This window comes from bacterium (assembly GCA_024226335.1).
GTDB lineage: Bacteria > Myxococcota_A > UBA9160 > SZUA-336 > SZUA-336 > JAAELY01.
In genome coordinates this window covers 1-57,671 of sequence record JAAELY010000545.1, presented here as the reverse complement: position 1 = coordinate 57,671, position 57,671 = coordinate 1, and the positions used below count along the sequence as shown (strand labels likewise).

Annotated in this window: 56 protein-coding genes and 1 pseudogene (1 of these 57 running past the window's edge); 29 read left to right on the top strand and 28 right to left on the bottom strand. The window is 61.4% G+C overall.

All coding sequences use genetic code 11. The annotated features are described in order from the left end of the window. The 16 genes and pseudogenes from GY725_26390 to GY725_26315 form a co-directional block, all read right to left on the bottom strand. Window positions 1-30, bottom strand: partial view of a protein NosL gene (locus GY725_26390; protein ID MCP4007726.1) — the start only. 399 nt of this gene lie to the left of the window's left edge; 30 of the gene's 429 nt are visible here — the first part of the coding sequence; the start codon lies at window positions 28-30; its stop codon lies off the left edge, out of view. Then, window positions 27-899: an ATP-binding cassette domain-containing protein gene (locus tag GY725_26385; GenBank protein ID MCP4007725.1), complete on the bottom strand. Its 873-nt coding sequence runs from the start codon at window positions 897-899 to the stop codon at window positions 27-29. Before GY725_26385 ends, GY725_26390 begins: the two co-directional genes overlap by 4 nt. A gap of 8 nt (window positions 900-907) precedes the next feature. Further along, a complete protein-coding gene (locus GY725_26380) occupies window positions 908-1,864 on the bottom strand; it encodes a NapH/MauN family ferredoxin-type protein (GenBank protein MCP4007724.1) in 957 nt (318 codons plus the stop codon). Continuing rightward, the gene (locus tag GY725_26375; protein MCP4007723.1) at window positions 1,861-2,652 is read right to left on the bottom strand and encodes a 4Fe-4S dicluster domain-containing protein; all 792 of its coding nucleotides are present in this window, start codon (window positions 2,650-2,652) and stop codon (window positions 1,861-1,863) included. The genes GY725_26380 and GY725_26375 overlap by 4 nt, the downstream gene beginning before the upstream one ends. Beyond that, complete coding sequence (gene nosD / locus GY725_26370; protein MCP4007722.1) at window positions 2,642-3,907, bottom strand: nitrous oxide reductase family maturation protein NosD; 1,266 nt, start codon at window positions 3,905-3,907, stop codon at window positions 2,642-2,644. The genes GY725_26375 and nosD overlap by 11 nt, the downstream gene beginning before the upstream one ends. 43 nt (window positions 3,908-3,950) lie before the next feature. Further along, window positions 3,951-4,580 (bottom strand): annotated as a pseudogene (locus GY725_26365) (hypothetical protein). A 3-nt stretch (window positions 4,581-4,583) separates the two neighbouring features. Then, window positions 4,584-5,297: a cytochrome c4 gene (locus tag GY725_26360; protein MCP4007721.1), complete on the bottom strand. Its 714-nt coding sequence runs from the start codon at window positions 5,295-5,297 to the stop codon at window positions 4,584-4,586. A gap of 13 nt (window positions 5,298-5,310) precedes the next feature. Continuing rightward, window positions 5,311-5,619 (bottom strand): c-type cytochrome, encoded by a 309-nt coding sequence (locus GY725_26355; protein ID MCP4007720.1) that lies wholly within the window; start codon window positions 5,617-5,619, stop codon window positions 5,311-5,313. A 43-nt stretch (window positions 5,620-5,662) separates the two neighbouring features. Continuing rightward, window positions 5,663-7,855 carry a Sec-dependent nitrous-oxide reductase gene (gene nosZ, locus GY725_26350; GenBank protein MCP4007719.1) on the bottom strand — a complete coding sequence of 731 codons (2,193 nt, stop codon included), beginning with the start codon at window positions 7,853-7,855 and terminating at the stop codon, window positions 5,663-5,665. Between the two features lie 491 nt (window positions 7,856-8,346). Continuing rightward, entirely contained in the window at window positions 8,347-9,252 is a 906-nt protein-coding gene (gene cyoE, locus GY725_26345) for a protoheme IX farnesyltransferase (protein ID MCP4007718.1), read from the bottom strand. A gap of 63 nt (window positions 9,253-9,315) precedes the next feature. Then, window positions 9,316-11,373: a hydrogenase iron-sulfur subunit gene (locus tag GY725_26340; GenBank protein MCP4007717.1), complete on the bottom strand. Its 2,058-nt coding sequence runs from the start codon at window positions 11,371-11,373 to the stop codon at window positions 9,316-9,318. Then, complete coding sequence (locus GY725_26335; GenBank protein MCP4007716.1) at window positions 11,366-12,286, bottom strand: SCO family protein; 921 nt, start codon at window positions 12,284-12,286, stop codon at window positions 11,366-11,368. Before GY725_26335 ends, GY725_26340 begins: the two co-directional genes overlap by 8 nt. A gap of 16 nt (window positions 12,287-12,302) precedes the next feature. After that, window positions 12,303-14,051, bottom strand: coding sequence for a cytochrome c oxidase subunit I (locus tag GY725_26330; GenBank protein ID MCP4007715.1), 1,749 nt, complete (start codon window positions 14,049-14,051; stop codon window positions 12,303-12,305). Between the two features lie 11 nt (window positions 14,052-14,062). Next, entirely contained in the window at window positions 14,063-14,590 is a 528-nt protein-coding gene (locus GY725_26325) for a cytochrome c oxidase subunit II (GenBank protein ID MCP4007714.1), read from the bottom strand. Window positions 14,591-14,612: 22 nt separating this feature from the next. Then, the gene (locus GY725_26320; protein MCP4007713.1) at window positions 14,613-14,807 is read right to left on the bottom strand and encodes a hypothetical protein; all 195 of its coding nucleotides are present in this window, start codon (window positions 14,805-14,807) and stop codon (window positions 14,613-14,615) included. Further along, on the bottom strand, window positions 14,746-16,188 hold the full coding sequence (locus GY725_26315) for a hypothetical protein (GenBank protein ID MCP4007712.1): 1,443 nt from the start codon (window positions 16,186-16,188) through the stop codon (window positions 14,746-14,748). Before GY725_26315 ends, GY725_26320 begins: the two co-directional genes overlap by 62 nt. Window positions 16,189-16,361: 173 nt before the next feature. Between GY725_26315 and GY725_26310 the strand changes: the two genes are divergently transcribed. The 12 genes from GY725_26310 (at window position 16,362) to GY725_26255 (ending at window position 28,079) form a co-directional block, all read left to right on the top strand. Next, window positions 16,362-16,757 carry an Rrf2 family transcriptional regulator gene (locus tag GY725_26310; GenBank protein MCP4007711.1) on the top strand — a complete coding sequence of 132 codons (396 nt, stop codon included), beginning with the start codon at window positions 16,362-16,364 and terminating at the stop codon, window positions 16,755-16,757. Between the two features lie 185 nt (window positions 16,758-16,942). Beyond that, window positions 16,943-18,559 carry a nitrite reductase gene (locus GY725_26305; GenBank protein ID MCP4007710.1) on the top strand — a complete coding sequence of 539 codons (1,617 nt, stop codon included), beginning with the start codon at window positions 16,943-16,945 and terminating at the stop codon, window positions 18,557-18,559. 79 nt (window positions 18,560-18,638) lie between these two features. Further along, window positions 18,639-19,247 carry a cytochrome C554 gene (locus tag GY725_26300; GenBank protein ID MCP4007709.1) on the top strand — a complete coding sequence of 203 codons (609 nt, stop codon included), beginning with the start codon at window positions 18,639-18,641 and terminating at the stop codon, window positions 19,245-19,247. 2 nt (window positions 19,248-19,249) lie between these two features. Beyond that, window positions 19,250-19,891, top strand: a complete 642-nt coding sequence (locus tag GY725_26295) for a hypothetical protein (protein MCP4007708.1) — start codon at window positions 19,250-19,252, stop codon at window positions 19,889-19,891. Next, window positions 19,878-20,810, top strand: coding sequence for a 4Fe-4S dicluster domain-containing protein (locus GY725_26290; protein ID MCP4007707.1), 933 nt, complete (start codon window positions 19,878-19,880; stop codon window positions 20,808-20,810). Before GY725_26295 ends, GY725_26290 begins: the two co-directional genes overlap by 14 nt. Before the next feature lie 5 nt (window positions 20,811-20,815). Continuing rightward, window positions 20,816-22,039: a polysulfide reductase NrfD gene (nrfD, locus tag GY725_26285; protein MCP4007706.1), complete on the top strand. Its 1,224-nt coding sequence runs from the start codon at window positions 20,816-20,818 to the stop codon at window positions 22,037-22,039. Further along, a complete protein-coding gene (locus tag GY725_26280) occupies window positions 22,026-23,003 on the top strand; it encodes a PQQ-binding-like beta-propeller repeat protein (protein MCP4007705.1) in 978 nt (325 codons plus the stop codon). The genes nrfD and GY725_26280 overlap by 14 nt, the downstream gene beginning before the upstream one ends. After that, window positions 23,000-23,239 (top strand): chaperone NapD, encoded by a 240-nt coding sequence (locus GY725_26275; GenBank protein MCP4007704.1) that lies wholly within the window; start codon window positions 23,000-23,002, stop codon window positions 23,237-23,239. Before GY725_26280 ends, GY725_26275 begins: the two co-directional genes overlap by 4 nt. Before the next feature lie 100 nt (window positions 23,240-23,339). Beyond that, window positions 23,340-25,940, top strand: coding sequence for a nitrate reductase catalytic subunit NapA (gene napA, locus GY725_26270; GenBank protein ID MCP4007703.1), 2,601 nt, complete (start codon window positions 23,340-23,342; stop codon window positions 25,938-25,940). A gap of 2 nt (window positions 25,941-25,942) precedes the next feature. Next, complete coding sequence (gene napG / locus GY725_26265; GenBank protein ID MCP4007702.1) at window positions 25,943-26,737, top strand: ferredoxin-type protein NapG; 795 nt, start codon at window positions 25,943-25,945, stop codon at window positions 26,735-26,737. After that, window positions 26,734-27,564: a quinol dehydrogenase ferredoxin subunit NapH gene (gene napH / locus GY725_26260; GenBank protein MCP4007701.1), complete on the top strand. Its 831-nt coding sequence runs from the start codon at window positions 26,734-26,736 to the stop codon at window positions 27,562-27,564. Before napG ends, napH begins: the two co-directional genes overlap by 4 nt. Beyond that, window positions 27,561-28,079: a nitrate reductase gene (locus GY725_26255; GenBank protein MCP4007700.1), complete on the top strand. Its 519-nt coding sequence runs from the start codon at window positions 27,561-27,563 to the stop codon at window positions 28,077-28,079. Before napH ends, GY725_26255 begins: the two co-directional genes overlap by 4 nt. 46 nt (window positions 28,080-28,125) lie before the next feature. Here the strand turns inward: GY725_26255 and GY725_26250 are convergent, their stop codons facing one another. Next, entirely contained in the window at window positions 28,126-29,550 is a 1,425-nt protein-coding gene (locus GY725_26250) for a hypothetical protein (protein ID MCP4007699.1), read from the bottom strand. Window positions 29,551-29,624: 74 nt separating this feature from the next. Here GY725_26250 and GY725_26245 point away from each other — a divergent pair, with 74 nt between their 5' ends. The 3 genes from GY725_26245 to GY725_26235 are packed head-to-tail and all read left to right on the top strand — an operon-like array spanning window position 29,625 to window position 33,008. After that, the gene (locus GY725_26245; GenBank protein ID MCP4007698.1) at window positions 29,625-30,791 is read left to right on the top strand and encodes a radical SAM protein; all 1,167 of its coding nucleotides are present in this window, start codon (window positions 29,625-29,627) and stop codon (window positions 30,789-30,791) included. Continuing rightward, on the top strand, window positions 30,788-31,975 hold the full coding sequence (locus tag GY725_26240) for a protein nirF (GenBank protein MCP4007697.1): 1,188 nt from the start codon (window positions 30,788-30,790) through the stop codon (window positions 31,973-31,975). Before GY725_26245 ends, GY725_26240 begins: the two co-directional genes overlap by 4 nt. Window positions 31,976-31,997: 22 nt before the next feature. After that, window positions 31,998-33,008: an Lrp/AsnC family transcriptional regulator gene (locus GY725_26235; GenBank protein ID MCP4007696.1), complete on the top strand. Its 1,011-nt coding sequence runs from the start codon at window positions 31,998-32,000 to the stop codon at window positions 33,006-33,008. A gap of 27 nt (window positions 33,009-33,035) precedes the next feature. Here GY725_26235 and GY725_26230 read toward each other — a convergent pair whose 3' ends face one another. The 6 genes from GY725_26230 to GY725_26205 all read right to left on the bottom strand — a co-directional run bounded on the left by GY725_26230 (window position 33,036) and on the right by GY725_26205 (window position 38,758). Next, the gene (locus GY725_26230) at window positions 33,036-34,007 is read right to left on the bottom strand and encodes a nitronate monooxygenase (protein MCP4007695.1); all 972 of its coding nucleotides are present in this window, start codon (window positions 34,005-34,007) and stop codon (window positions 33,036-33,038) included. A gap of 131 nt (window positions 34,008-34,138) precedes the next feature. Further along, window positions 34,139-35,095 carry a ferritin-like domain-containing protein gene (locus GY725_26225; GenBank protein MCP4007694.1) on the bottom strand — a complete coding sequence of 319 codons (957 nt, stop codon included), beginning with the start codon at window positions 35,093-35,095 and terminating at the stop codon, window positions 34,139-34,141. 112 nt (window positions 35,096-35,207) lie between these two features. Beyond that, entirely contained in the window at window positions 35,208-36,692 is a 1,485-nt protein-coding gene (locus tag GY725_26220; GenBank protein MCP4007693.1) for an NAD-binding protein, read from the bottom strand. A 38-nt stretch (window positions 36,693-36,730) separates the two neighbouring features. Continuing rightward, on the bottom strand, window positions 36,731-37,468 hold the full coding sequence (locus GY725_26215; GenBank protein ID MCP4007692.1) for a hypothetical protein: 738 nt from the start codon (window positions 37,466-37,468) through the stop codon (window positions 36,731-36,733). Window positions 37,469-37,623: 155 nt separating this feature from the next. Then, window positions 37,624-38,295, bottom strand: a complete 672-nt coding sequence (locus tag GY725_26210) for an HAD family hydrolase (GenBank protein MCP4007691.1) — start codon at window positions 38,293-38,295, stop codon at window positions 37,624-37,626. Window positions 38,296-38,305: 10 nt separating this feature from the next. Further along, window positions 38,306-38,758, bottom strand: a complete 453-nt coding sequence (locus tag GY725_26205; protein MCP4007690.1) for a hemerythrin domain-containing protein — start codon at window positions 38,756-38,758, stop codon at window positions 38,306-38,308. A gap of 99 nt (window positions 38,759-38,857) precedes the next feature. Between GY725_26205 and GY725_26200 the strand changes: the two genes are divergently transcribed. From GY725_26200 to GY725_26185, 4 genes are all read left to right on the top strand, one after another. Further along, on the top strand, window positions 38,858-39,991 hold the full coding sequence (locus GY725_26200) for a DUF2249 domain-containing protein (protein ID MCP4007689.1): 1,134 nt from the start codon (window positions 38,858-38,860) through the stop codon (window positions 39,989-39,991). Further along, the gene (locus GY725_26195) at window positions 39,988-41,325 is read left to right on the top strand and encodes a hypothetical protein (protein ID MCP4007688.1); all 1,338 of its coding nucleotides are present in this window, start codon (window positions 39,988-39,990) and stop codon (window positions 41,323-41,325) included. Before GY725_26200 ends, GY725_26195 begins: the two co-directional genes overlap by 4 nt. Before the next feature lie 146 nt (window positions 41,326-41,471). Next, the gene (locus GY725_26190; protein ID MCP4007687.1) at window positions 41,472-41,849 is read left to right on the top strand and encodes a YfhL family 4Fe-4S dicluster ferredoxin; all 378 of its coding nucleotides are present in this window, start codon (window positions 41,472-41,474) and stop codon (window positions 41,847-41,849) included. 98 nt (window positions 41,850-41,947) lie between these two features. Then, entirely contained in the window at window positions 41,948-42,451 is a 504-nt protein-coding gene (locus tag GY725_26185) for a helix-turn-helix transcriptional regulator (GenBank protein ID MCP4007686.1), read from the top strand. A 4-nt stretch (window positions 42,452-42,455) separates the two neighbouring features. Here GY725_26185 and GY725_26180 read toward each other — a convergent pair whose 3' ends face one another. Continuing rightward, window positions 42,456-43,088, bottom strand: a complete 633-nt coding sequence (locus GY725_26180; GenBank protein ID MCP4007685.1) for a TetR/AcrR family transcriptional regulator — start codon at window positions 43,086-43,088, stop codon at window positions 42,456-42,458. A gap of 291 nt (window positions 43,089-43,379) precedes the next feature. Here GY725_26180 and GY725_26175 point away from each other — a divergent pair, with 291 nt between their 5' ends. The 6 genes from GY725_26175 (at window position 43,380) to GY725_26150 (ending at window position 49,213) form a co-directional block, all read left to right on the top strand. Beyond that, window positions 43,380-43,652, top strand: a complete 273-nt coding sequence (locus tag GY725_26175; protein MCP4007684.1) for a ferredoxin — start codon at window positions 43,380-43,382, stop codon at window positions 43,650-43,652. 26 nt (window positions 43,653-43,678) lie between these two features. Next, on the top strand, window positions 43,679-44,644 hold the full coding sequence (locus GY725_26170) for a ferritin-like domain-containing protein (protein ID MCP4007683.1): 966 nt from the start codon (window positions 43,679-43,681) through the stop codon (window positions 44,642-44,644). A gap of 265 nt (window positions 44,645-44,909) precedes the next feature. Further along, a complete protein-coding gene (locus GY725_26165) occupies window positions 44,910-47,219 on the top strand; it encodes a nitric-oxide reductase (protein ID MCP4007682.1) in 2,310 nt (769 codons plus the stop codon). 140 nt (window positions 47,220-47,359) lie between these two features. Next, entirely contained in the window at window positions 47,360-47,974 is a 615-nt protein-coding gene (locus GY725_26160; protein ID MCP4007681.1) for a hypothetical protein, read from the top strand. Between the two features lie 93 nt (window positions 47,975-48,067). After that, window positions 48,068-48,721, top strand: coding sequence for a hypothetical protein (locus GY725_26155; GenBank protein ID MCP4007680.1), 654 nt, complete (start codon window positions 48,068-48,070; stop codon window positions 48,719-48,721). A gap of 15 nt (window positions 48,722-48,736) precedes the next feature. After that, window positions 48,737-49,213: a hypothetical protein gene (locus tag GY725_26150; GenBank protein MCP4007679.1), complete on the top strand. Its 477-nt coding sequence runs from the start codon at window positions 48,737-48,739 to the stop codon at window positions 49,211-49,213. An 18-nt stretch (window positions 49,214-49,231) separates the two neighbouring features. Here GY725_26150 and GY725_26145 read toward each other — a convergent pair whose 3' ends face one another. From GY725_26145 to GY725_26130, 4 genes are all read right to left on the bottom strand, one after another. Then, entirely contained in the window at window positions 49,232-49,729 is a 498-nt protein-coding gene (locus GY725_26145; GenBank protein ID MCP4007678.1) for a hypothetical protein, read from the bottom strand. After that, entirely contained in the window at window positions 49,726-50,913 is a 1,188-nt protein-coding gene (locus tag GY725_26140; GenBank protein MCP4007677.1) for a cytochrome P450, read from the bottom strand. The genes GY725_26145 and GY725_26140 overlap by 4 nt, the downstream gene beginning before the upstream one ends. An 88-nt stretch (window positions 50,914-51,001) precedes the next feature. Continuing rightward, complete coding sequence (locus tag GY725_26135) at window positions 51,002-51,790, bottom strand: hypothetical protein (protein ID MCP4007676.1); 789 nt, start codon at window positions 51,788-51,790, stop codon at window positions 51,002-51,004. A gap of 31 nt (window positions 51,791-51,821) precedes the next feature. After that, complete coding sequence (locus tag GY725_26130) at window positions 51,822-52,418, bottom strand: TetR/AcrR family transcriptional regulator (protein ID MCP4007675.1); 597 nt, start codon at window positions 52,416-52,418, stop codon at window positions 51,822-51,824. Window positions 52,419-52,612: 194 nt separating this feature from the next. Here GY725_26130 and GY725_26125 point away from each other — a divergent pair, with 194 nt between their 5' ends. The 4 genes from GY725_26125 to GY725_26110 all read left to right on the top strand — a co-directional run. After that, complete coding sequence (locus GY725_26125; GenBank protein MCP4007674.1) at window positions 52,613-53,821, top strand: acyl-CoA/acyl-ACP dehydrogenase; 1,209 nt, start codon at window positions 52,613-52,615, stop codon at window positions 53,819-53,821. A 66-nt stretch (window positions 53,822-53,887) separates the two neighbouring features. Continuing rightward, window positions 53,888-55,111, top strand: a complete 1,224-nt coding sequence (locus GY725_26120) for a thiolase family protein (GenBank protein ID MCP4007673.1) — start codon at window positions 53,888-53,890, stop codon at window positions 55,109-55,111. 27 nt (window positions 55,112-55,138) lie between these two features. After that, window positions 55,139-56,752 carry an AMP-binding protein gene (locus GY725_26115; protein MCP4007672.1) on the top strand — a complete coding sequence of 538 codons (1,614 nt, stop codon included), beginning with the start codon at window positions 55,139-55,141 and terminating at the stop codon, window positions 56,750-56,752. 61 nt (window positions 56,753-56,813) lie between these two features. After that, window positions 56,814-57,671, top strand: an 858-nt coding sequence (locus tag GY725_26110) for a hypothetical protein (GenBank protein ID MCP4007671.1), incomplete at its 3' end; no start/stop codon positions are given.

The window sequence follows — 57,671 nt, the reverse complement described above, 5'->3', positions numbered from 1 at the left end:
CGCGATCAGCAGCGAAAACAGGCGTGTCATCCACCGTCCTCTTGGCCCGGTTCTTCGCGCAGGACGAGGTTGGCGACCAGGCCGGAATAGCGAGAGAGCATGCCCATGAAGCGCAGTCTATCGGGTCCGGCAATGCGTCCCTTGAAATACAAGCCGTCGCCTTGATCGCGCAGGCCCCAGTTCTCGAGAGTGAGGGCGATTGTCCGCTCGTTGCGTCGCAGTCGGAGTTCGCAGGAGAGCAGAGTCGACAGCGAGACCGCGTCGGCGAGCGGAGAATCCAAGGAGACGCGCCCGGAATCGATCTCGACCACGCGGTTCACCAGGCCCGAGACCTCGTCCAGGCGATGGCTGGACAGCAGCATGGTCTGGCCCTCGCTGCGCTCGGCCAGTAGTTCGAAGAAAACACGTCGGGCATCCGGGTCCAGGTTGGCCGCTGGTTCGTCCATGATTTGAACCTCAGTCTGCCGTCCCAGGGCGATCGCGATCAATAGTTTCTGCTTCTGCCCGCCCGAGAGTTTGACGAAGGGCTGACGCCAGACGTCACGAGCGTCCATGCCCAGGCGGGTTGCCACGGCCTGGATGTCGCGCGGTTCACACCTGCAGATCGATGCCGCGAAGCCAATCAGCACACCGACCGGATGGGGCAGGGGGGGAGGGGTCTGCGGCACGAAGCCGACGCGCGAAAGGACTTCGCGTCGCTGCTCGCGTGCCGAAGCACCGCCGATCAGCGCCGATCCCCCGTGAGCGTACTCACCCAGCAGGCAGCGCACCAGAGTGGTCTTGCCTGCACCGTTTGCGCCGACCAGCGCGACCCGCTCACCCGTTACGATGTCCAGGTCGACGCCTTCTAGCACAGACTTGCGGCCGAACCCTTTCGTGAGCCCCGCGATCCCGATCACCGGTGAATTCAAAGCAGGTCACCGACGCCGCGCACCTTGAAGTTCAACGAATCGGTCGGGCACACGTCGACACACATGCCGCAGCGCGTGCAATCCGGACCGATGTCCACACTCAGATCCTCTGCACGTCCCTTGATGGTCATCTCCAATACGTGCGGTACTTCACAAACCTTGCGGCACTCGCCTTCGTGGCTGCAAGCTTCCAGGTCATAGGTCACGCGCAATGGTGCGAGAAGTCCGAGCAAGCCATAGCTCAGCCCGACCGGGCAGACGTAGCGACACCATGCGCGACGCGAGTAGAAGACTTCGAAGAGTAGGATCATTCCCACCCAGGCCAGGGCCAGGCTCGGGCCGTAAACCAGGGCACGGCTCAGGATGCCGATTGGATTGAGGGCGAGAAAGAGCACGTACCCGCTCCCGAACGCGAGTAGCGCGAAGACGATCCATAGCGCACTCCGGACCCCGCGGTGCAGGATGTGATCGCGTACCCACCCTTTTTCCGCGAGTCGCAGGTGTAGCATCTCTCCCAGTTCCGAGACAAAGTGATAGGGGCAGACCCAGGAGCAGAAACTGCGTCCGCCCAGCAGCGTCCAGAAGATCATCGCGGTGATAGCGCCGATCATCAGGTTCACGAAGATGTGCCGGTGCGCGAGTACGACGAGCAGACTCGAATAGGGGTCAGCCATATGGAAGCCCAGAAAGCGCGAGGCTGTCATCGATCCTTCGACCAGTTGCACATCGACCCAGAATGACAGAGTGAACAGCAGGTTGGTCGAGATCAGAACGGCCCAGCGCTTCTTGCGCCAGGGATGAGGTCGCGGATCTGCGGCCATCTCGGCAAGGAGTGCGTCCCTTTGCAGATAGCCCCGTTTCGCCGCATACACGGCCTTGGCCGCATCGGAAATCCTCTGCGCTCGTCGCGGAGCACGGCCTAGCATCACGCCGAGATCCTTGAGTAGTCTCATGCGTTCTTCCAGTGCTCGCGCGGTTTGACCGCGATCGACGGCGCATCTGCTACCGGGCAGATCATCTCGCAGACGCCACAGCCCACGCAGGCTTTCCGTACTTCGGGTGTCATGGCTCCCTTCGGAGCTTCAGCTCCCAGCGGAATGAGTCCGATCGCCTTTTCGCCGATCGGGCACTCGAGAACGCAGAGGTCGCACAGGTCGCGGTCGTAGGAGTGACCGCCGACGGATAGAGGAGTCCAGCGGTCGATTTCCTTGTAGCGCAGAAGGCCGTCGAATTCGCCGCCGCGCGCCTTGCCTCGGAACTCCAGGCCATGTCGTGCAAGGCAGGTGTCTGGATTCGTCAGGACTGCTACACCCGCTTGAACTTCTTCCTTGGCGCTGACCTCGTGATCGAGGGCGCCTGTCGGACAGGCGAGAATGCAGGAGAGGGCGTCACAAGAGAAATCACAAGCTTGAGCGCGCGCTTCAATGAAGGGAACACCGACCCCGAGTCCATCGTCGGCATCCGCGAGTGCAATGGCCTGCACCGGACAGACCTGCACGCATTGACCGCACTTGATGCAGGCGGCCAGGAATTCACTCTCCTCGAGGGCTCCGGGCGGGCGCAGCCGAGTCTGCCAGCGACGGATGACGGGAAGCCAGGCCAGAGGCTGCAGGAGCACGATCCCCGCTCCGACCATGAAACTGCGAAGGACCTGCCTGCGCCGTTCCTGCTTGCGTCCGAGCTTCGGGCGCCTCCGAGCGCGCTTCTTGTTCGGTCTGGCTTCGCTCACCTCAGTCTCCATCCCCATGGAAGACAGGCTGTGAGTCTTCGAGAATGACGGTTGGCTTGCTGAAGGGGAGTAGGCGTTCGAGGAAGTCGAGTGCTTCGAGTGCGGGTGAGGCTCGGAAGAATTCGATGGCCGCAACTTCCATCCAGAGCCGATCGGAGTAGGCCATCAGCTTGTAAGGCGTGTCTCCGATCCCGTCTGCATCGCGATCGAAGCCCTGGTAATCGTCCCAGTAGTTGCCCTTCCAGGAATTGCGTCGCACGCTCCCACCCCCGCGAACGGCTACCTGGGCGTGATTGCCTTCAAAGCGATTCCCGCTGAGCACATTCCCCGGCCAGTCCGTGTGGAACAGCACCCCGCTTCCGTTGAACGCGATCCGATTGTCGAGGATCTGATTGGTCGATCCAGGCTGGTAGGGTGAGACGTCCAGATAGATACCGGCGGCGTTGTACAGGATCGAATTGCGCTCTACTCGGACTCTGCTCGTCTCCTTGAAGCCGATCCCCATTCCCGTGGGACCCACCGATCGATAGATGCGGTTGTCTCGGACGATCACGTCGTCGCTGTACATGAGAAAAATGCCTACCAGATTTCCGTGGTAGTCATTTCGCTCGACCACGTTCTCCTGGGCGTACATGAAGTGCAGCGCGTAGCGGCTTCCACTCGTGACGTTGTCTGAGATCACGTTGTCGCGCGAATACCAGACGACTGTGTCGCGCACGTCGCGAATCCGATTGTGTTCAATACGATTGCGCATGCTGTACCACAGCCGGATCCCGTCACCGCGCAGGCCCATCATCAAGGGCTTGGAGGTGATCGTATTCCCGCGCAGCAGATTGTCGTCAGATTTCTGGAGTTCGATTCCGAACAGGCAATCGTCGAGTCGGTTCTGTTCGATCGTATTCCGGTGGCCTCGAACCCGAACACAGGCGTCCAGGGTATCGTGAATCTCGCCGGATCCGCTCAGGTGCAGTCCGCGCAGCACGATGTCATCGCCATTGATGGTCACGACCGTACCCACGCCTCCGTTGCGGATCTCGACCGAGTTCGCGCCGTCGATACGCATGGCTCGGCGTATGACGACTGGCCCAGCGTAGATTCCTGCCTTGGGCTGGAGCAGACCTCCTGTGGGCGTGGCATCGACGAGTCTCTGAAACGAGGGAAGCCCAGAACCGGGTACGGCTTCCGCGCTTGGCAGCAGGAGAGCCAGCCAGAGCGCGGCTAGGAGGGCGCGCTTCCGCCGCGCATCAAAGCGAAGCGCCTGGCTCACCCGTTGCCTCCCCGGCCCGCGGACCGACGGAGGAAGCCGACTTCTGCTTTGCGATCGTCTTGCGACGGATCAGAGTCGAGAGCAGCAGGCTGAAGGATGCGAGACACATCAGGCCCATTCCGTACTGGGGATAAGAATACGTGCTGAACTGTGCGACTTTGCCTTGTCCGAGCACTGTAGGCATGAACGGTTTTACCGTGAACGCCGCCCAGGGGTGGAGGTTGTGGCCGAACCACCAGAGCCAGGCCGCGAAGTCGACCACGAATAACACAGGGAGCAAGATCGCCGGCAGAGGGAGTATCCACCACAGTGGTCCCGAGTAGAACAGCGCGACGATCGCGAGTGCACCGAAGAGCACGAAAACAAACGGCGCAATCGCGAACTCGTGCTGTGCGCCGCGCTCCAGCGCCTCCATGCCGATGTAGTGGTTGATGGTGTTCATCTCGTGCACGCAATCCAGGCCCTCTTCTTCGTAGACTTCCTCGCTTTCGCGGGCCTGGCAACCGTTGAACACGCCGTTGAAGTGCATGTGAATGCGAACGCCGTCTGGAAACGTGTGTTCCGGGTAGTTGGGAGCCGTCAGCGACACCCACCACATCGGCGAGAAATAGCCCGCGGTCATCAATACGACCGCGAGTGCGCTCAGCGCGGCGGGGATCGGGCCACGCTGCATTCTTCAGTCCTTGGCTTCGCGCTCGGGCCAGCGCAGTCGAGACATGTAGTCGACCACGGCCTTCAGTTCATCTTCTTTGTAACTCTTGACCACCTTCACCATATCGGGGTTGGCATTTCGGCGTCGTCCTTCGGCAATGTCGCCGATCTGTCGAAGCAGGTACTTGTAGTGCTGGCCCGCGAGTACGGGGAAGAACTTGTCCTTGTTCCCTTCGCCGAATTTCCCGTGACACGAAGTACAGTCGCGCTTGTAGAGCTTCTCGCCCAGTTCCAGTGCTTCGCCTCCACCCTTCCCTGCGCCGGTGGGAATCGGCAGGGTCTGGATGTAGGCCGCCACGTCTGCCAACTCCTGGGGATCGACAAGCGTCTTGGCGAAGGGGTACATGGTCGGGTTATCGCGCCGTCCCTCGCGAATATCCGCGATCTGTTTGATCAACACCGTCGAGTGCTGGCCCGCAAGCTGCGGAAAGGTTCCGTCAGGACGACCCGCGCCGTTGGGCAGGTGGCAGGCGGCGCAGATCTCATACGCTTCTTCGCCGTTCTCGATGTCACCTTCGAGCGTGAGCGCCTTGACCTTCTCTCCGATCATGTCGTTCCACTTATAGCCCTCTGACTCGATGCCTTCGCTCTTGGCTGGTGCCTGAGCTAGTGCCAGTGCGGGCGTGAAGACGAGCAGCAGCAATACGATGATGGAAGCGGGTGTTCGCGGACTGAGCATCCGATGCTCTCCTTTATGGCTTGAGGGTGGAGATGTAGCTCGCCAGAGCTCCCATCTCTTGTTCATTTACCAGGACCATCACAGCCCTCATCGCCGCTGTATTCGCGTTGTTACGCGCGCCGCTCTTGATGTCCTTCATCTGTTGCAGCATGTAGTCGGCGTTTTGCCCGGCGAGTTTCGGATACACGGGTAGGATCGGGGTTTTCGCATCCTTCCCGTGACAGGCGACGCAAGTGCGTTCGTTATACAGCGTCGCGCCGTCTGGATTCTTGCCGGAATCTTCTGCGCTTCCCGAGCCGGCCCATGCCAGAGCGAGGGTCAGGACGAGTGTGAATGAAAAAATCGGTCGTATCACTCTTGATCTCCTACTGCACCGGTGTCGCGCCGTGTTGCTCCAGGAAAGTCTTTGCCCGAAGACCGATGTCGGCGGCCTTTACCTGGTATTGCCACCACTGTCCGGCCCAGAGAGTCGCGTTCTGATAGTCTCCGGCGGCTGCGGCTGTTTCCGCCTTCTCCTTGGCTCCTTCCATGCGGCCGAGTTGATCGACGGCGTCTTCCATCAGACTCGCCACTTCGGGAAAGCTCTTGTAGTTGACGCTCGTGATGTAGGCAACGACTGAATCGATCACGGCCTGGGTTTCTACGTTGGTCTTTACCTGCTTTTCGAAGTCAGCCTTGGTGTAACGTTCCTTGGCTTCGAGTTCGCCGACCGGGGCCACGAAGCCCTTGGGTCTGACGAGCAGATAACCTTCCATCTCCAGGTGCAACGCAGAGCAGAACTCCGTGCAGTAGTACGGGAAGACTCCCGCGACGTCAGCGGTGAAGGCAACCGTCGCAGTCTCGCCTGGCTCGAAAGAGCCGTGCACGTTGTACTTGCTGACCGTGAATCCATGCGTCTGGTCCTCGGCCCGCTCCAGATTGCTCAGGTGGATGGTGACTTCATCCCCTTCTTCGACTTCGATGATCTCGGGCGTGATGTGCGAGCGGATCAACGTACCGAAGACTTCGACCTTCTTGCCGTTGCGCTCGATACGCTCTTCTCCAGCACGCGTCTTGAAAGGTGAGCGTTGACCTGTTCGGGTGTTCGTGCCCGACTTGTAGCGCACCCGCGGTTTAAGGAGGGACGCGCGGATCGCCTGGGCGTAGTGCGGTTCTCCCAGCGGAAGTGGCATATCGTAGAGCAGTTGCATCTTCTTGCCCGAGATGTCGATCAGTTGGTGGTTCTGCGGATGTAACGGGCCGACCGGATTGAAACGGTCGATCGCCAGCTTGTTCAAGGACACGAGATACTTGCCTTCCGGCGCGACCGTATCTCCGTGCATGGTCATCAGGTGGCCGATGTTGTAGTGGATGGAGATCTTGTCGAGCAGCTTGCCTTCGAGATAGTTCCAGCGCGCCACCTGCGAGTCTACATACAGCGAGGTGTAGACCACGCCCGGCTCGGAACCGAACTGCGAGTGCAGGGGGCCCAGTCCAAGCGCCAGTTGGGTGTGCAAAGACTCCTTGAGATCGAGGATTGGAATCCCGTAGGGGTCGGTCGATGCGAACTTCTTGGCGTCGATCGCGGCTTTCATCTTCGCGAAGCTATAGACCGATACGTGCGAGTCGAGCTTGCCCGAGATCACGATGTACTTGCCGTCGGGCGACACATCGACTCCGTGGGGGCTCTTCGGTTCGGGAATCAGAAAGACCAGGCCTTCCTTCACGGCCGTCTCGATCGAAATGACGTTATGTCCGTTTATCTTTGTCGTCTTGCCGGCCGCCGCGACCTTCACCGCTTTGCGCCAATTGACCATGTGCAGGTAGTCGGTGTCCTTGGCCGAGCAACCGGCCTCGAAGGGCGGACGCCCGAGTTCGATCCCGCCCACGTATCGCTCAGTGCAAAACGAGTTCGTGAATGTCCAGGATTCGCTGGGCCCCTTGCCGAAGTCACTCAGGTCTTGTGAGTACGGCGGAAGTTCGATCGAGAACGAGTTTTCGGGCTCGAGTCGCCCCTTCTCGCGGTTGAACTTCCAGTAGGTGACGCCGCCGCGATACTTGTCGTCGAACTGTTGCAGCGGCGCATACTCACCACCCAGAGGCGCGGGATACTGCGCGGCTTCGATCACGTACTCCGTGTCGTTGGAAACGAACGCACCGCCGTGCGAGGACTGGAAGATCGGATTGACGACGATCTGCTTGGCCTCGAAGTCGTGCAGGTCGATCACCGCGAGGCGCGGATTGGCCTTGTCATTGATGAACAGGTACTGGCCGTCGTAGTTGCCTCCGGTTTCGGAAAGCGCGGGGTGATGCGTGTCGCCCCAGGTGATTTCCCGCCCGTTCATATAGCCTTGCTCGAGCACCCGCTTGCTTTCTTCCTCGAAGCCGTAGCCCTGCCACGGCTCGGGCGCGAATACCGCGATGTACTTCAGAAGGCGCATCGAAGGAATGCCGTACACGATGACCGAGCCGTTCTGACCGCCCGAGCTGAACACGAGGTACTCGTCGCGCTTGCCCGTCGGTACGTAGGTTTTGGCTGCGGCCAGCACGTCTTTCTGAGTCAGTTCGCGAGCTTTCATCACTTCCTGGAGTGTCTGTGCATGCGCTGTAAGCGCACCCGTTACCAGGAATCCGAGCGCCAGCCCGATCAGGCCCGCGCAGCGCGTCAGTCGTGAGATCGACACCCTGTGTCCCCCTCTTTTTCTTGGAGAATTTTCGCTGTCCGGATCGCAACTCGCATGCCAAGCACGGTGCGATCTGAATACGGCTCAAGTACTTGTTCTGGAAAGATTTTCTGTCCTGCGACCTGTTCTCTGCCGCGTTGCGGGTATGTGGCGAATAACCCCACTACTGGCCTTCGTGCCACACCAGTGCTCATTCCCGGACAGACTTGGCGGAGTCTCGCATAACTGACTCGCCACTTCAGCTTTTCGCGCGCTCGAAGCGGGCCGAGGGATTCGCTCCGCTCGTCCGATGACGATCTTCCCGCGCCCAAAGGTCTGTCGGTCTCGGGCAAGGCAGAAGCAGCGGAAGAAAGCGAAGTGATGCAACGAAATGCCCCATCTCCAGTTCAGGCCCACACGAGTTCGAGAGTGAGTACCGCGAACAAGCCGGTCAGGTAGAGAAGCGAAGCCGCGAAGACCGCTCGATCGGCTGTCTTCGAATTACAGCGCATAGCCTGAATGATGCGCAGGCAGAAGAAGGTTCCGCCGGCCACGGCTGTGACGAGGTAACCAAAACCGAGCGGGCCGATCAGCCAGGGAATCAGCGTCACCGGAATCAACGCGAGAGCCCAGGCGAGTTGGTGCCAGCGGGTGGCGCGGGCCCCGATTGCGCTGGGCAATACCGGGAATCCAGCTTTGGCGTATTCATCGCGGCGATACAGGGCGATTGCCCAGAAATGGGGTGGCTGCCACACGAATACGATCGCAAACAGTCCCAGGCTCCAGAGGTCGATCTGGCCAGAAGCGGCTGCGCCCGCAACCAGTGGAGAGATCGCTCCCGAGATCCCTCCCACGACCACCGCGAGCGGAGTTCGCGGTTTCAGCCAGACGGTGTAGACGAGCAGATAGTGGAGCAGGGCGGCCAGGCCGATTGCGAAGGCAAGCCAGCCACCGGCGGCGCCAACGAGCACGAGCCCGAGTGTCGCTAGCAACAGCCCGAAACAGAGTGCGCTCCGAGGGGAGATCCGCTGAGCCGGTAGCGCGCGGTCGCGTGTGCGCTCCATGAGTGCGTCCCGGTCGCGCTCGTACCAGGCATTGAGAGTACCGGCAGCGCCGGTCAGCAGGCCCGTAGCCACGACGATCGCCGTCGCCGTGCCCGCTCCCGGCCACGCGCTCCCGAGCATCATTGCCGCAGGCCCCGTCAACAAGACGAGCGGCAGCAGACGGGGGCGTGTGAGGGAGAAGTAGGCGCGAGCCCGATCGGACCAGGTCCTTTTCGAAGTCAGCGCGATGCCCGGGTCCACGACCGTCATGGTTGCTCCTGAAAACTCAGTCAATGAGGCTCGGCCGAATCCGCAGGGATTCTACCGAGTTTGTCAGTACCACTTGAAACCGGCGAGCCGGTCGAATGCGACCACTTCGCGCTTATCCAGGCCGAAAGTCAGTTTGCGCTCTGCGACGAAGGTCCACTCATCGGGATCGCGGCTGTCCCCGATCTTTACGCCAACGAGATGTTCGCCCGGTTTCACGTTGATCTCCTCGATAGCGAGGCTGTTGAGATCGCCCCAGAAACCCGCAGGTGGGTAGGCGCGTTCCAGGACGGATGCGCCATCCAGGTACACGGCCAGGCGCACATCCGAGCGTCCCCGGTCGCAGATCTTCTCCAGGCGCATATGCACGGGAAGCGCAGCCTTCTCTTCCTCCGAGAGTTCGTGGCAGTCTTCACTCATCTGCCCGGGGTGTTTGAACGTAACGACGAGCTGCGAGCCATCGGCCTGCGGCGCGGAGTAATTGAGATCGCTCACCAACCCGATGATCATCGCGGTAATAACGGCGGTAGTGACGAACGCCAGGCCCATGCGCAAAGTCGAAAGGGGTTTCGATGCCGCGCGTGTTCCATCGTCGTGAAGCGTGTTCGCGACCCGAATCATCTCGGCTTTGCGCGTGCGGTCGAAGAACAGCGTGGAAATGCGCTCACGCTCCACGAATTGCGTGCGCAGCGTCGGATTGCGCTCCCCCGACAGGCGAAGATTCAGCCAGTCGGTGCCCTCGCGATAGTGGCACTCTCCGCCACAGCCGATGATGATCGCGCGATCGGCGCCGCGACGCAGTGCTCGCTCGAGCGTAAGGGGATGCAGCCAGCCCGCACACGGTGCCTCGAGCACGCGGTAGCCCGGCAATTCGCTGCAAACGCCGGTTTCGCGGTCGATCGAAAGGAGGCCGCCCGCAGAACTCGTGCAGGTGACGGCGATATCGATCTTTTCGTCCCTTTCTGCGGCTTCAGCCAGCCATCCTTCGATCTTCTTGCGCTGTTCGCGGATGTTGAACCAGTCCAGGTCGATCGCGATGGAGTCACAGGAACCCGAGCAGATTCCGCAACCTACGCAGCGCGCGGGATTCACGTCGGCCTGGAGGGCGTAGCGCGGGTTGGCTTCGGTGCGGGGGATCATCGTGATCGCCTCGAAGGGGCAATCGTTGTAACACTGCAGGCACTCATTGCAGCGCGCGGGGTCGACGCGTGCGGGTTTCGGTTTGCCTCGGGTCATCCACCAGGGGAAGGTGCCGAGCACCGGACCGACCACGAGCGCCAGTGACCAGAGTGCGCCTCCGGATAAGCGGTCGGTGAACGCGAGCGGCATCAGGTACCACCAGTCCATGGTGAAGCTCTGCCCGAGTGCGGTCAGGTCGGCGATAGGAGCATTCGTCGCCGGATAGGCCACCGAGAGCAGCATCAAAAGGCCCAGGGTCCAGATCGTCATCGGAGTTTCGGTGACGAATCGCGAGCGACTCACACGTGTCAGGTGCAGCCAAAGGCCGATCGCGAGGCTGATTGGAACCAGCATGTGGATGAAGAAGACGACGAAGAAGAGCAGGGAGTTGACCGCTTCGTCGAACAGGAAGGAGCGCCCCATCGGGTCTACCACGATCGGCAGTACGTCGAGCATGCGCGCCGTGCCGGTCGCAATGTGCTGGGCGCGAGCATCCCAGACCAGCCAGTAACCACTCCAGCCGACGACCTCCAGAAAACCGACGGTGATCACCCCGGTGACCCAGGCCAACCAGCGCGCCCCCGCAAAGCGCCCTTCAAAAAGTACGCGCAGGAAGTGGATCAGCACGAAGAAAACGCAGGCGTCGGAGCTATAGCGGTGCAGCGAGCGCATCAGTCCGGCGGTCCAAGGATGACTCGACATGGCCGCGACCGATGAGTAGGACATGTGGACGCTCGGTCGGTACCAGAGCAACAGCAGCACGCCCGTGACGGTGGCGACAAAAAGAGCGGTGATTGCGATCGCGCCGGTGTGGTGCAGGGCGTTCAGCGATCGGGGGAGGAACGTCTCAACCAGTCGATCCAGGTACAGAAAACCGCGTTCGAGTCGTTCCAGGACCCCGTGTGCGCGGACGGGTTGCCCTAGCGACGGAGCCTGCTCAGCCAAGGTTTCCGGGCTCGTGCAGTAGCACGCGCAGGCCCGAAACCAGCCAGCGCTGCTGGTTCTCTCCAAGCGAGAAGCGGTACGCGATGCGACCGCTTCGGTCCACCAGAACGAAGAGATTGGCGTGGTCGATCTGTCCAGTTTCTTCGTTGTACTGCCTGGCGACGCCGAGATCGTCGAGAACCCGCTCTACTTCCGCGGTGTCACCGGTCACCAGGTTGTAAAGAGGGGGTGTCAGGTCGTGCATCTCGGCCAGCTCGGCGAGTACTTCCGGGCTGTCGTTGGAGGGGTCGATGGTCACGCCGATCACGTGCAGATCTCGGCGCTCAGTGGGATCCAGTTCGGCGATGGCTTTTTTTGCCTGGGTCAGGATCAGCGGGCAGGTGTGCGGGCAACTGGCGTAGACAGCCGTCACCAGGACGACCTTGCCTTTCAATCGTGCCAGGTCGACGGGTTCCCCTGTGTGGCTGGTCAGCGAGATCTCGGGCGGTTTGAAACTCGTGCGCAATGCGTCTGCCGGAAAACTCAGGTCGCCCGCCTGCGGGCTGCTGCCGCCTAGCAGGGAGAAGACGAAAGCGGCGGCAATGACCAGGCTGGCCGCGAGTGCGGCCGGTCGGATCAGCGTCATCGGTCGCATCGCCATCTCGCCCAGCTGTTTCCACCAGAAAACCAGAAAGGCCACGCCCAGCACCAGTGGTGGTAGGAGCATGGCCACAACCGGGCCCCATCTCAGATTGCCCGTCGACGGGTCGTAACCGAAACACCAGAGACGGAAATCCTCAGCGAACGCACCCAGCCCCGTCGCCGCGGGTGGCGTGAACAGGAGAGCGACCAGCAACCCCTGATAGAAGACCAGCAGTGGCAGCGCAAAGGCGGGTAGCCCGCCCCCCGTTACGAAGCGCGTGATCCGTTCCATCGTCGTTTCTCCACGATCAGCGCACGTGCCAGACGTCGGCCAGCCACATCCAGTTGGCGAAGTAGTACACGACGAAGCAGGCCAGGAAGAACAGTGCCAGTACAAGAGTTCCCGGCATGCTGTGTTCGTCATCTCCGGCTGTGTCTTCGGTGCGGAACTTCTCGGCGACCTGCCGTTCCTCGTGCCACGGTGTCATCGCGCGGCCCGCGTTCGAGCGGCCGAAGAATACGGCCGCGACCACGAGCAGGACGAATACCAACAGGCCGGTGACTGCGATGATCGCACCCACTCCCATCAAGCCCAGCATCAGGTGTGCGCCCGAGTCGAATCCGGTCGAGAACATGGCCCCTGTGAACTCCATGTCCCAGTGCCGGCGCGGGACCCCGTAGGAACCTGCGAACGACATGCCGATCGACATCAGGGTGATACCGCCGCCGAACAGCCACGGCTGGATGCGGCACCAGGTCTTCAGGTAGAACTCGCGCTGGAAAATCAGGGGCACCACATAGTAGGTGACTGCCATGAAAGCCAGTGCCGTACCGCCTACGACGGTCACGTGGAAGTGCCCGGGAATGCGCAGTGTGTTGTGCGCCATGATGTTGATCTGTTGCGTGCCCAGCACGACTCCGGTGATGCCGCCGCCGAAGCCGAAAATGATCAGCGAAAGGAAGAAACCCGAGAAACCCGGGTTGCTCCACGGAGCTGCCACCAGCCAGCCGAACAGACCGCGGTTGAAGCCCTTCTTGCGCTGGGCGACCTCGATCGAGGCCGGTACGGTCAGGCCGTGGATCATCGAAGCCAGTACGGCCAGGTACATGGCGTAACCGGTGTTCCAGATCTTCCAGCTTGCGCCCACGGCCGGATCGACCAGGATGTGGTGGGCCGAAGCCACGTTGATGAACAAGATGTAGAGCACGAAAGCGCCCCGGCACACGAGCTGACTTACCGGCTGAGCTCCTACAGTCAGTGTCCCCAGCAGATACCAGACCGAGACCATTGCGCATACGTTGATCTGCTGGGACATATGGCCCAGTGCCCACCAGGTTATGCGGTACCAGGCCGGATCGATGTACTCGACCACGCCCATCGACCACAGCCAGGTCGGGATCATCACGACCGCGCCGTGCAAGAGGGTCACGACTGCGATGATGGCGGCAGCCGTCGCGCCAAATACCACGAGCGGCACCGAACCCTCGTAGGTGTGGTCTCGCTTCGCGATATAGAGCGTGGCCAAGAAGTTGATTACTGCGACCAGCGCACCCACGGCCAGGAGGATGATGCCCAGGTAGAACCAGGGGCTGGCCTTGAGGGGCACGTACGACGTCAACAGCACATCGCTACTGCCGTTCAGTACCGCGATATTCACCATGATGCCGCCGATCAGCATCAGCGCGAAAGCGAGCCAGGCGGCCTTGGTCGATGCTAGTCGGCAATTCAGCAACGTCGTGCCTGCGAAATACAGGATCGCGATCTCGAAGTTCAAGATCATGAAGATCAGCATGTCGAGACCGTGCAGTGTCAGAAGCCGGTAGTACCAGTCTGCGGGGAGCAGATGCACGGCCGGCCAACGCGTGAGTGCGATCAGGATGGCGGCGGTGCCGCCGATGAGTAGCCACACGACGGCGACTACTGCGTGAAGCTTGATGAAGCGCTGTGCGCCCAGGCAGACGGGCAGGCCCGTTGTATCGCAACTGCGGACTGCGCCCTGGTGGTTTCCCGAAGCCCCGCCTTCGAACGGGACGTCTCCGATGGTCGTCGTGGTCATCGCGGCCTCTCCTACTCGACGACGAGAATGCGGCCGGTCATCAGGTGGTGCCCGATACCGCAGAACTCGTTGCATACGATCGAAAATTCGCCGGCACTCGTCGGCGTGATGGTCAGTACGTGGTCGTAGCCGGGCAGGATCTGGAAGTTCATGTTGAGCGGCTGTATCGAGAAGCCGTGTTGCAGGTCCAACGACGAGATGTGCAGACGGTAGGTTTGATCCTTGCGCATCTGGATGACCGGGAACCAGCTCCACATCATCGCCTGTAGATAGACGTCGCCTCCCGGCGCCGCCTCGACGATCGGAATGCCCTTCAATTCGCCGACCTTATTGGTCTCTACGAACTTGCTGACACGCTGGCTGAACTCCATCGGCTCGACGAGGTACCCCTCACCGACGCTGTTCTGCTTGCCGTAAAAATACCAGTACGGCATGGCGATGAACATCACCAGGCACCAGATCAACGCGAGTCCCACCCACAGGCGCTCGGTGCTGTCCGGTGCCTTGAACCAGTCAGCCGGTGGCTGATGGATACTCATATCGTTCTCCCTTGCCGGACCGTCACGGTAGTGTGGCCGCAGGCGTGCTCAGTAACTCGATCCAGCCCCAGATCGTGTAGGACACGGTCGGGATCAAGACTCCCAGCACGAGTAGTAGCCACGGGTTGTCCATGAGCCGTTGAATGGGATGCTTTTCATCCGTGTTCTTCGTTTCCAAAGCGCCACCTCCGTCCCAGGTGAAGAGTAATCGGTTCATCCGATTCGATGCCGCGCCACCAGGCGTTGGCGACCACGACGAGGAAAAGCATTCCCCCGACAATTGCGATCAAGCCGCCAAACCCCATCAAGCCCAGCCCCACCGACTCGGCCAGCCCTCGCGCTGCCTGTTCGGCGCCATAGACCTTTCGGCCCATGCCGTAGGCGCCCGCAAGCGCAAAACCGGCTGCGAACACTAGCATACCCCCACCGTACAATAGCGGCTGCCAGGCCGCGGCTTTGCGCATCCGCGCAGTGGGAAGTGCCAGCCCAAAGCAGGCGAGTATCGGGTAGGCGGCCGCCATGAAGGCCACCGTCACCGCACCGACCGAGGCGTGATAGTGCGCCGGTACCATCGTGTTCGATCCGCGGATCGAGGCACCGAGGGCGAAGCCCACCAAGGTGAGTGCAGCACTCACCAGGAAGGCCGATATGCGCAGATCGCCGAAAGCTCGTCGGCCGATGCGCTGCTCGCGCACGGCGAGTACCAACGCGCGTCCGCACAGTGCCAGAAACACCAGTACGGGCGGGAAGATTCCCCACTGCATCAGCGAGGTGAAGCCGGTCCGATAGGCCGGACTCCCGGTTCCCTGAAGCAGGAAGAGCAGGCCCAGGGTCCAGGGCATGAGCATCGCGCCGAAGATCCAGGTCGCGCCCCGGCCGCTGACCGGGGGTCTGCCCAGTACCGGTGTGAGCAACAGCAGCCAGACCGAGAGCATTGCGATTACACAAACCAGCTGAAGAACGTGGCCCCCGCCCCATACCAGCAAGTCCCAGCGCGCATCGGGGTCGAGTCCCGCCGGAAGGCTCAGGGCGGAGAGACCGAAAGTAAGCAACGCCAGCAACAGTCCGAGTGCGGCAACCCGCAGGCCCGCGATACATGCATCCGAAAGTTGCAGGGGGCCCGATACCGCATCGCGCGCCCAGAACAACCGACGGTCGAACAAGCTGGTGAGAACGCCCAGGCCGAACAGGAACTGACCCGTGCGGAAAAGTGGATGGTCGATGCTCGGGATGTAGTTCGCGAGTACGGGGCGACCGCCGGGCATGGACGCGCCGACGAGTAAAAGGGCGATGCCCGTGCCAGCGATATGGACCGAGTGCCTCGCCAGCCACCCGGGGCGTTCGCGTCCCGGAAGCAGGAAGAGCAGGCCGGCCAGGAAGGAGTAGAACCACGCGACCAGGGCCAGGTTTACGTGCGCGGCCAGGCATCGTTTGAAGAACAGTGGATCGGTCACCAGGCGGTCGAACGGTGGCGTTCGAGCGACGACCACGGCCAGCGCAAACAGGCCCGCGAAGACCAGCACCAACAGGGAGAGTCCCAGCCACAGGCGTGCGACGGGCGACTCTTCCGGTTGCGGCATGCTTCCGGACGCGGACATTCCTCGAGCCTCCTCGCCTGCGATGATCCATGGGGGGGATAGTGGACCTTCAGATCCGTTGGTCCACCAGGATGCTACAGTAGCAGATATCGAGTTCTTCCGGTCCATGTTTTGCAGCACCAGGGCGGGACGAAATCTGCGAAACGAGACTGCGAAACGAGGTCGGGCAGCGGATGGTCCTGTCACAGACAGCCGAATACGCTCTTCGCGCAGCGGCCTGGCTCGCGGCGAATCCCGACGAGACGCCGGTCCGCGCTCGCGATCTCTCCAATGAGACGGGCATTCCCGCGCCGTATCTGGCCAAAATTCTCCGACGTCTCGTCGTGGCCGGGGTGCTCGAGTCTTACAAAGGAGTGGGAGGGGGCTTCGAGCTGGCGCGTCCACCGTCGGAGATTCCCTTTACAGAAATCCTGGCTGCGGTCGACGCTTATCCCGGTGACGACCGGTGTGTTTTCGGTTGGGGTGCGTGTGACCCGAGCGATCCCTGCCCATTGCATCCGGCCTGGGTCCAGATGAGTGAAGCCTTCCGTTCGTGGGCCTCAACGACCACACTCGCAGACGTGGGCTAGTTGCTAGTCTGCGCCACTTAGCCGCACCTTATAAGAGATTGCGTTTGACGAATTGTCACAGTTTGAATGCGGGCTGTAGGGTATTGCACCCGATGAGTCAGCAGATTCGGCACTATCCGGCGGTCCCCGAGAACGTCTCTCCGGGCATGCCGCTTGCAAACCAGCGCGCGTATGGAGGTCCTACGATGACAGGCTTGCGAATTTTTCGGTTCTTCGCGGTGGTCCTGGCGACGACTGCACTGATCGCCCCCTCGATTGCCAGCGGTGCAACGGCTCCCAAGCTTTCCGAGAAGGAGTTTGAGGAAGCGCAGTTTATCTATTTCGACCGCTGCTCCGGCTGTCACGGTGCGCTTCGCAAGGGCGCTACCGGCCCCGGCATCACCGACAAGAAGATGTTGGAGCAGACGCTTCCCGAATTGGAAAAGACGATCTTCGAAGGTACCGACGCCGGAATGCCCGGCTGGGGCCGAACAGGTGAGATGACCAAGGCCCAGACGGCCCTGATGGCGAAGTTTGTACAGAATCCGGTGCCGATTCCGCCGGAGATGAGCCTGAAGGAGATGAAGGAGACCCATAAGGTCCACATTCCGGTTTCCAAGCGGCCGAAGAAGCCCGAACACAGCCGGGACATCGACAACACCTTCGGTTACATCCTGCGCGACGTTGGTAAGGCCGCAATCATTGACGGCGACACCAAGGAGGCGGTAAGCGTCCTCAAGACCGGTTTCGCCGTTCACATTTTCCGAGCTTCCTTCACCGGTCGTTACTTCTACACGATCGGTCGCGACGGCAAGCTCACCCTGATCGACCTCTACCAGAAGAAGCCCGAGGTGGTGGCCGAGGTTCGTGTCTGCCTGGACGCGCGATCCGTTGACGTTTCGAAGTACAAGGGACCCAAGGGTGACTTCCGCGACAAGTTGGCGATCGTCGGTTGCTACTGGCCGCCGCAGATGGTCGTGGTTGATGGACAGACCCTCGAGCCGATCAAGGTCATCTCCACCCGATCCTCCACCTACGATACAAACGAGTATCACCCGGAACCGCGCGTGGCGACGATCATCGCTTCGCACTTCGACTCCGAGTGGGTCGTGGCGATCAAAGAGACCGGAATGGTCTGGTTGGTGGACTACTCTGACCTCGACAACCTGAAGATGACGCAGATCGCGACCGAGCGGTTCCTGCACGACGGAGGTTGGGACGCCACCAAGCGCTATCTCCTGATCGCGGCGAACATGCGTGACCAGATCGTCGTCGTGGATACAAAGGAAAAGAAGTTCGTGACCAAGTTCGAGACCGGGGTAAAGCCACATCCCGGACGCGGTGCGAACTGGGTAGACCCGAAATACGGACCGGTGAGCGCAACCACCCATCTAGGTGAAGGACTCATATCCGTGTACGGGTCGGACCCGGCCGGGCATCCGGAGCACGCCTGGAAGGTCGTCCGAGAGGAGGAGACCGGTGGTCCCGGACTGTTCCTGAAGACGCATCCCAAGAGCAATCACGTCTGGACTGACGCAACTTTGTCCAAGGAAAAGGGCGACAACCAGCAGATCTGTGTCTTCAGAAAGGACGCCTTCGACGAGGGTGCCAAGTGCTGGAAGGCCACCGACCACGGAAAGATCGTCCACTTCGAGTACAACAAGGCGGGCGATGAAGTATGGGCGTCGGTATGGGACAAGCAGGGCGAGGTCATCATTTACGACGACAAGACGCTGAAGGAGAAGCAGCGCCTCAAGAATGATTGGCTGCAAACGCCCACCGGCAAGTGGAACGTGTACAACACAGTTCACGATATTTACTGAAGCGTTCACGGAGGGTGAGCGTCATCTAACTGAAGCGTCCCCTTTTTGCGGGGCGCTTCAGTCGTAAGGAGACGGGATCGTGATTGGCTTGCGCGTAATGACTCTTTTTCTGCTGGTATTTTCGATGTTGTTGGTTGTTGGTCCGGGATCCGTTCAAGCCAAAGACCACAAGTTTGTCGGCGTGAAGAAGTGCAAGTCCTGTCACGAGAAAGAAGCCATCGGAGATCAGTACGCCTGGTGGAAGGATTCACTGCATAGCAAGGCGTTCGAGACGCTTGCGAGTGACAAGGCTCGCAAGTGGGCCACTGAGAAGGGTCTCGGAGATCCCCAGAAGGCCGACGAATGCGTGAAGTGCCACGTGACGGCCCACGGCGTGCCCGATGAGATGGTATCGCGCAAGTTCGTTCGCACCGCCGGTGTGCAGTGCGAATCCTGCCACGGTGCGGGCAAGGACTATCGCAAGAAGAAGGTCATGATCGACCGAGACAAGGCGCTCTCGAAGGGTCTGGTCGAACAGAGCGAGAAGGTCTGCGTCGCCTGCCACAACGACGAAAGTCCAGCCTGGGATCCTGAACGCTACAGTTGCTCCGACGGCGGCAAATCGGGCTTCGACTACGAAGAGGCTTTGAAGAAGATCGCCCACCCTGTGCCCGAGGGTTACGACCCGACGGCAGACGACCCTGAGTAGTCATGGCGGAAGGTGACTCCGGTCAACCGGGAGAAGAAGTCGAGGGGGAGTGGGCGCCCCCTCCACACCAGATGGCGACCTGGGCTGTGATCAGCGGGGCAGTGCTTCTGGCGTTCGTGCTCTTCTCGGTGCAGACCGATTTCGATCCCGACACTCCGCGCCCATCGGCAAGTCGCACGTTGCCGCCCGAGCCCGAACCCGTTCTTCTCGCTGCACCCGAAATCGCCGACGACTACCTGCCGTGCTCGGATTGCCACGAGTCGAGCGATCTCCCAGAGCGCGATGTGCGCGAGTTGGAGGACGAGCACGACGAACTGGATTTCGCGCACGGCAATCTCTGGTGCTACAGCTGCCACAATCCGAATCCGCGGGATCGGCAGAAACTGCGTCTAGCCGACGATACGAATATTCCGTTCGAAGACTCGTGGAAACTGTGCACACAGTGCCACGCCAAGAAGTTGCCCGACTGGCGTGCAGGCGTGCACGGCAAGCGCACGGGGCATTGGTGGGGTCCGAAGGAATACCGCACATGTGTGGTCTGCCACGATCCGCACAATCCACCTTTCAAGCCCATCGAGCCGAAGCGCCCACCACGCCGGCCGGAGGCAATCGCCGGCAAGGAGCCGCACGATGAAGCGAGCTAGCGCGAAGCCGCAAGAGCGCAAAGAACGCGGTGCCTCGCGCCGCGAGTTCCTGAAGACGTCGCTGGCGGGTATTGGCGCCGCGGCGGCCGTTCCAGGCGCCGCGCAGGCCTTCGACTTCGAGACCTTTCTGCAGAAGCACTTCCGCGAGATGTCCGACGAAGAACTGGCCGAGGTGTTGGAGCGCCTCGAGCGCAAGTACTCCAAGAAGCTCGGCGTCGACATGAAGGTGAAGGCCACCGGGCCCGTCGACGGTGTGGTCTTTGGCTACGGTCTCGACGTATCCCGTTGTATCGGTTGTCGACGCTGTGAGTATGCATGCGTGGCGGAGAACAACCAGTCCCGCGATCCTGAGATCCACTGGATCCGCGTGCTCGAGTTCGAGCGCGAGGACATGATACGCGGCATCGACCTCGAGCATGGCAACGCCTATTACGACCACGAAAAAGTGCCCGCTGAAGACAAGATGTATCTCCCGATCGCCTGCCAGCACTGTGAGGACTCGCCGTGTACCAGTGTTTGCCCGACTGGAGCGACGTGGAAGGAAGCGGACGGCATCGTCGTGATCGATTCCGATTGGTGCATCGGCTGTCGCTACTGCATGGCCGCATGTCCCTACGGCGCGCGCCACTTCAACTGGGGTGAGCCGAGTATTCCCAAGGACGAGATCAATACCGATACGCATATCATCGGCAATCGGCCGCGACCGCGGGGTGTCGTGGAGAAGTGCACCTTCTGTATTCAGCGGGTGCGCGAGGGACGCTACCCGGCATGCCATGAGGCCTGTCCGGTTGGCGCGCGCAAGTTCGGGAACCTGCTCGACCCGAATAGCGAGATCCGATATCTGCTCAAGCACAAGCGAACCTTCGTGCTCAAAGCGGAACTCAAGACCAACCCCAAGTTCTTCTATTTCTACGGGTAAGCGCCATGAGACAGGTACTCCTCCATTTCTTGAGCTTCGTGAAGGGCAGCATCTCCGTGGTTACACGGGGGCACTCCGGCTACTGGACCTGGATCGGCGTACTCCTGGTCGTGATTGCCGTCGGCGGGCTCGCCTACGCCAATCAGCTCCAGAACGGCCTGATCACCTCGAACATGCGCGATCAGGTTTCCTGGGGCTTCTACATCGGTAACTTTGCGTTTCTCGTGGGTGTGGCAGCCGCGGCAGTCGTGCTGGTGATACCCGCCTATATCTACGACTGGGGGCCCATCAAGGAACTGGTCCTGGTCGGAGAACTCGTGGCTGTGGCGGCCATCGTGATGGCGATTCTCTTCGTGAACGTCGACGTCGGCCGACCCGAAGTGATCTGGCACCTGATGCCCGGGGTCGGTCAACCGAATTTCCCATCATCATTATTGGTATGGGACATCCTGGTGGTCTCGTTGTACCTGCTGGTCAACTACTTCATCGTCACCTACTTGCTCTACAAGAGCTTCCTTGGCCAGAAGTACAACGCCGCCTTCATCATGCCGGTCATCTTCCTGTCGATTCCACTGGCGGTCCTCATCCATACCGTGACGGCCTTCCTCTTCATGGGTCTGGCGTCGCGGCCGTTCTGGCACACGGCCATACTTGCGCCGCGTTTCCTGGCCAGCGCGTTTTGCTCGGGTCCCGCCCTTCTCGTGCTGATCTTCCAGATCCTGCGTCGTGTTGGGCATATGCGCCTGACGGACACCGCTCTGCTGAAGATCGGCGAGTTGCTGGCCTACGCGATGGCCGTCAACCTGTTCTTCCTGGGCGTCGAGGTATTCAAGGAGTTCTACTTCGAAACGGCCCACACGACCCACGGACACTTCCAGTGGTTTGGAACGGCGGAGCGCACTGACATCGCCATCTACACCTGGACGGCACTGCTGAGCAACCTCGCGGCCTTTGTGATCTTCGTAATTCCGGTATTGCGCCACCGCATCGCCGTCTTGAACCTGGGTTGTGCGCTCGCGGTGTTGGGTGTGTTCATCGAGAAGGGTCTCGGTCTGCTGCTTCCCGGTATGACGCCCGACGCATTGGGTGAGGTCTACGCCTACAACCCGAGCCTGAACGAACTCATGGTTGGTGCAGCTGTCTGGTCGATCGGAGCGCTGCTGTTCACGCTCATGGTGAAGGTCGCAATGGCCATCAACAACGGTCAACTCCGCTATGAGGACGGCTGACGCGCGGGTCGGTGTTGCAGCCGCTCTATTCTCGGCCTTTTTTCTAGCCACTCCAGCCCACGCGCAACTCGAGGCCGAGATGCGCGCAGACCACATGGTGCTCGACGGCGCGTTGCGCGAATCGATACTACTGGTAGCGACGCAGTCCGGTCATGTAGATGTTCTCGACTGGCGCAGGCAGCGCGTGCTTGCTCCTCTGCTCGTGATCGATGCCGGAGAGAAGGAGTTTCCGGCAACCGTGAGTTGTGTCGCTGTGTCGCCCTCGGGAACGCGGGTCGCAGTAGCGGCTTCCGATGACCGCTTGCGGTTCTGGCGTTTCACTGCTGACGGTCGCCCGGAAACGACGCATCAGTTCGAACTGGCTCGAGTTACGACCTGCCGTTTCGTCGACGACGATCGGCTTTTCCTGGGCCATATGACAGGAGAAGTCAGCCTGTTTGACGTGACGACCGGAGAGGAGCGCTTCCGCCGCCAGCTCGACTACGATCCGGTCTACGCTCTGGCCATGAGTCCGAACGGGAAGCAGATGGCGGTGGCGCTTCGCTCGAGTCGCGTGCAGTTGATCGACATCTCCAATGGAGAGACGGCGTCCGTGTTGCGCGGGCACCGCGACAGCGTCTTCGGACTGGCCTGGCTATCGGGAACGCGACTGGCCACCGCGAGCAAGGACAAACGCCTGCTCGTATGGGACCTGAACGGTTCCGAGCCTCGCGTACTCTATCGAGACGATCATTATATTACGGCGCTGGCGGCTGATCGTGTGCGCGGGCGTCTGGCCATTGCCCTGCAGGGCGATCGGATCAAGGTGATCGACTTGCTGAGCGGTCGAGTCACGCATGTGTTAGATCGCCACACTGCACCGGTTCAGGTGCTACGTTTTACCGACGGAGGCCGCAGGTTGTTGTCCGCGGGCAATGATGCCCGCGTGCTGGTCTGGGACGTGTCGGACGGAGGTGCATCGTGAATGTTTCTGGCGTGGTCGTCGCGTGTCGTCCCGAGAATCTCGAAAAGGTATCTACCGCAATAAACGCGTTTCCCTGGGCCCAGGTACACCACCACGACGGTGTGGGGCGTCTTGTGGTGACGATCGAAGCCGTCAGTGGAGGTGAGGGCGCCGATCGCCTTCGTGAAATCCAACAACTCGAACACGTGGCGATGGCTGAAATGGCGGAATCCGTGACGCTGCCCGACGGCGACTGAACTCACGGATCGGCACGCGGCTTGCTGTAACTGGGGCCGCCGTCCCGATGCAGGGACAAAACGGCACGCGCCAACAAGGCGCGATACCACGGAGGGATCCATGGCACAGACGCGACGGGAGTTCGTCAAGACGGCGGTTGCGGCCTCAGTGGCCACCGGAATCGGAATTTCCATTCCGCCCGAAGCGCGGGCACAGGCTGCAGAACTGCAGAAGGATTGGAAGTGGGACAAGTCCGTGTGCCGCTTCTGTGGCGTCGGTTGCGGAATCATGATGGCCACCAAGGAGGGCCGTGTGGTTTCGGTCAAGGGCGACCCTGAATCGCCTGTGAACCGGGGTCTCAACTGCATCAAGGGCTACTTCAACGCCAAGATCATGTACGGAGAGGATCGGCTCACGAAGCCCCTCTTGCGCATGAAGGATGGCAAGTACGACAAGAAGGGCCGCTTCACTCCGGTGTCCTGGGACAAGGCCTTCGACGTGATGGAGCAGAAATTCAAGCAGTACTACGGCCAGTACGGTCCGTCGAGTGTTGCGGTCTTCGGCTCTGGCCAATACACGATTGACGAGGGGTATGCCGCCGCCAAGTTCATGAAGGCGGGCGTCCGCTCGAATAATCTCGACCCGAACGCTCGACACTGCATGGCGTCCGCGGTTGCTGGATTCATCCAGACGTTTGGTATCGACGAGCCTCCGGGCTGCTACGACGATATCGAACAGACAGATGCCGTCGTGACCTGGGGCGCGAACATGGCCGAGTGCCATCCGATCCTGTGGTCGCGGGTCACCGATCGCAAGCTCAGCAAGCCCGCGACCAAGGTCATCAATCTCTCTACCTACGGGAATCGTTGTAGCGATCTCGCGGACGTCGAGATCATCTTCAAGCCGCAGACCGACCTGGCGATCATGAACTACATCGCTCGCCACATGATCAAGAAGGGGGCGATCGACAAGGAGTTCATCGACAAGCACTGTGTGTTTGCAACCGGCCCGACGGATATCGGTTACGGATTGCCTGCCGACCACCCGCGCGAGAAAGGCCAGAAGATGCGCGGCAAAGCCGGCGCACACTGGAAGATCAGTTTCGAGGAGTACAAGAAGCAGCTCGAGCCCTACACGGCCGAGCACGTGAGCAAGATCTCGGGCGTGTCGAAGGAGAAGCTGATCGAGCTGGCTGATCTGTATTCGGATCGCAAGAAGAAGATCATTTCGTTCTGGACAATGGGTTTCAACCAGCATTCGCGCGGTACCTGGGTGAACGAGCAGATCTACGCCATTCACCTCCTGGGTGGCAAGATGTCGACGCCCGGTTCGGGAGCTTTCTCGCTCACCGGACAGCCTTCGGCTTGCGGTACCGCGCGCGAGGTCGGCACCTTCGCGCATCGCCTACCGTCGGACATGGTGGTTTTCAACGGTGGCCATCGTGCCAAGAGCGAGAAGCTCTGGCATCTGCCCGCGAAGACGCTCAACCCCAAGGTGGGGACGCACGCGGTCAAGATGATGCGCCAGTTGCGGTCGGGCAAGGTGCGCTTTTTCTGGGCGCAGGTGACCAATCCATTCCAGGACTTCGCCAACGCCAACGAGTGGGTCAAGGCGGCGCGCGAGGGCGATAACTTCATCGTCGTCTCGGATGCCTATCCTACGGTGTCGGCCAAGGTCGCCGATCTGGTCCTGCCAGCGGCCATGATCTACGAGAAGTGGGGCGCCTACGGAAACGCCGAGCGGCGAACGCAACACTGGCGTCAGCAGGTGAAGGCTCCAGGTGAGGCGAAGGCCGATATCTGGCAGACGATGGAATTCTCGAAGCGCTTCAAGCTGAAGGAAGTGTGGAAGGAGCAGCCACTGCCCGGTCTGAAGGTCGACGGTTTCCCCGACGGCAAGCTTCCCGATGTGCTCGCAGATGCCAAGAAGATGGGCTACGACCCCGAACAGACGCTGTACGAAGTTCTGTTCGCGCGGCCCGAATACAAGAAGCACGCCTGGCCCGATCCGATTGCCAATGGCCATCCCAACGATGTGGCCGAGGAGGCGGGATTCTTCGTGCACAAGGCGCTGTGGGCCGAGTACCGCGAGTTCGGTCTCGGCAATGGTCACGACCTGGCGGATTTCGATACCTATCACAAGGTGCGAGGTCTGCGTTGGCCGGTGGTTAATGGGCGCGAGACGCAGTGGCGCTTCAAGGAGGGCTACGATCCCTACGTGAAGCCCGGCAAGGGGTACGACTTCTACGGCAAGGCGCTGAAGAAGATCCCGAACGGCAGTCTCAAGGGTGAGAAGGTGAGTGTGGCGGGTCGCGCGAAGATCTTCTTCCGGCCCTACGCTGAGGCCGCAGAGATTCCGGACAAGGGCTATGACCTGTGGTTGTGCACGGGTCGGGTGCTCGAGCACTGGCACTCGGGTTCGATGACCAAGCGTGTTGCGGAGCTCAACCGTGCGGTGCCTTACGCGGTGTGTTGGATGCACCCTGAGGATGCGGCCTCGCGTGGCATCAAGCGCAACGACGAGGTCGTGATGGAGTCGCGGCGCGGAAAGGTGCGCGTGCGCGTTGATACACAGGGTCGCAATCGTGTACCGAAAGGTCTGGTATTCGTGCCCTGGTTCGACGAGAACGTGTTGATCAACAAGCTGACTCTGGATGCGACTTGTCCGATCTCGAAGGAGACCGACTACAAGAAGTGCGCTGTGAGAGTGCGAAAGGCCTGACCGTGAGCCTTCCCGCAAAGGACGTCAGCCGCCGGGGTTTCCTGGCGGCTTTCAAGCCGCAGAGCCTGGCTCTGGCGCTGACTGGTGGCATGACCTGGGTGCATGTCGCCGGTGAGTCGCGAGCCAGCGTCTCTGCGCCTCGTCCTCCTGGTGCTCAAGATGAGCCCGCCTTCCTGGCGAGCTGCATCAAGTGTTCCCAGTGTGTGGAAGCCTGTCCCTACGATACGCTGCAGATCGCGACGGCTGGAGACGGTGAGGCGATCGGCGTGCCGTACTTCGAACCGCGCAAAGTACCGTGCGAAATGTGCCCCGATTCGCCTTGTACCGAGGCTTGTCCCACCGATGCACTCGTGTCCGGAACGCCCATCGAAGAGGCCGAGATGGGGCTCGCGGTGCTCGTCGACCACGAGAACTGTTTGGCCTACAAGGGTCTGCGTTGTGAGGTCTGCTACCGAGCCTGCCCGCTCATGGGCCAGGCGATCGGCCTGGAGTTCCGGCAGAACGAGCGCACGGGCAAGCACGCCTACTTCATTCCGGTCGTCAATTCCGACGCCTGCACCGGCTGTGGAAAGTGTGAGCACGTCTGCGTACTCGAAGAGGCTGCGATCAAGGTGCTGCCCGTTGAGCAGGCGCGGGGCAAACTGGGCGACAACTATCGCTTCGGTTGGCTCGAAGAAACGGACATCAGTGGTGATTTCAAGGCGCCGGAGACGGCGCCGGACCTGCCGCAATGGGAGAACAGTCTCGAGCGCGTACTCGAGCAGATGGATGATCTCTCTGGAATTGAGGGGCCTTGAGTTGGCTACGGAAGCACCGCTACCTACTTGCCCGGCGAACGACCCAGATCGGAATTCTCGTTCTGTTCTGGCTAGGTGCGCATTGGCACCTCGGCGTACTGACGGGGAATCTCTCGGCCTCTCGAGTCTTGCGCACGCTTCCTCTGTCCGACCCCTACGCCGTTCTGCAGATTCTTTCAACGGGTCATACCCTGAAGAATACGGTGTTGTTGGGTGCGGTGACGGTACTCGGCTTCTGGTACGTATTCGGAGGTCGCGGATTTTGCGCCTGGGTTTGTCCGCTGAATCCAGTCACGGATCTGGCCGCCTGGCTGCGTCCGCGTCTAGACGGTCGTCGCAGCCTGCATGTGGACAGCAGCGTTCGCTATTGGATCATGTTTCTGGCGTTGCCGGTCTCGGCGATCACCGGAGTGGCGGCCTTCGAGTGGCTGAGTCCGATCGCCATGACTCATCGAGAGTTGATCTACGGTCCGGGTCTGGGTTTGCTGGTCGTGGCCGGGATCTTCGTGCTCGACCTGTTCGTTCTGCGGCCGGGCTGGTGCGGCTCACTCTGCCCGCTCGGCGCCTTCTATTCACTCGTCGGCCGCTGGTCGCTGCTGCGTGTGCGTTTCGCTCAGGAACGCTGCGATTACTGTGGCGATTGCATCCGCATCTGTCCCGAACCCAAGGTCATTCGCTACGACGAGATGGAGCAACGGGGCTTCATCGACCATGGAAACTGTCTGAACTGCGCGCGCTGCCTCGAGGTGTGCCCGCGCGATGCCTATCACTTCGCGCTCCGCTTCGGCGGAGGCGCGGTAAATAGCCCGGAGGAGGGGTCACCATGAGAGCGATATTCTGCATCCTGATCGCGAGCGCACTCTTGCTGCCCGGTCTTGCGCCCGCAGCCGATCCAGTCAAGGAGGTGGACGACGGTCTCGATGTCTGGTTCCGCGACTCGGATCTCGACGCGATGAGTCGGCAGGACCTGGCGAACTACATCGGGACGGCCGCTGGCGAATCGAAGCTGATCGAACGCTCCTTCTCTGAAGCGCCACCTTCGATCCCGCATACCGTCGAGGACATGCTTCCGATCACTTCGGACGACAACGAATGCATGGTGTGCCACCATCCCGAAAATGCCACGAGCAAGCAGGATCTGCCTCTGCCCAAGACGCACTTCGAACGCGCAGTGATCGTGCAGGGCAAGAAGAGCGACGCTATGCGCAATCGGGTAAAGGGCTACGAGAAGGCCAAGGATGTCGCGGGGACGCGTTTCAACTGCACGATGTGTCACGCGCCCCAGGCGGGAAACGTCAAGTCATTGAAGAGTTTATTCCGAGGGGACAAAGCAAAGAAGTGAGCCTGGGCGCACCCGCGCCCGTCACCGGTGCACGTACACGGTCTGGCTAGCGTAGTAGCCGAGTCTTGTTGGTTGCGTTGTACTTCCCTACCGGCATCGCGTACGGCAAGCGACGTTGCTCTTCAATCGAGTGCGAATCGTAGGCCACGACTGCGCCTTCCTTGTTCCAGACGCTGACCAGGGCTTGCGCGCCATCGGCGCTGAATTCCACATGGAGAGACTTCTTCCCGCGCTCTGGAATCAGTGCCGGTTCTCTCAGTGTCAGCGAGGCCTTGTCGACCAGTTGGATGGCTTCGGTGTTCGTGTCGGCCCAGAGCCAGGGCGTACCCGGGTGTGTTCGGACGAAGAAACCAGCGCCCAGTAGTTCGATCTCCTTCACGATCTTGAACGACTCGAGGTCGAGGATCGACATGCGCGGCACGCCCATGTGGTTCAGAGCCGCGTGGAGGCGCCCGTCCCGCTCGAAGAAACAAGCGGAGAATAGATGAGGCAGCGCTTCCGTGTCGAGTGCCGAAACGACTCGCCGTTGTTTGAGATCCCAGAGCATGATGCGTTGGCCTTCGCGCGAACTGGCGAGCAGTTGGTTGCGGCCCGGCACGAGCGTGAAATCCTCAAAGGGTTCTGGCAGCGCCGTCTCGATCAACGACGGTTTGGCATAGGGGATCTCGATCAGCGTGGGGCGGTCGCGCAACGAAAGGATGAAGCGATCCGAATGGGGCAAGGCGTAGATTCCCGAAGTCTGGCCGTCCAGCGCGAGTCGATGGAGGGGGTTCAGGTCGGCGTCGAGCAGCATCACGCCCGGCGGCAGAAGATTGGCAGCGGCGACCAGCGCGCCATCCGGACTAACGGCCACGTTGCGGGTGTTGACTCCCACCTTCGCCTTGGCCCTCAGGCCGCCGCGTTCGAGATCGTAGACGACCAGCGTTCCGTCGCGGGTGGTTGCCCAGATTCGCCGGAAGTCGAGGTCGAATTTCGGCCCGCCGTGAACGCGTCCGACGGGGAAGCGGTCGACTTCATCGAGCTTGCGGTCGAGCACCGAGATATTGCCGCTCCCGCGCTCCACGACCAGCATTACGTGCTCGCGGGCGAGCGAGGTGGGGAGCCGCTTTTCCCCTGGGGGGAAGGCTATGCGGTTCGAGGCCACGTCTGCGACGTCCCAGTGGATTTTGCCCACGGGCTGGCGCATCCAGGTCACCAGTTTCCTGGCAGTTTCCTCGTCGATCAACTGGCCGAACGGGGGCATCTGCGTGGCCGGAAGGCCCTCGAGGATCGCCTTCAGCAGGCGTTCGTCGCTCTTTCGCTTGAGGGTGCTCGGGATCAGCGGAGGAGCGTAGTCTCCGTACCGCCTGACACCGTGGCACGAGGCGCAGTTGGCAGCGTACACTTCCGCCGTGTCTGGTGCTGCGCCACCGGCCAGGGCAACGATGGGGAAAAGGGCGATGCTGAGTCGTATGGCGTTGCGTATGAACATGAGGTCTCGTCCTCTACCAGTGGATCTCGGGACATGTCAAGAAGCGCATCAGACGTGATGGGAAGGAGATATCGATGCTGCCGGTGAGCGATATGCTCGAAGTGGCCCGTCAACGGGTCACTCCTGCCGAAGTGGGTGCGCGTGCACCTCAGCGCTTCGCACCGGATATCAGCGCTCCCGTCATCGTCTGGAATATCTGCCGGCACTGCAATATGTCGTGTCCGCATTGCTACGCCGGCGCGGCCTTTCGTCCTTCTTCGGATGACCTCGATACGGAAGAGGCGCTGCGCCTGCTCGATGACCTCGCTTCCTGTGGCGTGCGAATCGTCATCTTCAGCGGCGGAGAACCCTTGCTACGCGATGATCTTGTTGAACTCGCGACGCATGCGCGACGGATCGGCATCGCTCCGCAGCTTTCGACCAATGGTGTTTTCATCGACGAGGCGTGCGCGGACCGATTGGCCGAGGCGGGTTTTGCCTACGTCGGCATCAGCATCGATGGCATCCCGGCTTTCAACGACGAGTATCGGGGTCTGCAGGGTGGCCACGAGGCGGCCGTTCGTGGCTTGCGTTTCGCGAAGGCGGCTGGAATGCGCACGGGGTTGCGCATGACACTCACCGCGCGCAACTTCGAGCAGATTGACGCGATGCTCGCGCTTGCGTGCGAAGTTCGTGCTGATCGCTTCTATGTTTCCCACTTGCTCTATTCCGGGCGCGGTCGCAAGATGGCGGCTGAGGACGTCGGGCAAGAGCACGTGCGCGCGCTGCTTTTTGGCCTTTTCTCGGCAGCCGAGGGAATGCTCGTCGATGCTGCCGAAACGCGCATCGTTACCGGCTCGAATGACTCCGATGGGCCGTTGTTGCTGCGCTGGATCGAATCGCAATACGGCGCGAATGCGGCCACACCTGTGCGCGTCCTATTGAGCGAGCGGGGTGGAAACTCTGCCGGCGAGAAGATCCTGAACATCGACCACCGCGGTCACGTTCACCCGGACCAGTTCTGGCGTCAGGAGACGCTCGGGGATGTGCGCCGCGATGCTTTCAAGGACATACTCGAGCACCCCATGCGTACACTACTGGCCGATCGCAGCGGTTATCTCAAAGGACGCTGCGGTGCGTGCAAATACCGCGCGTTGTGTCGCGGTTCACACCGTGAACGCGCTCTCGCCGACGGCGGAGAACTATGGGATCCCGATCCGGCCTGCGTACTCGAAGATTCCGAGATCGGAGTGTCTACATGAGACTTGTCATCATCAGTATTTTGCTTGCTTGCTTGTTCAGCGCCGAGGTTGCGCATGCACAGGGAACGGGCTCGCGGGTATTCGTTGTGGAGCGCGCTTCCAGTAGCCTCGCCGTCTATGATCTGGCCACGCGAGAACTCAATCCGAAGCGCATCACGGGCCTCGGCAATCTGCGTCATGCCACGATGATCTTTTCGCCGGATCTGAGATATGGCTATCTCTCTTCGCGCAGCGGCCAGGTGAGCCGAATTGATCTGGAAAAGCTCGAACGGGCGGGAGAGGTGTTCACCTCGAAGAGTTCGATCGATAACGCGATCAGCCAGGACGGGCGTTTGATCGCCACGGCCGAGTACGTGCCGGGGGGCGTCACCGTCCTCGACGCGCGGACCTTGAAGCTGGTGAAGCGCTTCGACGCTACGTTTCAGTACAAAGGCGAAGCCGTGCCCTCGCGTGTGACCGGTATCGTCGATGCGCCTGGAAACCGTTTCGTCTGTGTGTTGATGGAAGGTGCCGAGATCTGGGTGATCGACGCTTCGGGCCCCGAACTCGTCGTCGAGAGGCGCGTGAAGCTCGAAGAGCACGGCATGCCCTACGACGCCATGATCACTCCGGACGGTCGGAACTACGTGGTGGGTCATCTGGAGTCCGACACTGTCACGGTGCTCGATCTCACCGATCCGCAGTCACGTCCTCGGGCGGTGTCTCTGCGCGATCCGAAGCGCACCTATCCGCGCGGTGCGCCCGTGAAGCTGCCACACCTGGCGTCGTGGGCCGTCGCGGGCCAGTTCATCTTCGTGCCCCTGGTCGGTGAGGGCCGACTAGCCGTGCTCGATCGGAGTTCATTTGCCTTCATGCAATCGATTCCCCTGCGCGGCCATCCTGTATACGCCGTGCGTTCGCCGACGGAACGCGAGGTCTGGGTGAGTTTTTCGGGCGAGAAGGATGATGCTTTCGTTCAGGTGATCGATGTCGAGCGACTGGCCGTGGTCGATACGATCAAACTGGCCGGCCGCATCTACCACATGGATTTCACGCCGCGTGGCTCGCATGTGCTCGTCAGCGCGAATCGCGCCAACCAGCTACTGCTCGTGAACGCGACGACCCGCAAGATCGAGGACGTCGAGACTCTGGCTTCGCCTTCCGGTATCTTCGGTCCCTGGCGCGCATTCGAGATCGGGTTGTAAGGGGCTGCGGAAAGGAATTGATGTGAAGCTGAGCGAGGAGCACGAGAATCAGATCATCCGTGCGGTTCAACACGCGGTGCCGTTCAGCGAGCGACCGTTTGCGGAGATCGGGACTGAGCTGGGCATTCCAGAGCCAGAGGTTCTGGAGTTCCTCCAGAAGTGGAGCGAGCAGGGGACTCTGCGCGAGATCTCGGCAGTTCTCGAAGGCAGCGCGCTCGGTTACGACAGTGCCCTTGTCGCAGGAAGGGTCGCCGAGGAGCGCCTCGCCGAAGTAGTCGCAATCCTGAACGATCACCCCACCATCACGCATAACTATTTGCGCGATCACGAGTACAACCTCTGGTACACGATCGCAGCGCCATTCGCCCCTGGAGTCGATGCGCATATCGCGGCGCTCTCAAGCGCCTGCGGAACCGCCTTTCACGCGCTGCGGCGCACCGAGACCTTCAAGATTGGCGTCAATTTCGATCTGCGTACGCGCCAGAACCATACCGAGGTGGCCCCTCCCTCCGAAACGGGTGCCGTGCGGCTCACTGACGAGAGCCGTCGTCTGTTTCGCGCCCTGCAGACCCCGGCCCCTCTGGTTTTACGGCCTTTTGCAGAGCTGGCCAGCGCTTGTGGTACCGACGAGGCGACGCTGATCGCATTCGGTCGCGAGCATCTGGGAGGCGCAATCCGCCGCTACGTCGGCACCCTGCGCCATCGCAAACTCGGCGTTCGCGCCAATGCAATGACCGTGTGGTGCGCACCGAGCCAGCGCTCGAGCGAACTCGGGGCCATCCTGGCGGCTGCACCCGAGGTCAGCCACTGCTACGCACGCAATCCCATCGAGGGCTTTCCCTACACGCTCTACAGCATGATCCACGGTCCGGATCTGCAAGCCTGCGAGGTCGTCGCAGCTCGCCTGGCCGACAAGCTGCAACTCGCTCGCGAAGACTACCGCCTGCTGGTGAGCCTCGAGGAGTACAAGAAGATCCGCCTGCGCTATTTCCTGCCCGAACTCGACGAGTGGTGGGCGGAGCACGGAGCCTAGCCTCCTATCGCGGGCCGCCCCCGCTAATCAGGCGACGACGGGCGCGACGCGTTTCTGAATCAGAGCCTCGGCCTCCGACACGATGCGGTTCACGAGTTCGGCGCACGTCGGAATATCGTGGATCAGGCCAGTGACCATTCCGGCAGTCCAGATGCCACCGTCGACGTCGCCCTTCGACATAGCGTCGCGTCCGCGCTCACCCGAAACCAGGTGCGCAACGTCCTTGATCGTGCCGCCCGTCGCTTCGACCTTTACGACTTCTTCTGCGACGGCGTTGCGGAAGACGCGTGCAGTGTTGCGCATGGTGCGGAAGATCAACGCCGTGTCGCGCTCGTCGGAATCGACGAGCTTCTGCTTCATGTTGGGGTGTACTCCGGCTTCCTGGGTTGCCAGGAAGCGGGTTCCCATGTTGATCGCCTCGGCGCCGAGCGCGATTGCAGCCACGAGTCCGCGCGCGTCGCCGAAACCGCCGGACGCAACCAGCGGGATCGAAACCTGATCGGCCGCACACGGGATGAGGATCAGGCCCGGGATGTCGTCCTCGCCCGGGTGACCCGCGCACTCGAATCCGTCGATGCTCACGGCGTCGCAGCCTACTTTTTCGGCCTTGACCGCGTGCCGGACCGACGTGCACTTGTGGATTACACGCACTCCCGCTTCTTTGAACGCCTTCATGAACGGTTCGGGGCTGCGACCCGCCGTTTCGATGATCTTGATGCCACCTTCAATCGCCGCAGCCGCGTACTCTTCGTGAGAAATCTCACGTAGGCTAGGCAGCACAGTGATGTTCACGCCGAAAGGTCGATCGGTGAGTTCGCGCGTGCGATCGATCTCCTTCACCAGATCCTCGGGCGTGGGCTGGGTGAGTGCGGTCAGGAATGGGAGGGTACCGGCATTGGCCGCGGCGGCGACGAGTTCGGCGCGGCCGACCCCCTGCATGCCGCCCATGACGATCGGGTGCTCGACACCGAACAGTTCTGTGAAGCGTGTCTTGATCACGGTGATCCTCCATCATTGCTAGCTGGCCGCGCTGAAGGCGAGGCTCTGAGCAGGTATGCCCCATTGTGGCATACGCGCGACCCTGGAATGAAAGAGGTCTGCCGGGGCCCGGCTCGGGTTTTCGACGCCTGTTAGACCTCGAAACCCAACTCGCGGTACTTGGGCGCGGTGCGGTCGGTGATGATGCCCAGGCGATTGAGTTGCGGCATGACGTAGTCGCGGAAGGCATCCGGCTGTTTGGCCACGAACTCGGGATCCGCCATCTTGCCCGTTAGCTCGGTCACCACCTCGCCCACGTCCAGGCCGACCTCCTGGAAGAGATCGATCTGACTGGTGAAACCGGTGCCCGGCTTGCGCCCGGACAGCGCCTCGACTGCGGTGTAGGCGAAGTCCTCGACCCGATTGCGGTCAGGATCGCTCATGCGAGGCAGTTCGTCCTTCATGTAGATCAGCCCGTAGGACACGTGACGCGCCTCGTCTTGAGCGGTCAGCTCGACGACGTTGCGCAGCAACTCGTCGTTGGACTCTTCCTTCATGATCTTGAAAGAGCCCATCGCCAGCCCCTCGACGATCACCTGCATGCCGACGCACTTCATCTGCCACATATCGGCTTCCAGGATCGCGTTGAGCACGGCCTGGAGCGCGGGGTCGATGGGGTAGACGCGGTGGAGTCGCTTGAGGTAGCGATGGAAGACTTCTACGTGACGCGCTTCGTCCACGACCTGGGTCGCTGCGTAGAGCTTGCCATCGATGTCGGGAACGGCTTCGACCAGTTGGCCACAGCAGAGCAGGGCGCCCTGTTCTCCGTGCAGGAATTGAGACAGGGTCCAGGCTGCGTTGGCGATCGCGAATTCCGAGCGCTTCTTGTCCGGCAGGGCCAGAACCGCGTCGAGTTCGCGAGTGGGATCCTGGGGCTGCGCGAGAATGTCGCCCTCTTTGTCGATCTCCAGGTTCCAGTTGATATCAGCGGCCGCGTTCCACTGCTCCTTCTTGGCGACTTCATAGAGATCGCGAAGGGCTTTCACCTTGGGTTCGTAGTCGAACTTCCAGTGTGTGGTGAGCTGAGTTATGATTTCTTCAACCGGCATTTTCAATTCCTCGCTTTACCTGGCTAGAGATGGGTCCCTACCTTAGTGCGGTGCTACGTCCTCCGGGTATGACCCCAGTCATGTCCGGCCTTCTTTCAGCGCTCGGATCTGCTCAGGCCGCGGCCAGAATCTCAAGCATCTCCGTCCGTTCCGGGCCCCGGACCAGCGTTTCGCGCTCGTGGCGAGTCTCATAGGCTACGAGCACCTGCCGGATCACTTCCGGATCGCTCAGCAGTTCCATGGGGTTGTCGAGCATGTGAGCGACGCGCATGAAGCTGCGCATCATCTCCACGTTCGAGCGTATCGCGGGACCCAGACCCTGCCGGATCACGTCCTGCATGTAAGCCTTCTGATCCCGCGTTCCATCGGGCCGTTCGACCAGGAAGGGATCCTCGCCGCGGCACAGGGCTTCGTTGACCTCGATGGCTGCCTCGTCCTGGCGCAATTGCATCTGCAACCAGGGTGCGAGTTCGCTCTCGATGACCGATTCGAGTTCGAGCACGATGGCACGCGGGTCACCCGAGTGCTTTCGCAGCGCATCGGCCAGAGCGTAGGCGCTGATCCAGGCCAGGCTGCAGCCGCGACCCGTGATCGGGTTGGCGTGGATCAACGCGTCGCCGATCGCAATTACGCCCAGCGCGAGCGGTTCGCCATTCTCGACGAAGTAACGCCGCGTGTTGCGCAGGTTCGCCATGCCGTTGGCTTCGGTGATCGGTTCTGAAACCGCCGGGTCGGTCCATTCCTTCAACATAGGCACTGATTCGGTCACACGTTCGAAGCTCGGCGTGCGCAGGATCGCGCGCATGGGATCGTCATCGGGGGCCGCCGCGAGTGTGATCGAGAATGTGCGCGCGTCGCCCGGGAAGATGCCGTACTTCAGGTAGCCGAGATCCGCACCTATGATGCCGTCCTCGCTCGGCCGACTCGCGCCTTCGAGCAGCCGATAAAAGCGGCTCGCGTAGAAGATCCCGCAAGAACTCGATTCTTCGCGCATCGCCGGTGCACCGATCTCGACGAGCCACTCGGAGAGCTTCGAACGCCGTCCGCTGGCGTCGATGATCAGGTCACCCGCCAGAACGCTCGTGGCGCCATTGCCCGCGCGCAGGTTGACGCCCGCAACGCTTTGAAGTCCGGTCCCGGGATCGCGTTCGGCGACCAGGCCGGTGACCTCATCGCCGTCCCGAACCTCGACGAGGCCCGTTGCGAGCACATGGCGGCGCAGTACCCATTCGAGCGTGACCCGGCGGCAGGCCAGTAGAACCAGGTCGTCATCTCCCGGCTCGAAGACCGGGTCGGCCAGGTACTGGCCGGCCATGCTGCGAAACGTCAACTCTTCGGCCCCTGCGTCGAGCAGGTGTTGCAAGAGTTCGGGCTCGCGGTCGCGGATCAGGTTGTGCATGCGGCCGAGAAACGCGTGGGATTGCAGGACCTGGGGAGCGCCCCGCCGCTGCCAACCTTGGAAAGCCTCGTCGGGTGTTTCCGGTAGCGGCGTCGGGTCCTTTTCCAGGACCGTGACCTGATGTCCTTCCCGGGCCAGCACCAGGGCCACGACCAGACCGGTGACGGAACCGCCCACGACGATGATTCGGCTGCTCATTTTTCTCCTCGTCTTCGCGAGACCTTCGCTGGCAGCGATCAGGCGCTCAGCGCGGGAGCGCCGGCGGAGCGAAGTTGTTCGTAGACCGGCGGTTCGCCGAGACCGAGTTGCTCGCGCACCTGGTCGATCGGCTGTTCGAAAAGTGTCTCCCAGTCCTGGTCGAGCAGCCATTGCGCGCGTCGACCGCGCCGGTAGCCCTGGCGGATCAGCTTGCCCGTCTCCGAGTTCCATCCCATGCGAAGTAGCGACCTGCCGACCATGTACGCGATTCCGGTATTGCCCGTCTGCGCGAACGTGAAGGAGAGCACGGCCATCTCGCCGCGCATATCTCGGTCGTAACCGGTTACGACGTGGAAGACGTCGTGCAGATTGCGTATGCGCGTGCCGAAGACCTCTGCCTCATCGCTTATCGGGGGCCGGTCGCCCAACTCCTTGGCGGCGGCCTGGCTGGCCCCTGCGAGTCCTTCGGCACTGAGGTTCTCGCGAATGAACCACTCGACGATTGTCCGTCCGAGAGAGCCGGGGGGCATGGCCAGCATCCGCTCCTGGTCGGCCAGCAGGTCGTAGAGGGTGCGCTTCTCGAGCAGGATCTTCCGCCCCTTTTCGGATTTCTTGAAGCGTCTGAAGAGACGCGCGTGGGAATTTCCGGAGAGAGCACCGATGGCGATGATCGCCTGGGTGGTGTCGTCGGGGTTTGCGCTGAGGGCGCGCAGTGCGCGTGTGGCGACGATTGGGTGAAGACGATTGCGCGCCTTGCCGGCGTTGGAAGTGGCCACGGCTGATCCTCCTGCGTCCGGCGGGTTGCATGCGACTTCTGCACGTGACTCTGGCACGCGACCGGTCGTACTCGACTGGGAGAGCGCCGACTTCGCAAGCGCGGAGATCCCAGAACCGGACTTCCAGAGATATTACAGTAGTTCTGACGCCTGCGTCACGATCGCGGCTCGTGGCCCGGAAGCAATCGTCCCAGGTCGGACACGCTGTCGATGATGTAATCGGGAGTAACTGCTTCGAGGGTCTCGCGTGTGCTGGTTCCCGTCAGTACGCCGACCGTGCGGACGCCCGCGGCCCGGCCTGCCTCGATATCGATCGGCGAGTCTCCGATGTACGCGGTTTCACCGGGCTCGAGGTCGAGTTCGCGAACGCAGCGAAGCACGGGGTCGGGATGCGGCTTGCGTCGCTCGGTGTGCTCGCGTCCTACGATCGATGAGAACAACTGGCGCACGCCCCAGCGATCTAGAAATGGCAGAGCGCTTGCCGATGAGGTGGCGATCCCCAGCGGGCGGCCCACCGCGTGCAAGTCACGAAGTAGTTCGAGGCTGCCGGCAAAAGCCTGTGTCTCACTGGCCAGGCGGCGCATCCAGACTCGAACTTCGTCGCCAACCGCCTGGCGCAACCGCGCTTCCAGATCCGGAAAACCTGCAGGGAAGAGTTTGACCAGCAGGTCGGGATCGCCGCTGCCCATCAGTTCGTAAACCCGCCCCCGGCTCACTGCTGGAGCGTCCAGGGCATCGACGAGCGAGCAGGCCATTCCGTAATAGAAGCCGAGCGAGTCGGCCAGCGTACCGTCCACGTCGAAGATGACACCGCGAACGCGATCCATGTAATTCTTTCTAAGACGAGTTCTTTTTCCAGTTGAGCAGCTTCTCTTCGAGTCCGGGCCACTCGCTTGCCAGCGCGTTCTCGGACATGGGGTAGAGCATGCCTTCTTCCTTGGAGTTGTGCTGCTGGATCAACATCAGAATCGTGTCGCCCTGATCGACCAGTTCCTGTATGTCACCCGCGTCGAGTGCGCTCGCCATTTGATCGAGCAGTCCGCGCATCTGCGTGTGTTCTCCGCGCATGACCTCGGTCGGTCCGCCGGTCATGCCGGTGGCATTCTCGAAAGCGGGGAAGAGCAATTGCTCTTCCATGTCGAGGTGCTCGCGCAACAGTGCATTGAAACCGCTCCAGGCCGTGCGGACCGCATCGCGATCCGCTGCGTCGGCGGCAGTTTCGACCTCGGCCCAGCGGGAGTCGATGTCCCGATGACCGCGTGTGAAGAATTCGACCAGACTGGTGGACATCGGGGATCCTCTCGGGAAATTCCGCCCAGCGAAGGGACGGCGGGGGCGTCGCTCGACGCCGTGAGTGACTGGATATCGTTTGATAACATACAGGCTCCGATGTCGCCTCGTCACTCCAGCGAGCGGCGTCGCCGGGAAATCGTCGAGGCGACCCTGGCGCTGCTCGCCAATACCCCCATCCACGGCATTACTACGCGCGCGGTCGCGCGGCGCGTGGGGGTCTCGCAACCGGCTCTTTTTCGGCATTTCCGCTCGCGTGACGAGATCCTTGAAGCGGTCGTCGTGCACACCCGGGAGCAGCTCGAGATCCTCGCGGTGGACGTGCTGCGACCGGATCGGCCGCCTCTCGAGGCGCTCGACTCCCTGTTTCGACGCGTGGTCGGCTATGCCAGGGCCCACCCCGGTATGCCCCGTCTGTTGTTCTACGACGCGGCGACACCTTCCGACGCCCCTCACCATCAACCACTCCGGCACCTGGTCTCGATGCAGCGGGCGCTGGTCAGCGAGTTGATTCGGCAGGCGCAGCGATCCGGGGAGCTGCGCGAATCCATCGATCCCGAACTCGCCGGTAGCCTGTTCGTCGCCCAGATTCAGGGCGTCCTGTTGCAGTGGCAACTCTCGGGTCGCGGTTCGGAACTCGAGGAGCAAGTGGATGCACTACTGGCGTTGTGGCGAGCCGGTCTCGCGGCGGGCGAGCCGCAGCGACGCGCTGAGCCGATTCTTGAAGCCCAGGACTCCGAAGCGCGGGACTCCGAACAGGCCGACGCAATCCAGGACGACCCCATCACCTGCACGCTCTCGTTTCTGGATGTGCGTCCCATCCTCGAGCAGGGTCGCGATCCGCTGAGTCGGATCCTCGATCGGCTCGATCAACTACCCTCAGACGGTGTGTTGAAGCTCATCGCGCCTTTTCGCCCCGGCCCTCTGCTGAGCTTGCTCGGGGGGCGGGGCTATCGGCTGAGCGCTCGCGAATTGGAGCCCGGCCTCTGGGGGGTTGAGATCCAGCCTCCCGGTGCTGCCGAGATCGCGGACTACTGCGACCTCGAGGCCCCGCTTCCGCTGGAGCGGATTCTCGAAGCCACTCCCGGGCTCGAGTCCGGCGACGCGCTTCTGGCGCGCGTGCCCCGCGAGCCGCGCATGCTCTTTCCCCATCTGAAGGAGCGCGGGTTGACCTGGGAGGTGCACCGGGAGTTCGACGGCAGCGCATTGATCTGTGTACGGAGGCCGAAATGAGCAGCGGAATATCGACCGAAGGTCTGCACCTCGATCAGGCGCCACCGCTGCGTATTCCCTGTTCGTTCTTCTTGACCGCGCCCGTGGCGATCGCCGCAGCCGGTGTACTGGTTGCCGGCGTGGGTCGCGAGATCTTTCTCTCTCCCTGGGCTTCCGAGACGCTGGCGCTGGTCCATCTGGGGACCCTGGGCTTTCTCTCGATCGTGATGATGGGCGCGCTCTATCAGATCACGCCCGTGGTCGCGGGAGCTTCCGTTCCGCGGGTGGGCCTGGCGCACGTCGTACACGCGAGCTTCGTCGTCGCGCTCGGTCTGCTCGTGTTCGGTCTCTACGCTCACCGCTCCTGGGCGGTGTTTGACGCGATCGCCGTGCTCACGCCAGCCCTGCTCATGTTCATCGTTCCGGTCGCCAGGGCTCTACGCCGAGCACCCGCCCGCACAGCGACCGTGAGCGGCATGCGTCTCGCACTGTACTCGTTGATTCTGGCCGCCTTCCTCGGTCTCTGGATGGCGCACGGCCATAGCGCCATGCGCTTTCCCGGACCCCGACCGCTCTGGATTCAAGTCCACCTGGGAGTGGCCTTGCTGGGTTGGGTCGGTGGCCTGATCAGTGCCGTGTCCTGGCAGGTCGTGCCCATGTTCTATCTGGCGCCACCGATCGGGCACCGTGTACAACGCGGAATTCTGCTGGGTGTGGCGGCCGGCGTCCTACTGCCCGTAGTGATTCTCGTGCTGGACTACTTCGGGCTTCGCGGACACGGCTGGAGTGCGCCGGACAGGTTGGCGGCGCTCGGTTCATTGCCGGCGATGGTCAGTGTCTGGTGCGTGCAACCCGCTCTGACCTGGGCAGGTCTGGGAAAGCGCCGGCGTCGGCGCGTCGACGGAAGCCTTCTATTCTGGAAACTGGGCCTGATCATGGCACCCCTGACCGCGATCGCAGCGGTGGCCGCGTATCAACTGCTCGACCCTCGCTGGGACCTGCTGTTTGGGTGGCTCGCAATCTGGGGTTGGGCGGGTGCAATCGTGCACGGGATGCTCTGTCGCATCGTGCCGTTTCTCGTCTGGTTTCACCGCTTCTCGCCTCTTGTGGGATTGGCCCCCGTTCCTTCGCTGCGCAAGCTGCTGCCCGAGACGACGATCCGCATCGGATTTGCCCTCCACCTGACGACGTTAGTCGCGGGTGTAGCGGCCATCCTCAACCCTCACGACCTGCTGGTTCGAATGACCGGGCTCTTGCTACTGGCCTGTGCCTTCCAGTTTGGCGAGAGCCTGATCCGCGTTCTTCGCCAACGTCCTGAATCTCAACCGGAACGATCGGTTTCTGGTCCCGAGTGACGCTAGGATTGCCAAGCCGCGCCTGTCTTCTGTTTCACTTGTCTCTATGTGTAGGGCGAGAAGGTATGACGCGTGTCATAGCCGGCCAGGTTCACCCATGCGATGGTAGCCTCGCACTGTATTGAAGCTGAGAAGGAGTCTCGTACGTGTCGAACATGATTACCGAGGACTGCTTCAACTGTGGCGTCTGCGAGCGGGCCTGCCCGAGCGGCGGCATTACCAGGGGTTCGGAGAACTTCGTCATCAATCCGGATCGCTGCACCGAATGCGTCGGCTTCTTTCACACGCAACAGTGCGCGCGAGCCTGTCCGATCGACTGCTGCGTGGTCGATCCGAACAACCCCGGAACCGAGATGGAGCTCTTCGAGCGCGCCAAGAAGCTCACGCCCGAACGCGCCCACAAATTGGTTCTCGGACCCGAGACCTCTCATTTCCGGGCGAAGGACCGGACCCTGGGATCCACCCTCAAGCGTCTGGGCCGCCGGATTACCGGAGTTCTGGAGGGTCCCAATCCTCTCCCCTAGAACCCCGATCCCGTTCCCACCCGGCATCTGGAGAAGCGTATGATCCCGGTCATGCCGCTCTCAGGTCTCTTGTGTAAGCATTTCTGGCGCTGATGACGATGAAGTCCCCCGCAGTCGTGATCGCCAGCAAGGATGGAACCGTCCTTGCGCAAAATTCCCCTGCGCGCGGCATGATGGGCGCTCGTACTGGGAGCCTGTGCTGGGACGTCGTGCCGGGACTGGATGATGCCGAAGGCCTGCCTTGCCGGAGAGGCTGCGTGGGCGAGTTGCTGAATCGCGGACTCGAACAGACGCAGCACGCCCTGATCAACGTTCAAGGGCGCAGTCACGGGCTCACGTGCATCCCGCTCGGTGACACCGTGGTGTGCACGCTCAGTTGCGCGGCGGGCGAGGCGCCCGAGTCATGGGAACTGCTCACGCCGCGCGAGCGAAACGTGCTCCAGATGCTCGCCGACGGTGAAACGACCGCTTCCGCCGCTGAGAAGCTCGGTATCAGCCGGTCGACAGTGGCCACCCACGTGGAGCATATGCGCGAGAAGCTCGGCGCAAAGACGCGCGCCGCGCTGGTTTCACTGGGACACCGCTTCGGTTTCCTGAGCTGAAGGCTCAGACTTTTCCGAGGTCCGGATCTGCCTTCAACTGGATGGCTTCCCAGGCGAACTGGGCCGCCTGTCGCAGGCGCTTCTCGATCGGGTAGTCCGGGTGGGAAAGCCAGTTGGTGATCGGTGCGTTGAGCAGACCGACCACCATCTCCGCCAGGAAGACTGCCTCCTGATCCCGGCGAACCTCTCCCTTTTCCTGGCCTTCTTGCAGCATGGCGACAAAGGGTCCGTGGATGCGCGCCACGTACGGAAGCTGGCCCCCCGGTTCGGATTCGCCGCGCACCAGTTCCAGAAGTACGACGCGGGCCAGATCCCTCGTTTCGGCGATCTGATCGGCCGCGTTGGCTACAAATCCGGTCAAACGCTCGCGCGTCGAATCGGCGGCCGCGAACCCCTGGATCAGCATGCTCTCGAGGATGTCCAGAACCTCGGCGGTCATCTGTCCTAACAGGGCGTGTTTGTTCTGGAAATGATTGAAGAAGGTCGCGGGTGCGATGTCCGCAGCCGCGGCAATCTGGCCCACGGTGGTGCCTTCGAAGCCGTGGACCCGGAACAGATTCCTGGCCTCCTCGTAGATGCGCGCGCGAAGCTCGATCTTCCGCCTCTCGCGACGTCCAGGTGTGACCAGTTCCGACAAAGAATCCCTTCTTACCCGCCCCTCAACCCGGGCGTTCGCTGAGACATCTTACCGCATCGAACTCCGCGGACTCTTCGAACCTGGCATCGATACGGGCTATCTGCTTGAAATTCAACGACTTCTGGAGATCTCAAAGCGATTCCCCAGAACTTGCTTCCCATGGCTCGAATCTAGGCCGGTTCCCGGGATTCTATGGTACTATCTAATCGTAGAGTGGAGTCTAACTTTAGTATTGAGTAGCGGTAGCGTATAGGGGTACCGCGGCTCAGATCCGCAGTTGGAGGCTTTCCTGTGCCACGTCAATTCGAGGTAATCGACCGGGACTGTACGGGCTGCCGTTTGTGTGAGGAACGGGCACCCGAGAACTTCGAGATCCCGGCTGGGTCCTCGACGGCTCAGGTCGTCAAGCAGCCTGAAACCCCTGAGGAGGAGGAAGCCTGCGTCGAGGCTTCCGAGTATTGCCCTCTCGGAGGGCTCCGTGCGCGCGAACCCCAATCCGAGACCAACGGTGTCTCGTCCGCATCAACTCCGGCTGGCGATTCTACGTCCGCCAATCTCAACTAATCGATTTTCGTCTGGAGGACCGCGATTTGACCCTCGAAGAGATCATTACACCGCTCAAGACACTGTGGAAGTTCGACTACGAGTCGAACGTGAAAGCGCTTCACGATCTCTACGAGGTCGCGAAGAAAGAGCAGTGGAACGCGACGACCGACATCCCCTGGGACCTGGAGACCGATCCGGCGAAGGTCGGCACGATTGCCGGTCCGGGTGGCGACCCGCTCGCCGGTTTTGACTTCATCCAGGAGCTTTCAGACGAAAAGCGGATCGAGCTGAACAGTCGTCGCTCGGCCTGGACGCTGTCTCAGATGCTCCACGGAGAGCAGGGAGCAATGCTCTGCTGCGGGCAGCTCGTCGAGGTCGTGCCCGATATGGACGGCAAGTTCTACGCGTCCACCCAGGTGATCGACGAGGCGCGCCACGTCGAGGTGTTCCACCGCTACATCAAGCGACTGGACCACGTCTATCCGATCATGCCTTCGTTGAAGGCCTTGCTCAACGCCGTTTTGACCGCAGATATGTGGCAGATGAAGTGCGTCGGCATGCAGGTCATCGCGGAGAGCCTGGCCATGGGTTCGTTCAAGATGATGAAAGAAGGCACCGAGGACGAGGTGCTCTCGCGCCTCGTGGATCTGACGGCTCGAGATGAGGCTCGCCACGTCTCTTTCGGTCTGATCTACATGAGCGAAGAACTTCCGCGCATGGCGGAAGACGAGCGCAACAAGGTCGAGGACTTCGCCCTTGCGGGAGTCAAGCTCTTGGCCGATCCCGCAGCGCAGGCCGAGAACGGTGGCCCCATGTTCCAGATCTTCGCCGATGTCGGGGTCGATACCGATGCGGCGTTGAAAGAGCTGACGGAGAAGTTTTCCGATCCGGAATTCCGCGCTTCTCAGCCCAATCCCTTCCGCCAGTACGTCATTCCCCAGCTGGAGCGTCTCGGGCTCATCACGGAGCGGACGCGTCCCGGCTATGTGGAAATGGGACTCGTCAACTGAGCTGAGGGCAGCTACGCGCCCGCTCCTCGCCCCGCTGAAACCCATTGATGGGGCGACCGGGGCGGGTGTGCCTGTACAACGCTCATGAGGGTGTAATCACACGCCTGGAGTGGGGCCAAGGACCCTTTCTCATGAGCCTTGTCTTTATTCAAAAAGACTGGCGTGTATCGGTCATCTGACCGACGCGGACCCAGCCGGGACCTCGATAGGATACGCCTTCAGATTAGCCGCTTTATCTATCCGCCAATAATGCGGGGGAGCCTACATGAGTAATTCGAGCCGAAACCTTGCTGAGATCCTTCAGGACAAGAACACCTGGTGGGTGCACTTCCTGATCGTCTCAGCAATCTGCATCGCAGGTCTGGTCTATTTGGGAACGCAAACCTATGTGGGAGCCCCACCGCTGGAAGACTACAAGAAGGTCACCGGCGAGACGGTGATCTCCCGTGAGCAGATCAAGCACGGACAGGAAGTCTTCCATCTTCGAGGCTTGATGGGTTATGGCTCTTTCTGGGGTGACGGAGCCGAGCGCGGCCCCGACTTCACCGCAGATGCCCTGCACCGCATGGTGGTTTCCATGCGCGCCTTCTACGAAGAGCAAGGTGATGGAAGCCAGCACGACAAGGATGCGATCTCGGTACGGGTAATCCGAGAAATCCACGCGAACACTTATGACGAGAAGGCCGGGCACATCGTGATCAGCGATGCCCAGGAGCGAGCGTACGAAGAGCTCGTCGTTCACTACACGAGCATGTTCAACGACCCGGACTACGGAGAAGCGTTCGAACCGAGTGGATACATTTCGGATCCGACGGATCTTCGCGACCTGACGGCCTTCTTCTTCTGGGGAGGCTGGGTTTCCGGAGCGAACCGCCCCGGTCAGGTCTATAGCTACACGCATAACTGGCCGTACGATCCCGATGCCGGAAACTACGCGACCAGCCAGACCTGGATCTGGAGCTTCATTTCGATCTTCGGACTTTTCCTGGGCATCCTCGCGGTTCTCTACGTGTATGGACAGTTCAAGGAGCAAGGTGATCCCTTCACCGGAGACGGAACTTCGCTCACCACGAGCGACCTTGAAGATGGGCGTGTCCGCGCCACTCAAAAGTCCACCTACAAGTTCTTCGTCTTTTCGATCATTCTGTTCGGGTGTCAGGTCATCGCGGGTATTCTCGCGTCGATGGACTTCGTTCGTCCGTTCGGGATCTCGCTGGGCGATATCATCCCCTTCAACGTTCTGCGTAGCTATCACACGCTGTTCCAGATCTACTGGTTCTTCATGGCGTGGGTCGGCTACACGATCTTCTTCCTGCCCCGGCTCTCCAAGGTTCCGAACGGGCAGCTTTTCCTGATCAACCTGCTATTCGCGATCTGCATGGTCACGGGTGCGGGTGCACTGGTCGGAATCTACGCCGGACAGACGGGCATCCTCACGGGCCAGGCGGCGTACTGGTTCGGTAGCCAGGGCTGGGAGTTCATGGAGGTCGGCCGAGCCTTCCAGTACACGCTGCTGAGTTCGTTCGCCCTCTGGATCTTCATCATCTACCGCGGTGTGAAGCCGTGGCTGACTGCGAAGAACATCTGGTCTGTGCCCTCCTGGCTGCTCTACGGCAGCGGAATCATGGTCGCGTTCCTGTTCTTCGGGCTGATGATTTCACCGGAGCAGAACTTCGCCGTTTCTGATTACTGGCGTTGGATGGTCGTTCACATGTGGGTCGAGGTCACCTTCGAGGTGTTCACGACCGTCATCGTCGGCTACATGCTCGTTCAGATGGGCCTCATCTCCCGGATGATGGCCGAGCGCGTCATCTTCCTGGCCGTGATGATGTTCCTGGTCACAGCGACCCTCGGCATTTCTCATAACTTCTACTGGATCGCCAAGCCGACCGGAATCATCGCGGTTGGAGGCGTCTTCTCCACTCTCCAGGTTCTGCCCCTGCTCTTGCTGACCCTGGATGCGTGGCGAGGCAAGTCGGAAGCGGGCCGTGCTCAGAAGCACGTTCAGGAGGGAAGACAGGTATTCCTGATGGAAGGCGTGTGGCTGTTCGTCCTCGCCGTCAACTTCTGGAACATCTTCGGAGCCGGTGTATTCGGTTCGCTGATCAACCTTCCGATCGTGAACTACTACGAGCATGCGACCTACATGACGGGTAATCACGCACATGCCGCCATGTTTGGCGTAAAGGGAAACATCGCACTGGGCGGGATGCTGTTCTGCATTCAGCATCTGATCAGCAAGGAAGCCTGGAACCCGAAGCTGGTCCGGTCGGCCTTCTGGTCGCTACAGCTCGGCGTAGCGCTGATGATGTTCCTCGACCTGTTCCCGGTTGGTCTGTACCAGATCATGATCGTCGTTCAGGAAGGACTCTGGTTCGCGCGATCGCAGGAGATCCTGACGGGTGACGTGTGGAAGCTCCTGACTTACTTCCGCGCAATCGGCGGGACGCTGTTCATCGTGGGCGGCGTATTCCCCCTGATCTGGTTCATCTGCAAGAGTGGAACGGTGCTCAAGGCCGAATCCGACTCCGATGAAGGTGAATGGACCATCTACGAAAAGGACTGGGCCGCATAGTCCAAGTCTGAGTTCCCGATCCAACAAGGGCCTGGTCTTCCCATCATCAGATGGGGAGATCAGGCCCGGACGGGAAGGGGCCGGTTCCTGGTAACCAGGGCGGTCTCTACTGAAGAGCGGACCGGCGAGGAGTCCCTCCCATGAGCGGACGCGAGGTCATCCCGCTCAACCAGAATCGACGCTCGCGGACGGCCTTTCCAGAGGGCCGCACCGTCGCGATGCTCGTCTTCCTGGTTTTCGACGCGATGATGTTTGCCGGCATGGTGGGCATCTTCATGCTCACGCGCGGGGCAGCGGGTGCCGAGTGGCCCCCACCCGGGCAGCCGTGGTTCCCTCCATGGGAGACGGCCATCAACACGACGGCTCTGCTGGTCAGTGGCTTGCTGGTGTTGCGGGCGAACCAGACGTGGGAGAAACCGGAGGCTCGGGTCGGTTCACTTCTGTTCGCCGCCATCGTATTGGGCGCCTTCTTCCTGTTTTTTCAGGGTGTCATCTGGCTCGTCCTGATCCGTCAGGGGCTGAATCTGGCCTCGAGCCAGTACGGGGCTTTCTTCTGCCTCGTGGTGTTTCTGCACGCCGTCAACGTCCTGGGTGGCCTGATCCTGCTGGGGATTGCCTGGCGGCGTCTCAATCCACTTAGCGACGATCAAGAGATGCGGGGACCTTTGAGGACCAGCGCCTTTTCCTCGGCGCGTATCCTCTGGTACTTCGTTGCGGGCGTATGGCCCATTCTCTATCTCACCCTTTTCCTATGATGGTCTCGTTCGCAGCGCCACGATCTTCATGCACTCGTCGTCAAACCGCAGGGATGTGAAAAGTCCGACGTGCCACTTCACCTTCGACCGATCATGAGAACTCTGCCCGGGCTGTGGAGGGATCCGTTCGCTCTAGAACTGGGCATCGAGTTTCTGCACGGTATCGTCGACACGCCGGTGATGAGGGCGGCTTTCCGTCAGATGCTCATCGGTGTCGATGCGCGATCGCGCTTGCTCCTGGAGTCGCTGACTCGAACACCGATCGACCTGGAGGCGATGGCGAAGCTGCCCGAGACGACATTCGGCGGAGCGTACGCTCGGTTCTTCACGAATAACAACCTCGATCCCGAGTTTCACGCCAAGGTCTACCCTGACTGTCTCGAGGATCTCGAGCGCGACTGGGTTTTTGCCCGTTTCGCACGAACGCACGATTTTCACCACGTCTTGCTCGGACTCGGCGTGTCACATATGGAAGAGATCGCCCTGCACCTGTTCCTGTTCGCCAACACACGGGATCCAGTTGCGGCGGTCTTCGCGGCGGGGTTTCCGCTCCTGGCCGTTCGCTACCGAATGCCCGGTCGCTACTGGGGTCTGAGTCGCAAACTCATGAAGACTGCGCGCGCACTACCGAGTCTTTTTCGCTTCCCCTATGAGACACTCCTGACCGAGCCGTTGGTCGACTTGCGTGCACGGGTAGGGCTACCGGCAGAAGGCTGTGTCGAGGCGAAGTGTTTTCGAGATTCGTGAACGCGGGGGGCTGATGTGGAGATTCTGGTCTCACTGCGAACGCTGCACGTGCTCGGCGTCATTCTGTGGATCGGCGGGGTCGCACTCGTGACGACGGTTCTCCTGCCGGCCGTGCGGAGCCTGCCGGATCACGAGAATCCATTCGAACTCTTCGAGAAGATCGAGAATCGCTTCGCCCGACAATCACGGGTCGTCACCTTGATCACGGGTCTTTCGGGCTTCTGCATGGTGTACGAGATGGGCGTGTGGGAACGTTATCTGAGCCTCGAGTTCTGGTGGCTCCACGCAATGACGCTGGTCTGGTTGATCTTCACGCTGATTCTCTTCGTACTCGAACCCTTGATTTTGCACCGCAAGCTGCGTGAGCGAGCGCAAAGCGACGCCGTCGGAGTGCTCCGGTTGATGCAGCGAGCGCACTGGGTGCTACTCACGCTGACTCTCGTAACCGTTGCAGGAGCGGTATCCGGAAGTCACGGATGGTTCTGGTTCTGATTCTCGCTGCGAAGTCGTTCAGCTCTCCGCTTTGAGATGGCGTAGCTTCTCCTGTCGTGCGCTCGTTTCTTCAAGCTCGGCTCCGGCTGCCCGCATGACGTCAGTGAGATGGCCGAGAGCACTGCGCCAGGCGCGCGCGTGCCCATCCCGCCAGCCCTCGCCGCATACCCGCCCGAGTGCGTCGAGCATGCATTCCACCATCCAGTCGTACATCCGGTCTTCTACGCCGTAGTCGTGGTGGCTCTTGCCCATGGCTTCGAGGTTGGTCTGCAGCCACGGCTCCTGCTCGATCCAGGCCACCACAGAGACGAGTGTCTCCCGCACCATTTCTTCTTGCTCGGACAGGCTGTGCTTGCCGAAGAGTTCAGTCACCTGTGGATGCCGCTCAAAAAAGAGCGCGTAGAACTCCTCGACAAGCTTCGTCTCCCGGCCTGAGAGCTGGTCCATGCTGTCGATCAGATGTTCGGCTTCTTCGTCCTGCACCAGAGGTGGCGCTGCGCTGGCCTCGGGTGTCACGCTGCGGAGTAGGTGGCGGGCAGTCCGATGACTCCGGACACGAATTCTGAACGCAGGCGCTCGATCTTGTTCTCGTCGATGCTGTAATTCGGAATCCGTTCGAGCAGGGCCTCGAGCGCGACAGTGCCTTCGAGCGCCGCGATGTGCGTGCCTAGACAGGAGTGATTGCCGTGGCCAAACGTCAGGATGCGTCGCGGGCAACGGCGGATGTCGAAGTTATCGGGATCGGCGAACTCCCGTTCGTCACGATTGGCAGAGACGAACAGGAAGAACACAGCCTGTCCTTCTTTCATGGTCTGGCCGTGAATCTCGACGTCGTGGTTGAGCGTCCGGCCCAGCATCTGGGTCGGCATGCCGAAGCGCAGCATCTCCTGGAAAGCGTCCGGAATCAGCTTCGGATCCTGTACCAGTTCATTGCGAACGGCCTGGTTGCGGTGAAGTTCCAGCAGCCCCGCAGCAAAGATCTTGGGGAAACTGTCCGTGCTGCCGATGACGAGCGTCGCCATCTGCGAGGCGATGTTGTCATCCGGCAGCGGCTTGCCGTCGAAGTTTGCGCCGAGGTAGGCGTTGATCAATACGTCGGCGTCTTCGGGGTTCTTGCGCCGTTCCTTCAAGATCCCTTCGAGGTAGGTATTGAGCTCATCCGCGGCCGCGAGTCCGCCGTCGGTCATGCCCCGCTTTCCGCGTTCGCGTTCGAAGAAGCGGTTGACGAGACCGTTCAGGAAGTCACCGTCCTCGGTCGGCAGTCCCAGGAGTCTGCACGATACCTCTACCGAGATCTTGGCGATGTAGTCGCCGACCAGGTCGCACTCGCCCTTGGGGCCGATGTCATCGATGTGGCGGCCGACGATCTCGCGCACCAGAGATTCGAGTTTGGCCACGCGCCGCGGTTTGAATGCGGCGCTGATCAGGGCCCGATTTCGCGTGTGCTCGGGAGGATCCATCATATTGACGCTCGGGAACACGGGCAGCTGATTCGTCAGTAGATGAGCCGGCGTCGTGCCTCTCTTGGAAGCCGAGTAGGTCTTGGCCAGACCCGTCTGTTCCCAGATATCGTCGAAGCGCGAGAGCATCCAGCAATCGAATTCTTCTACGTAATAGGCCGGGGCCTCGTCGCGAAGCTGCTTGTAGATGGGAAGGGGGTCGTCGAGGACTTCGTCCATGAAAGGGTTGTACTCGATCATCTGTTTACTCCTACGTGTAGTCGGTGATTTTCAAGCTGGAGTGTGATCATGCGTATGAGCCCAATCATACTCCTTGTCGGAACGTGGCTCAGATCATTCCGGAGCCGGGCAGGTCGTACTTCACCCGGATCCTTTCGATTTCCTCTTCGCGCCCAGATTGCGGCGCTCCGGATTGTAGAAGCCTGTCTCGGGTGAGTTCGTCGACGACCGTTTCTGAGCGGGGAAAGGGCTGGTCGGGAGAGTTGAGCTGGAAGAGCTGCTCGAAGGGGAGTCGGGGTCGCTGTCCACCGGCATCGGGGTTTTCGAGCGGATAGCCCACCGTCTGTGCGACGGCGATGCGGCAGCTTTCGGGCAGGCCGAAGGCTTTTTCGACCCGGCTCCAGTCCGCCGAGCCCTGGCAGCAGGTGCCGAGTCCGAGCTCAAAGGCCATCAGGGTAGCCTGGCTGACCGCCTGTCCGAGATCCATATCGACCATGCCCGGGGCCTTCAGCGCAGCTCCGATGTTATTGAAGAGTGGAACCAGCGTTTCTTCCAGTTCCTTGTGCTTATTCGTTCCGTATCCCAGAGCGCCACATTCGACGAGCTCTCGCAGTCGTTGCCCTGCTTCATCCATGGCATCGCCCTCGATGTACCAGAGGATGATGACCGGGGCCAGTTTCATCTGGAAGCCACCGACCGGGGAGGGCAGGCTCTCGAGCTGTTCCTCGCTTGCCGTCTCGCGATGGATGACGAGCGCCCGCGCTGCGTTGTTGTTTCCGAAGTGTGAAGCCAGACGCGCCGCCTCGAGCATGCACTGGATCTTCTCGATCTCGACTGGCTTGCTCGGGTCCAGGTAGCGTATGGAACGGCGGTTGCCGATGACTTCTCTGAGTTCCATGTTTGGATCTTTCTTGGGTTGGCGAATCGAACTAACGTCGAAACTCGCTCGAGAGCAGGCAGATCATGTTGTAGAAGCCCGCGACTTCCTTCTGAGCCAGAGGATCGCGCGCCAGAATCTGTTCGTGAACCGGTGCCAATGTGACATAGCCGAGCACCATGGCGTTGAACGCCATGAGTGCGGTGCCGATCGAGTCCTCGGACAGCGTTTCAGCGGCTCCGTCGTCAAACAGCCTCGCCTGCGCTCGTTCGAAGATCGGCCGATACCAGCGCTCCACCAGGAGATCGAGCTGGCTGCCTCCGGCCAGCGCTGCATGCTGGATGATCCGCGCCAGATTGGGTTGACCGACGATATGGAGAATCAAGGTATGAGCGATCTTCAGCACTTCGGGCTTGGCCAGGGAGTCTTCGATCTCATCGGAGATGATCTGGAAAAAGGGGTCGAGGAGTCGCGCGAATACGGCCTCGTACAGCGCGCGCTTGCTCTCGAAATGCTTGTAGATCCCGGGCCCGCTGATGCCCACCGAGGTGGCAATCTCGCCCAACGAGGTGGCGTCGTAGCCCCTTTCGGCGAAGGTGTCTTCCGCAGAATCGAGAATACGCTGGGATGTGGGGCGGGAATTCTGCATCGATCGGAGGCTCTGAGGTCCTGAATCTGTCGTATAACGAGGTAGGAGGGGGTTTTCGGGCCTCTCCGCTTTGCTTGACGCACAAATTCTAGCACGATAGGTTAGAGGTTACTAACCATTAACTCCCCTGGGCCGGGCTCGGCCGGGCGTGTTCTCGCGCGCCGGAATCCGACCGGGTGAGCCAGGAGACCCCCATGACGACGATCGGTTTCGATATCGAGGTCGGACTCTCGGAAGAAGACACCGCGATCCGCGATACGGTCCACCAGTTCGCTGCCGAGGTCCTGCGCCCCGCCGGTGTCGAGTTGGATCGCCTGAACGATACCGCCGATGTGATCGCCCGGAATTCGGTCCTGTGGACGGTTTTCGAGAAGTACCACAAGCTCGGAATCACGGCGCTCCAGCTCGACGACGACATGGAGCCCATCCGCAAGGCGCGCCTGATGGCGATCATCAACGAAGAGCTGTCCTGGGGCGATGTGGGTCTGGCCATCTCACTGGGCCTTTGTGGATTTCACGGTCCTTGGGTGCAACAGAGCAATGATCCTGAGCTGATCGCTCGTTTCTGTTCGCTGGAAAATCCGACCATCGGCTGCTGGGCCCTCACCGAACCCGACCACGGCAGCGATACGGTCGCGCTGACCGAGGCGCATTTCTCCGATCCCACACTCAAGCCCAATTGCATCGCCAGCAAGGACGGCGAGGGCTATGTGATCCAGGGGCAAAAGGCGGCCTGGGTCTCCAATGGGCCGATCGCCGATCTGGCGGTGGTGTTCTGCACTCTGGATCCGAGTCAGGGTTTCAAAGGGGGAGGCGTATTCCTGGTGCCGCTGGATCTGCCGGGAATCAGCCGCCCCAAGCCTTTGGACAAGCTCGGCCAGCGGCCTCTGCCCCAGGGCGAGATCTATTTCGATCAGGTGCGCATACCCGGCTCCCATATGGTGATCGGCCCGGACCTCTACGCGATCGCCCTCGAGGCCATGCTCTCGCACGCGAACGCCGCCATGGGGCAGCTCTTCGTGGGCGTGGCCCGCGCCGCCTACGAGCACGCCGTCAGCTATGCGAAGGAGCGGGTGCAGGGGGGCGTGCCGATCTTCGAGCACCAGGCTGTGAAGTCGCGCCTTTTCAAGATGTTCTCCAAGGTCGAAGCCGCCCGCTCGCTGGCTCGACGCGTGGCGCTGTTCAACGCCATGGGGGCGCCCCAGATGCAGTACTCGATCGCGGCCAAGACCTATTGCACCGACATCTGTTTCGAGGTGGCGAGTGAAGCCCTGCAGGTCTACGGGGGCAATGGCCTCAGCCGCGAGTACCCGATCGAGAAGCTGCTGCGCGACGCCAGGGCATCGATGGTCGAAGACGGCTGCAACGAATTTCTCAGCATCGTCGGTGGGGCGCGACTCTGAGGCCAGGCGCAGTGCATAATCCGCTGTGAGACCTGGACCATCCACCACGAGCGAAGGAGTGCTGTCTTGAAACTCAATGCGTTGATTGGCGGCGTCGGAATGACGCGTTTCATGAAGTACCCGGACAAGGGTCTGAAGGAACTCGGAGCCGAGGCGGTGGTGCAGGCCGTGGCCGATGCCGGTATCGAACTCGGCGATCTCGACGCGGCCTTCGTCGGAAATTGCGCGGCGGGTCTGGTGACCGGCCAGGAGTCGGTGCGCGGTCAGGTGGTGCTCGACACCTTGCAAGTGGGCAAGATCCCCATCATCAATGTCGAGAACGCGTGCGCGAGTGGCTCGACTGCATTGATGCAGGCGAGTGTGATGGTCACCGCCGGGATTCACGATCTGGTCCTGGCTCTCGGCGTCGAGAAACTCTCCCATCCGGACAAGGCCAAGAGCTTTGCCGCCTTCGCTGGCGCCATGGATATCGACGAGCTGAAGGAGATGATGGAAAACCTGCAGAAAGCGGCAACGAGTGCTGGCGGGGATGCGGGCGCCGGGCAGAACCGTTCCATGTTCATGGACGTCTATGCCGGTGCAGCCAATGACCACATGAAGCGCTTCGGAACCACCAAAGAACAGTTCGCCATGGTGGCTTCGAAGAATTCACTCCACGGAAGTCTCAATCCGAATGCCCAATTCCAGCAGGAACTGAGCGTCGAGGACGTGCTGAACGAGCGACTCATCGTCGAGCCACTGACCCGAGCCATGTGTTCACCGATCGGAGACGGCGCTGCAGCCGCGATCGTGATGAGCGAGAAGAAGGCCCGCGAACTCGGAGTACGAAAGCCGGTGCGCGTGGTGTGTAGTGTGATGAGCTCCGGTTACAACCACGCACCGGACGAGCCCGACACCGTCGAGCTCTCCTCTCGCGGTGCGTACGAGGAATCCGGTATCGGTCCCGACGGTTTCGACGTGATCGAGATCCACGACGCCTCCGCGCCCGGCGAACTGATCGCCTACGAACAACTGGGTCTGTGTGCCAAAGGCGAGGGCGGCAGACTGGTCGAATCCGGGGACACCCGACTCGGTGGGCGGATTCCCGTGAATACCTCCGGCGGCTTGTTGCGCAAGGGGCACCCGGTCGGTGCGACCGGCCTCGCGCAGGCTGTTGAACTCACGCTGCAGCTACAGGGGCGGGCCGGCAAGCGCCAGGTCGAGGGCGCGAAGATCGCTCTGGCACAGAACGGTGGCGGCAAGAAGGGCAATGACGCGGCCGCCATGGTCGTGACGGTCTTCCAGGCCTGAACCTCGAAGAGAAGCCGGAGAGCGAAAATGCGCGAACGCAGCGAGATGGTACTTGCAGACCTGGTGCAGATCCGTGCCGAGAAGCAACCCGACCTGGATGTCCTGACCTTTGAACATCTCAGCCTCGATGACGGTGCGACACCGGACCAGGTGCGCACATACGCCGATCTGCAGATCCACGCCAATCGCCTTGCAGCGGCATTCGTCGCCAGGGGACTCGCGCCCGGCGACCGTGTCGCGATCATGCTGCGCAACCACGCGGAGTTCGTCGAAGCCATGATCGCTTCGTCGATCACGGGGGCGCTCTTCGTTCCGATCGATCCCCGGACGAAGGGCGAGAAACTCGCCTTCATGCTTTCGAACTCGGGCTGCGCGGGTGTCGTCACGGGCGACTACTGTCTCGCCGAACTCGACGCCGTGCGCTCGGGGCTTCCCGACCTTCGGTGGGTTGTTGCACTCGAGACCGGTGCGTCGGCTCCGCCGCTTTCCACGTTCGAGGGCGTGGAATCACTTGCGGAGTTCCTGGACAAACCGGCTGAGACGCTGGACGTGCGCGCCGACGGACCTCTCACGCCTCTGCAGATCATGTACACCTCGGGCACGACGGGTGATCCGAAGGGAATCGTCGGCGTGAACATGCGCTTCTGTGCGGCGGGTCTGGTGGGCCAGATCTTCGGCTATCAAGCCGACGAGCGTCCCTACACGGGACTCTCCCTCACACACGGCAACGCGCAGGCCATGACGCTCGCTCCCGCGCTGCACATGGGTTTGCGCGCCGTCTTCAGTCGCCGCTTTACTCGTTCGAAGCTATGGGACGTCTGCCGACGCTACGGTTGTACGAGCTTCACGCTAGTGGGCGGCATGGCGACGGCGATCTACAGCCAGCCGGAGCGCCTCAATGATGCCGACAACCCGGTTCGACTGGTGGTGAGCGGCGGCATGCCCGCGGCGATCTGGGGGCCGTTCGAGCAGCGCTTCGGCATCGAGATCCTGGAGATCTACGGCGCCATGGACGGCGGCGGGATGGCGTTCAAACCGCCGGGCGAGGGTCCGATCGGCTCCTTTGGAAAGCCGATGAACGGAATCGAGATGAAGATTCTCGATGAAGAAGGCCGTGTGTGTCCGCCCGGTGTGATCGGCGAAATCAGCGTTCGGCCCGAGGGAGGCGCCGAAGCCGAGGTGGAGTACTACGGCAACGCCGAGGCTTCCCGGGCGAAGATTCGCGACGGCTGGAATCGCAGCGGCGACATGGGGCACAGCGACGAGGGGGGCTGGCTCTTCTTCGACTATCGCGCCGGGGGTGGGATCCGGCACAACGGCGATTTCATCAACCCGAGCTTCGTCGAGAAGGCCGTCGCCGAACACCCGGCCGTGAGCGATGTCTTCGTCTACGGCGTTCCGGCGGCCTCTGAGGCACCTGGCGAGAAAGACGTGGTCGCCAGCATCGTCCTGGAAGAGGGTGCTGAGCCAGACCCACGCTCGATCTTCGCGATCTGTCGCGATAAACTCGAGTCGAACTTCGTTCCGAGCTACCTGCAGTTCGTCGACGAGATTCCCAAGACGGCTTCAGAGAAGCCCCAGGAGCGCATCCTGCTCGAGCGCTTCGACCCTGATTCTTCGGGAATCTACACAGAAATGTGACGATCGCTACGGGTTGAGCGTCTGCGCCGACTCGGGGCTTCGACCACGGGAATCTCAGCGAATGTCACGACAGGAATCGAACCGGGTGCAGCCCGTCACGGATACTGGACCGCTCACCGGACTCAGGGTGCTCGAACTCGGCGAGAGGGTGGCTGCGCCCTATTGCGCCAAACTGCTCGGCGACCTCGGCGCGGACGTCATCAAGGTCGAAAGCCCCGGTGCTGGAGATCCGTCGCGTCTTCGCGGTCCGTTTCCCGACGCTCCCGATCCGGAATGCAGCGCGGCGTTCCTCTATCTCAACACCAGCAAGCGTTCGATCCGTCTCGACCTCGACGCCGAAGAAGATCGCAAGAGCTTTGCGAAGCTGGCCGCACGCGCCGACGTCCTGATCGAGGACCGCGCCCCGGGTGTCCTCGATGCGTTGGATCTCGGCTACAAGGCACTCCATCGCGACAATCAGGGGCTCATCTTCACTTCGATCACGCCGTTCGGGCAGACCGGGCCAAACCGCCAGCACCTCAGTCAGCACCTCAACCTCTATCACTCGGCGGGACACTCTTCGCCGTTCGCAGCCCTCGAGGCCGAGCAGGAACGGGCACCCTCCCGGGCGGGCGGTTACCTGGGCGAATACGACTCCGGTCTGACCGCCGCATTGGGGATTCTCGCGGCCGTCTACGGTCGCGAGGCCAGTGGACGCGGGCAACACATCGATGTTTCGAAGCAGGAAGCCATGATGTGTCTCGAACGAGTCACGATCGGACGCTTTGCCAACGAGCCCGATCCGTTTTCCGGACGCGGCCCCGGCGGCCTCACCCAGGCCAAGGACGGATGGGTGATGTTGACCACCCTCGAATCGCATCAATGGGAAGGATTGGCGCGCGCCATGGGAAATCCCGAATGGGCACAATCCGAGTGGTTT

Bases quoted from the DNA above. Each gene is read 5' to 3' on its own strand.
- GY725_26380 (MCP4007724.1), bottom strand. From the start codon at position 1,864: ATGAGACTACTCAAGGATCTCGGCGTGATGCTAGGCCGTGCTCCGCGA.
- GY725_26375 (MCP4007723.1), bottom strand. From the start codon at position 2,652: ATGGAGACTGAGGTGAGCGAAGCCAGACCGAACAAGAAGCGCGCTCGG.
- GY725_26360 (MCP4007721.1), bottom strand. From the start codon at position 5,297: ATGCTCAGTCCGCGAACACCCGCTTCCATCATCGTATTGCTGCTGCTC.
- nosZ (MCP4007719.1), bottom strand. From the start codon at position 7,855: ATGAAAGCTCGCGAACTGACTCAGAAAGACGTGCTGGCCGCAGCCAAA.
- cyoE (MCP4007718.1), bottom strand. From the start codon at position 9,252: ATGACGGTCGTGGACCCGGGCATCGCGCTGACTTCGAAAAGGACCTGG.
- GY725_26335 (MCP4007716.1), bottom strand. From the start codon at position 12,286: ATGGAACGGATCACGCGCTTCGTAACGGGGGGCGGGCTACCCGCCTTT.
- GY725_26330 (MCP4007715.1), bottom strand. From the start codon at position 14,051: ATGACCACGACGACCATCGGAGACGTCCCGTTCGAAGGCGGGGCTTCG.
- GY725_26325 (MCP4007714.1), bottom strand. From the start codon at position 14,590: ATGAGTATCCATCAGCCACCGGCTGACTGGTTCAAGGCACCGGACAGC.
- GY725_26320 (MCP4007713.1), bottom strand. From the start codon at position 14,807: ATGAACCGATTACTCTTCACCTGGGACGGAGGTGGCGCTTTGGAAACG.
- GY725_26315 (MCP4007712.1), bottom strand. From the start codon at position 16,188: ATGTCCGCGTCCGGAAGCATGCCGCAACCGGAAGAGTCGCCCGTCGCA.
- GY725_26310 (MCP4007711.1), top strand. From the start codon at position 16,362: ATGGTCCTGTCACAGACAGCCGAATACGCTCTTCGCGCAGCGGCCTGG.
- GY725_26305 (MCP4007710.1), top strand. From the start codon at position 16,943: ATGACAGGCTTGCGAATTTTTCGGTTCTTCGCGGTGGTCCTGGCGACG.
- GY725_26295 (MCP4007708.1), top strand. From the start codon at position 19,250: ATGGCGGAAGGTGACTCCGGTCAACCGGGAGAAGAAGTCGAGGGGGAG.
- GY725_26290 (MCP4007707.1), top strand. From the start codon at position 19,878: ATGAAGCGAGCTAGCGCGAAGCCGCAAGAGCGCAAAGAACGCGGTGCC.
- nrfD (MCP4007706.1), top strand. From the start codon at position 20,816: ATGAGACAGGTACTCCTCCATTTCTTGAGCTTCGTGAAGGGCAGCATC.
- GY725_26280 (MCP4007705.1), top strand. From the start codon at position 22,026: ATGAGGACGGCTGACGCGCGGGTCGGTGTTGCAGCCGCTCTATTCTCG.
- napA (MCP4007703.1), top strand. From the start codon at position 23,340: ATGGCACAGACGCGACGGGAGTTCGTCAAGACGGCGGTTGCGGCCTCA.
- GY725_26255 (MCP4007700.1), top strand. From the start codon at position 27,561: ATGAGAGCGATATTCTGCATCCTGATCGCGAGCGCACTCTTGCTGCCC.
- GY725_26250 (MCP4007699.1), bottom strand. From the start codon at position 29,550: ATGTTCATACGCAACGCCATACGACTCAGCATCGCCCTTTTCCCCATC.
- GY725_26245 (MCP4007698.1), top strand. From the start codon at position 29,625: ATGCTGCCGGTGAGCGATATGCTCGAAGTGGCCCGTCAACGGGTCACT.
- GY725_26240 (MCP4007697.1), top strand. From the start codon at position 30,788: ATGAGACTTGTCATCATCAGTATTTTGCTTGCTTGCTTGTTCAGCGCC.
- GY725_26225 (MCP4007694.1), bottom strand. From the start codon at position 35,095: ATGCCGGTTGAAGAAATCATAACTCAGCTCACCACACACTGGAAGTTC.
- GY725_26220 (MCP4007693.1), bottom strand. From the start codon at position 36,692: ATGAGCAGCCGAATCATCGTCGTGGGCGGTTCCGTCACCGGTCTGGTC.
- GY725_26210 (MCP4007691.1), bottom strand. From the start codon at position 38,295: ATGGATCGCGTTCGCGGTGTCATCTTCGACGTGGACGGTACGCTGGCC.
- GY725_26205 (MCP4007690.1), bottom strand. From the start codon at position 38,758: ATGTCCACCAGTCTGGTCGAATTCTTCACACGCGGTCATCGGGACATC.
- GY725_26200 (MCP4007689.1), top strand. From the start codon at position 38,858: ATGTCGCCTCGTCACTCCAGCGAGCGGCGTCGCCGGGAAATCGTCGAG.
- GY725_26195 (MCP4007688.1), top strand. From the start codon at position 39,988: ATGAGCAGCGGAATATCGACCGAAGGTCTGCACCTCGATCAGGCGCCA.
- GY725_26185 (MCP4007686.1), top strand. From the start codon at position 41,948: ATGAAGTCCCCCGCAGTCGTGATCGCCAGCAAGGATGGAACCGTCCTT.
- GY725_26165 (MCP4007682.1), top strand. From the start codon at position 44,910: ATGAGTAATTCGAGCCGAAACCTTGCTGAGATCCTTCAGGACAAGAAC.
- GY725_26160 (MCP4007681.1), top strand. From the start codon at position 47,360: ATGAGCGGACGCGAGGTCATCCCGCTCAACCAGAATCGACGCTCGCGG.
- GY725_26155 (MCP4007680.1), top strand. From the start codon at position 48,068: ATGAGAACTCTGCCCGGGCTGTGGAGGGATCCGTTCGCTCTAGAACTG.
- GY725_26140 (MCP4007677.1), bottom strand. From the start codon at position 50,913: ATGATCGAGTACAACCCTTTCATGGACGAAGTCCTCGACGACCCCCTT.
- GY725_26135 (MCP4007676.1), bottom strand. From the start codon at position 51,790: ATGGAACTCAGAGAAGTCATCGGCAACCGCCGTTCCATACGCTACCTG.
- GY725_26130 (MCP4007675.1), bottom strand. From the start codon at position 52,418: ATGCAGAATTCCCGCCCCACATCCCAGCGTATTCTCGATTCTGCGGAA.
- GY725_26125 (MCP4007674.1), top strand. From the start codon at position 52,613: ATGACGACGATCGGTTTCGATATCGAGGTCGGACTCTCGGAAGAAGAC.
- GY725_26115 (MCP4007672.1), top strand. From the start codon at position 55,139: ATGCGCGAACGCAGCGAGATGGTACTTGCAGACCTGGTGCAGATCCGT.